General features: G+C 65.8%; 38 protein-coding genes, 1 tRNA gene, 1 rRNA gene and 2 pseudogenes. 29 read left to right on the top strand and 13 right to left on the bottom strand.

Translation table 11 applies throughout. From position 1 onward, the window contains the following. The 5 genes from rrf to JUB11_RS27695 all read left to right on the top strand — a co-directional run. A 5S ribosomal RNA gene (gene rrf / locus JUB11_RS27715) occupies positions 1-85 on the top strand; the annotation flags it as partial. 91 nt (positions 86-176) lie between these two features. Beyond that, positions 177-253 (top strand) — tRNA-Met (locus JUB11_RS27710). Between the two features lie 1,304 nt (positions 254-1,557). Continuing rightward, positions 1,558-4,887: a glycosyltransferase gene (locus tag JUB11_RS33445; RefSeq protein ID WP_207462032.1), complete on the top strand. Its 3,330-nt coding sequence runs from the start codon at positions 1,558-1,560 to the stop codon at positions 4,885-4,887. Positions 4,888-5,461: 574 nt separating this feature from the next. Beyond that, positions 5,462-6,319, top strand: a complete 858-nt coding sequence (locus tag JUB11_RS27700; RefSeq protein ID WP_207462031.1) for a hypothetical protein — start codon at positions 5,462-5,464, stop codon at positions 6,317-6,319. Positions 6,320-6,345: 26 nt separating this feature from the next. Beyond that, positions 6,346-8,445, top strand: coding sequence for a class I SAM-dependent methyltransferase (locus JUB11_RS27695; protein ID WP_207462030.1), 2,100 nt, complete (start codon positions 6,346-6,348; stop codon positions 8,443-8,445). Positions 8,446-8,560: 115 nt separating this feature from the next. Here JUB11_RS27695 and JUB11_RS33020 read toward each other — a convergent pair whose 3' ends face one another. Continuing rightward, on the bottom strand, positions 8,561-8,857 hold the full coding sequence (locus JUB11_RS33020) for a hypothetical protein (protein WP_247887370.1): 297 nt from the start codon (positions 8,855-8,857) through the stop codon (positions 8,561-8,563). A 784-nt stretch (positions 8,858-9,641) separates the two neighbouring features. Between JUB11_RS33020 and JUB11_RS27685 the strand changes: the two genes are divergently transcribed. Further along, the gene (locus JUB11_RS27685; RefSeq protein ID WP_207462028.1) at positions 9,642-11,111 is read left to right on the top strand and encodes a glycosyltransferase family 61 protein; all 1,470 of its coding nucleotides are present in this window, start codon (positions 9,642-9,644) and stop codon (positions 11,109-11,111) included. Positions 11,112-11,329: 218 nt separating this feature from the next. Here JUB11_RS27685 and JUB11_RS27680 read toward each other — a convergent pair whose 3' ends face one another. Continuing rightward, positions 11,330-11,635, bottom strand: coding sequence for a hypothetical protein (locus JUB11_RS27680; RefSeq protein WP_207462027.1), 306 nt, complete (start codon positions 11,633-11,635; stop codon positions 11,330-11,332). 70 nt (positions 11,636-11,705) lie between these two features. Here JUB11_RS27680 and phnC point away from each other — a divergent pair, with 70 nt between their 5' ends. The 6 genes from phnC (at position 11,706) to JUB11_RS27650 (ending at position 16,152) form a co-directional block, all read left to right on the top strand. Beyond that, positions 11,706-12,578, top strand: a complete 873-nt coding sequence (gene phnC, locus JUB11_RS27675) for a phosphonate ABC transporter ATP-binding protein (RefSeq protein WP_207462026.1) — start codon at positions 11,706-11,708, stop codon at positions 12,576-12,578. A 50-nt stretch (positions 12,579-12,628) separates the two neighbouring features. Next, positions 12,629-13,627 carry a phosphonate ABC transporter substrate-binding protein gene (phnD, locus tag JUB11_RS27670; RefSeq protein WP_207462025.1) on the top strand — a complete coding sequence of 333 codons (999 nt, stop codon included), beginning with the start codon at positions 12,629-12,631 and terminating at the stop codon, positions 13,625-13,627. Between the two features lie 85 nt (positions 13,628-13,712). Further along, the gene (gene phnE, locus JUB11_RS27665) at positions 13,713-14,534 is read left to right on the top strand and encodes a phosphonate ABC transporter, permease protein PhnE (RefSeq protein WP_207462024.1); all 822 of its coding nucleotides are present in this window, start codon (positions 13,713-13,715) and stop codon (positions 14,532-14,534) included. Positions 14,535-14,548: 14 nt separating this feature from the next. Further along, positions 14,549-15,205, top strand: coding sequence for a DapH/DapD/GlmU-related protein (locus tag JUB11_RS27660; protein WP_207462023.1), 657 nt, complete (start codon positions 14,549-14,551; stop codon positions 15,203-15,205). After that, positions 15,202-15,834 carry a phosphonate metabolism protein/1,5-bisphosphokinase (PRPP-forming) PhnN gene (phnN, locus tag JUB11_RS27655; RefSeq protein WP_348771523.1) on the top strand — a complete coding sequence of 211 codons (633 nt, stop codon included), beginning with the start codon at positions 15,202-15,204 and terminating at the stop codon, positions 15,832-15,834. Before JUB11_RS27660 ends, phnN begins: the two co-directional genes overlap by 4 nt. 165 nt (positions 15,835-15,999) lie before the next feature. Further along, positions 16,000-16,152: a hypothetical protein gene (locus JUB11_RS27650; protein ID WP_207462022.1), complete on the top strand. Its 153-nt coding sequence runs from the start codon at positions 16,000-16,002 to the stop codon at positions 16,150-16,152. 78 nt (positions 16,153-16,230) lie between these two features. Here the strand turns inward: JUB11_RS27650 and JUB11_RS27645 are convergent, their stop codons facing one another. From JUB11_RS27645 to phnG, 7 genes are read right to left on the bottom strand one after another with little or no spacing between them, the layout of a single operon-like run. Next, complete coding sequence (locus JUB11_RS27645; RefSeq protein WP_207462021.1) at positions 16,231-17,388, bottom strand: alpha-D-ribose 1-methylphosphonate 5-triphosphate diphosphatase; 1,158 nt, start codon at positions 17,386-17,388, stop codon at positions 16,231-16,233. Further along, entirely contained in the window at positions 17,385-18,080 is a 696-nt protein-coding gene (gene phnL / locus JUB11_RS27640; RefSeq protein ID WP_207462020.1) for a phosphonate C-P lyase system protein PhnL, read from the bottom strand. The genes JUB11_RS27645 and phnL overlap by 4 nt, the downstream gene beginning before the upstream one ends. Further along, the gene (gene phnK, locus JUB11_RS27635; RefSeq protein WP_207462019.1) at positions 18,077-18,853 is read right to left on the bottom strand and encodes a phosphonate C-P lyase system protein PhnK; all 777 of its coding nucleotides are present in this window, start codon (positions 18,851-18,853) and stop codon (positions 18,077-18,079) included. Before phnK ends, phnL begins: the two co-directional genes overlap by 4 nt. After that, positions 18,850-19,698, bottom strand: a complete 849-nt coding sequence (locus JUB11_RS27630) for an alpha-D-ribose 1-methylphosphonate 5-phosphate C-P-lyase PhnJ (RefSeq protein ID WP_207462018.1) — start codon at positions 19,696-19,698, stop codon at positions 18,850-18,852. Before JUB11_RS27630 ends, phnK begins: the two co-directional genes overlap by 4 nt. Next, on the bottom strand, positions 19,695-20,807 hold the full coding sequence (locus JUB11_RS27625; RefSeq protein ID WP_207462017.1) for a carbon-phosphorus lyase complex subunit PhnI: 1,113 nt from the start codon (positions 20,805-20,807) through the stop codon (positions 19,695-19,697). The genes JUB11_RS27630 and JUB11_RS27625 overlap by 4 nt, the downstream gene beginning before the upstream one ends. A gap of 4 nt (positions 20,808-20,811) precedes the next feature. Continuing rightward, a complete protein-coding gene (phnH, locus tag JUB11_RS27620) occupies positions 20,812-21,441 on the bottom strand; it encodes a phosphonate C-P lyase system protein PhnH (protein WP_207462016.1) in 630 nt (209 codons plus the stop codon). Between the two features lie 3 nt (positions 21,442-21,444). After that, positions 21,445-21,897, bottom strand: a complete 453-nt coding sequence (phnG, locus tag JUB11_RS27615) for a phosphonate C-P lyase system protein PhnG (protein WP_207462015.1) — start codon at positions 21,895-21,897, stop codon at positions 21,445-21,447. A gap of 96 nt (positions 21,898-21,993) precedes the next feature. Here phnG and phnF point away from each other — a divergent pair, with 96 nt between their 5' ends. The 6 genes from phnF to JUB11_RS27585 all read left to right on the top strand — a co-directional run bounded on the left by phnF (position 21,994) and on the right by JUB11_RS27585 (position 28,463). Next, complete coding sequence (gene phnF / locus JUB11_RS27610; protein WP_247887369.1) at positions 21,994-22,758, top strand: phosphonate metabolism transcriptional regulator PhnF; 765 nt, start codon at positions 21,994-21,996, stop codon at positions 22,756-22,758. Positions 22,759-22,841: 83 nt separating this feature from the next. Then, positions 22,842-23,621 carry a DUF1045 domain-containing protein gene (locus tag JUB11_RS27605; protein WP_207462014.1) on the top strand — a complete coding sequence of 260 codons (780 nt, stop codon included), beginning with the start codon at positions 22,842-22,844 and terminating at the stop codon, positions 23,619-23,621. Beyond that, a complete protein-coding gene (locus tag JUB11_RS27600) occupies positions 23,618-24,484 on the top strand; it encodes an endonuclease/exonuclease/phosphatase family protein (RefSeq protein ID WP_348771522.1) in 867 nt (288 codons plus the stop codon). Before JUB11_RS27605 ends, JUB11_RS27600 begins: the two co-directional genes overlap by 4 nt. 287 nt (positions 24,485-24,771) lie before the next feature. After that, positions 24,772-25,809 carry an aliphatic amidase gene (locus tag JUB11_RS27595; protein WP_207462012.1) on the top strand — a complete coding sequence of 346 codons (1,038 nt, stop codon included), beginning with the start codon at positions 24,772-24,774 and terminating at the stop codon, positions 25,807-25,809. A gap of 57 nt (positions 25,810-25,866) precedes the next feature. Further along, positions 25,867-26,664 (top strand): CbbQ/NirQ/NorQ/GpvN family protein, encoded by a 798-nt coding sequence (locus tag JUB11_RS27590; RefSeq protein WP_207462011.1) that lies wholly within the window; start codon positions 25,867-25,869, stop codon positions 26,662-26,664. Positions 26,665-26,675: 11 nt separating this feature from the next. Then, the gene (locus JUB11_RS27585) at positions 26,676-28,463 is read left to right on the top strand and encodes a VWA domain-containing protein (RefSeq protein ID WP_207462010.1); all 1,788 of its coding nucleotides are present in this window, start codon (positions 26,676-26,678) and stop codon (positions 28,461-28,463) included. A gap of 37 nt (positions 28,464-28,500) precedes the next feature. On the opposite strand, the gene JUB11_RS27580 is transcribed toward JUB11_RS27585, so the two are convergent. Both JUB11_RS27580 and JUB11_RS27575 read right to left on the bottom strand, forming a co-directional pair. After that, positions 28,501-29,430, bottom strand: coding sequence for a response regulator (locus JUB11_RS27580; protein ID WP_207462009.1), 930 nt, complete (start codon positions 29,428-29,430; stop codon positions 28,501-28,503). Next, on the bottom strand, positions 29,405-32,794 hold the full coding sequence (locus JUB11_RS27575) for an ATP-binding protein (RefSeq protein WP_207462008.1): 3,390 nt from the start codon (positions 32,792-32,794) through the stop codon (positions 29,405-29,407). Before JUB11_RS27575 ends, JUB11_RS27580 begins: the two co-directional genes overlap by 26 nt. Before the next feature lie 419 nt (positions 32,795-33,213). On the opposite strand from JUB11_RS27575, the gene urtA (JUB11_RS27570) reads away from it, so the two are divergent. The 11 genes and pseudogenes from urtA (JUB11_RS27570) to JUB11_RS27525 all read left to right on the top strand — a co-directional run bounded on the left by urtA (JUB11_RS27570) (position 33,214) and on the right by JUB11_RS27525 (position 43,344). Next, entirely contained in the window at positions 33,214-34,467 is a 1,254-nt protein-coding gene (gene urtA / locus JUB11_RS27570) for an urea ABC transporter substrate-binding protein (RefSeq protein WP_207462007.1), read from the top strand. Positions 34,468-34,539: 72 nt separating this feature from the next. Continuing rightward, complete coding sequence (gene urtB / locus JUB11_RS27565) at positions 34,540-35,466, top strand: urea ABC transporter permease subunit UrtB (protein ID WP_207462006.1); 927 nt, start codon at positions 34,540-34,542, stop codon at positions 35,464-35,466. A gap of 10 nt (positions 35,467-35,476) precedes the next feature. Continuing rightward, positions 35,477-36,622, top strand: a complete 1,146-nt coding sequence (gene urtC / locus JUB11_RS27560) for an urea ABC transporter permease subunit UrtC (RefSeq protein WP_207462005.1) — start codon at positions 35,477-35,479, stop codon at positions 36,620-36,622. Between the two features lie 12 nt (positions 36,623-36,634). Beyond that, positions 36,635-37,381 (top strand): urea ABC transporter ATP-binding protein UrtD, encoded by a 747-nt coding sequence (gene urtD, locus JUB11_RS27555; RefSeq protein ID WP_207462004.1) that lies wholly within the window; start codon positions 36,635-36,637, stop codon positions 37,379-37,381. 14 nt (positions 37,382-37,395) lie between these two features. Further along, on the top strand, positions 37,396-38,085 hold the full coding sequence (urtE, locus tag JUB11_RS27550; protein ID WP_207462003.1) for an urea ABC transporter ATP-binding subunit UrtE: 690 nt from the start codon (positions 37,396-37,398) through the stop codon (positions 38,083-38,085). After that, positions 38,027-39,217: pseudogene (locus JUB11_RS33440) on the top strand (methyl-accepting chemotaxis protein); the annotation flags it as partial. The gene urtE and the pseudogene JUB11_RS33440, both read left to right, overlap by 59 nt. A 162-nt stretch (positions 39,218-39,379) precedes the next feature. Then, a complete protein-coding gene (gene urtA / locus JUB11_RS33010; RefSeq protein ID WP_247887371.1) occupies positions 39,380-40,567 on the top strand; it encodes an urea ABC transporter substrate-binding protein in 1,188 nt (395 codons plus the stop codon). Between the two features lie 67 nt (positions 40,568-40,634). Beyond that, positions 40,635-41,864, top strand: coding sequence for a formamidase (gene fmdA, locus JUB11_RS27540; RefSeq protein ID WP_207462002.1), 1,230 nt, complete (start codon positions 40,635-40,637; stop codon positions 41,862-41,864). Positions 41,865-41,890: 26 nt separating this feature from the next. Then, positions 41,891-42,235 carry a zinc ribbon domain-containing protein gene (locus JUB11_RS27535; protein ID WP_207462001.1) on the top strand — a complete coding sequence of 115 codons (345 nt, stop codon included), beginning with the start codon at positions 41,891-41,893 and terminating at the stop codon, positions 42,233-42,235. A 104-nt stretch (positions 42,236-42,339) separates the two neighbouring features. Next, positions 42,340-42,519: a twin-arginine translocase TatA/TatE family subunit gene (locus JUB11_RS27530; RefSeq protein ID WP_207462000.1), complete on the top strand. Its 180-nt coding sequence runs from the start codon at positions 42,340-42,342 to the stop codon at positions 42,517-42,519. A gap of 51 nt (positions 42,520-42,570) precedes the next feature. After that, complete coding sequence (locus JUB11_RS27525) at positions 42,571-43,344, top strand: MOSC domain-containing protein (protein WP_207461999.1); 774 nt, start codon at positions 42,571-42,573, stop codon at positions 43,342-43,344. A gap of 148 nt (positions 43,345-43,492) precedes the next feature. Here the strand turns inward: JUB11_RS27525 and JUB11_RS27520 are convergent, their stop codons facing one another. Continuing rightward, positions 43,493-44,008, bottom strand: coding sequence for a DUF305 domain-containing protein (locus JUB11_RS27520; protein WP_207461998.1), 516 nt, complete (start codon positions 44,006-44,008; stop codon positions 43,493-43,495). 181 nt (positions 44,009-44,189) lie between these two features. Further along, positions 44,190-44,433: pseudogene (locus JUB11_RS27515) on the bottom strand (hypothetical protein); the annotation flags it as partial.

The raw sequence follows: 44,433 nt of genomic DNA, 5'->3' as shown, positions 1-44,433 counted from the left end.
GATCCCATCCCGAACTCGGCCGTGAAACACCTCAGCGCCAATGGTACTGCGTCTTAAGGCGTGGGAGAGTCGGTCGCCGCCAGGTCACCCGGACCCAAGGACAACAGCCGCGCAACACACAGCCACTTGCACCTGTCTTCGCTTCTCCATGCTCCCACGAGGCCGACCGGCACAATCGCGGGGTGGAGCAGCCCGGTAGCTCGTCAGGCTCATAACCTGAAGGTCGCAGGTTCAAATCCTGCCCCCGCAACCACATTCATCGAACACGCCGTCGCGAAATCCGCGGCGGCGTTTCTGTTTGTGCGCTACGCCGCCGTGATCCCGGTCTGGATAAGCTGTTCCATGAGCGTGGCGACAATCGTATCCAGGGGGTCCGGCATCTGGTTCTCCGTGTTTGGCGACACGGATCACGGGAACGAACAGGCGCCCAGCCCTGTGCTCCGGTACGCGGCTGGGGCAGCCGAAAAGCTCAAATGCCGAAATTCCAGACCTCGGGGTACGCCACCCGCGTTTTTCAAGGAAAGGCATTTTCCTTAAACAGAATCTTTACCGTGCTTATGCGACCGTCGGTTAGGTAGGGCATAGGCGGAATGATCGACCGAAGGTATTGCCTTCGCGGGATCTGCGAAAGCGTCAAAGACGCCTTCCTCTTGAACAGTGGGACGAGGGCTCAAGCAGTGGAGAGTTGCGTTGAAAAACCAAGGATTTAGCGCAAAGGCACTGGACGCCCAAAAAGCTTGTCCCACGTCAATCCGCCAGACCGCTGGGCGCAAAGGCGCCGTAGCCACCTCAACTCCGCACCGACCTCCCGCTAGATGGCAGCTTCCATGAACGTCACAGCCTCCACACAGAGCTGCGAGTCCAACGCCCCCTGCTCTACGGCGTCAGCACGCTCTCGGCTGGAGGAGGTCAAAAAGACGATCTGGCTGACCCGCTCCGACCTGCGGGCGCCCTGCGACGGCGACCGCCGATGCGGGCCTAGCGCCGCCGGAGCCCGGTCAAGAACTTCCGGCATCAAGCCGGCGCTAGCCGAAACCGGCTACCGCTGCATCAAAGCGGGACTGCGCCTCGATGCCGACGAGGGAAACTACGTTGTTGAGCGTTTTGTCGAGAAGCCTGAGCAGCCGACGGCAGAGGTTGGCTACCTTGGGGAGAATGACATTGTTCGCCTTGAGGACGGCTATGGGAGAGTACGAGCAGCTCAGCATACGCTGCCTTGTAACTAAAACGATTCCACGCCTACTGCACATTTTAGTCGACGGGATCAAGTCCGTGGGCATCCATAATGGCATTGTCCGCATTAATTTCATGAGGCTCGACACCGAAGGCAAGGACGAGGTGGTGCTCCAGTTGGCTCTCCCCCAGTCCCAAGCGCAGTCTGTGGCGAAAGCACTCAACAGCATTGCACGATAATTTCCTAGACGCGGACAGGTGGCATGGCACGTCGGAGCATTCATTCCTGACGAAGCGATCCATTGGCGCCGCTACCGCCTGGCATCCATCACACTGGCCGCATCCCTTGGGTAACGGCCACTAAGCGTTGCGACGGAGTACAAAGTGCAGATCGAGCAGACCCTTATACCCACGGCGAGGTTCAAGCTCGACGGCGGCCGGGTGCACCTCACCGCCTACGGCTCGAGTGCGGCTGGCCTGGAAGTGCGTGTGGACGGACAAGTGCTTGATCTGTGCGACAAGCCCGGAGACGCGATCCCAGGCAACCTCCTCCTCGCGCAAAACCAGCTGGCGAATGCCGATCTGTCGCAGAAGTTCACCAACTGGGTCATCCGTACGGACGGCCAGACGGAGGTCGGGTACGGCATCGACCTTTCTGACCAGTGGACTTGCGAGGCAGACAGCACCGGGTATGTGTCGTCACCGGATGCGGAGACCATCGTTGCGGTAGTCTATCGCGATCCGATCGACGGAGAACTCCTGCCAGTCGTGCCCGGCGCAACCTACCAAGCCTCTGCCTATTTTGCAGCTCATCGCTGCCACGGGGAACTGGTCTTGGAGTTCTACGACGCGGCCAAAAAGCAGCTGAGGGAGGCGACGGAGACCATTCGGAACGCCTTGGGCGGACGGCGGCTTTCCGACTACAAGCGTGCGGTCGTCACTGCCGCGGCGCCGGCAGGATCGGCGTATGTCCGCCTCGTAATGCGCAAGCGTCCTAAGGCCGCCGACAATTACCTTTTCTTCCTGCGCCTCTGGCTAGGGTGCGTTGCCGACGACGCCGTGCAGGAGTGGACCCCGGCCGCCTGGGGACCCGAGGAAATGGACGCCTTGCGCCGTTGCGGTGGCCAGGGGCAGACGATGACGATGACCTTGCCGAGCGTCTATTTCGATGGCGAGCCGCACGAGGTTGCTGTCTTCGATCGCGCCAGCGGAGAGCACGTGTTCGGATCGCCGCAGGTGTTCTCGGAGACGGCCGGCGTGACCGGACGCGTCGAGGCGCTGGACGGGACGGTGGTGGTCGGCTGGGTTCGCGACAAGGTACTCGGCGGCCCCGTCGAGCTTAGCTTCGCCATCGACGGCATCGTGGTTGGGGGTGGGGTGGCCGACCAGCATCGTAAGGATCAGGCTTATGGCTTCCGCTTGGCGATCCCGCGGAGCTATTGCGATGGCCTGCCACATCAATTCACGGTGCGGGCAGCCCAAACGCACGCGCCGGTCGGCGAACTTGCGGAGATCGCTCCGGCCTTCATGACGCCTTGGAGCGCATTGCAGCAGCACGCCGGCGCCAACCTTCCGGCCGCTGCCGCGCCCGCGGCGGGCTACCGGTATCAGAACATCCGTGACTGGCTCAGCGCACTCGGGCAAGCAGAGACCAGCGAGCGCTCGGCGCTTTCGACGACATTGTCGCAACTGGGCTTCCTGCACGAGATCCTGGTGGAGGGCTTCGAGAGGCGGCGACATTTCCCGCGCTTCGCGCTGCCGAAGGTGATGGCGCCGCAGGTCTCGATTGTAGTGCCGGTGCACAACAAGTTTGCCGTCACCTACAACTGCCTAGCGGCCTTGGCGTTTGCTTACAACAAGGCGAGCTTTGAGGTGATCGTCGTGGACGACGGCTCCTCCGACGAGACGCGCTCGTTGAGCGAGGTCGTGGCCAACGTCATCTATGTGCGCAACGAGGCCGCACAGGGCTTCATCCGGGCCTGTAACCTCGGTGCGAGCAAGGCGCGCGGCCAGTACGTCGTCTTCCTGAACAACGACACCGAGCCTACGTCGCGCTGGCTTGACGAACTCCTGTTCGTGTTCGACACCTTCGAGGGCGTCGGCATGGCAGGCTCTAAGCTGCTCTACGCTGACGGCAAGCTGCAGGAGGCAGGCGGCATCGTCTGGAACACCGGGAACCCATGGAACTACGGCCGGGCTGCAAATGCGCGCGCGCCGCAGTACAACTACGCACGCCAGGCCGACTACCTGTCCGGCGCTGCCGTGATGCTGCCCCACACGGTGTGGGACGCCGTCGGCGGCTTTAGCGAGGAATTCTGCCCGGCCTACTTCGAGGACACGGATCTGGCTTTCAAGGTGCGGGCACAGGGCCTGAAGACGGTCTACGCACCGATGTCGGTCGTTTATCACTTCGAGGGCATGAGCAACGGCACGAGCACCGCCTCGGGCATCAAGCGGTACCAGGAGATCAACCGGCCGAAGTTCAAGCGCAAGTGGGCGGCGGCTTGCCGGTTCAACGGAGAGGAGGGTAAGGACGTCGACCTCAACAAGGACCGTGGCATCCTGCACCGTGCATTGGTGATCGATGCCGAACCGCCGCGCCCGGACAACGACGCCGGCAGCTACGCGGCGATCCAGGAGATGCGCCTGCTCCAGGGGCTCGGCTTCAAGCTGACGTTCGCGCCGTTAAACTTCGCCTACTTGGGCGCTTATACCGAACGCCTCCAGCGGATGGGCGTCGAGGCCGTGTACGCGCCCTTCACAACATCGATCGAGGAACTTCTGACCGAGCGTGGTCGGGAGTTCGACATCGTGTACGTGACCCGCTACAGCGTGGCGCAGCAGGTGCTTGAAATCTTGCGCCGGCTGGCCCCACAGGCGAAGATCCTGTTCTGCAACGCTGACCTGCACTTCCTGCGCGAGATGCGCGAGGCGATCGCGGCCAACAACCAGGACGCCCTGCTCGACGCCCTCACCATGCGCGACCAGGAGTTGGAGGTGATGCGGCGAGTGGACGTGACGCTGTCCTACAACACGACCGAGCACGCTGTCATCATGAGCCATAATCTGGCTTCAACGAAGGTGGCGACGTGCCCGTGGGTGGTTGATGTGGTGGACGATATCCCTGGGTTCCAAGCGAGGCAGGATGTGGCGTTCCTTGGGGGTTTCGGACACCCGCCGAACCGGTCGGCAGTGCTGTTTTTCATTCAGAAGGTCATGCCGTTGCTGCGCAAGCGGGTGCCTGGGCTGCGGTTCCGCATCTACGGCAGCCGGGTGCCGGACGAGATCCGCGCGCTGGCGAGCGAGGACGTCGTGATCGAGGGTTACGTCGAGGACGTAGCGGACGTCTACAACGCCTGTCGGGTGTTCGTCGCGCCCCTAATTACTGGCGCCGGGATCAAAGGCAAGGTGATTGACGGGCTGGCCTATGGCACGCCGTCAGTGCTGTCGACGATTGCCGCCGAGGGCACAGCAATCCGCCAGGGTATCGACGCGCTGGTCGCGGAGACGCCGGAAGAGTGGGCCGATGCCGTAGCGCGGCTGTACACAAACCAGACGCTCTGGGAGGCGTTGTCGATGCACTCTCGCGAGCAGGCACGAACCGTGTACTCGTTCGAAAAAGGCAGGATGCTGATGCGCAAGGCTCTGGAGATGGCCGGAATCTATGTCCCGGACACAGCGAATGCGCTCGTGCCGCTAAAGGCGCGCACCTAACGTCGCGAGTTTTGCCTAACCGTCGTCGAGTCGATTGAAAGAACGTTGCTAGGAGCGTTAAGTACATAAACGCTCCTGTTCAAAGTTGAGGGGGTGCAAGGTGGAGCTTGCTGCTGTATCAATAGTTCCAATTAGAGCATGTGAGGCTCTTCCGTCGGGAAAGGTGTCCTTGAGTGTTGGGCGTAATGTACTTCGCGCCGAGGCTACCGGAGGCAGCCCCGACGAACGGTATGCTTTCTGCATCTTGCACTTGCGATTGACAGCTACACCTTCCCATTCGGGCCGGAGTGGCAAAGCAATTGTAAGGTGGCAGGACATACCGATCGCCACAGCGACCGTTCCCTCATACGGGTCCGTATGCACTCAAATTCCTTTAGAAGGCTTCAAGACTCCTTCGACATTTGTACTCGATGTCTCACTCAGTGAGGAGCAGTGGCATTTTGATGGTGACTTCGACGTTTTTAAGTTATCTGGAGCAGTCACCGCCGAAATTTTTGTTGAGATCAGTCAAAACCCAATTGGCCGTCGCGCGTACATTGTCCGTTCCGCAGAGTCCTGGTCGCGGGAGATGGGGTTGCATGGTGACTACCTAACACCCTCTTGCAGCGAAAATATTGAAAAAAGGATATTGGGTGCAATTACACGGAGGCATGGCTTCTCGCTAGTCAGATTAGGCGACGGCGAGGGAAGGGTATTGGGCTACCCAGGACATTTTACGGATCAGGAGGTGCTCGCACAGGTCCTGCACTATCAGTTTGGACCGGAGTCCATGCAGCGCGTGAAGGCCGCTGACCCCGATAATTGGATAGGAGCATCGATGAGTTTCCTGAGAGGAAAACTCGAGCAATCAGTGCAGAATGCCGATATGCTCGGCGTTCCAGTTTCTGAGTTCTATTGTGGTATGCAAAAGGCCATCACCCACGGCATGCTCGGGTACGCCTGCGCCATGCTTTATGCTATGTCTAGCACTCGGCCATTGAAGCCGACCGATTATGTTGGCACAAATGTGTTCCAGCTTGCAGCAGCTAAGGGGGCAATTTTCAAAAATATCGTCTTGCAGGCGAAATGGATATACTTGGTTGGGCCATGGGACCTCCGACCTGACTTAGCTAACGTTTTCGGGCGAGCCGACCTCAATTACATAAGGGTTCCTGGCCATTACACATGGCGCGGAAGTACAGGGTTTGGTCAGTATCCCGACCTATATAGATACGTCGAAACACGGCTTCTGAAGCTTGGCGACATCTCTGGATGCCTTTTTCTTGTCGGAGCCGGCATACTCGGGAAGTACTACTGCGACCTCATAAAGCGGCAGGGTGGGGTTGCCCTAGACATAGGTTCTGTATTCGACTCATGGGCCAAACGCGGCCTTCCATATGCCGTTGAGAATACTGATATAGAAATATCTAAGTTATCTCGGGAAAATCAGTAGCAGATTGATACACTTGGAGCATCCGGATGAGCGACGCCACGGTAAAGGTTGTTGTGCCCTCTAGCGCTAACGAGATCACATGGGCACCACTATTGGATAAACTCGAGCGCTTTGTTTATTCAGCGAATCGCCGTATTAGTGAAAAAGGGATGCTATATTACCAAGCTAGGGCAATCGAAACAGGGGTCATTGTTGTTCCCTCTCCTGCGAATGGAAATGAGTTACAACCCTTAGGTTCGCTTCGGTGCGCTGACAATCAGGTTTGTTACTTCTTTAATGATACCGATCCATTTTGGCTCATGACTGACGAGATCTCGAAATCGCGGGGAATCTCGTCCGCATACTATCCTTCCTCGCGTACCATAATTGCTTTTTCTCCAATCAGGGTAGACCATGAACTCATCGAATTTCTTGACCAAGAAACAGCACGTCTCCACACTGAGCTAGGCACAGGCATTGCAAAATTCGATGTCCGCCCTCTGATTGGGCATCAGAACTTCGCTCATCATGTCTGGAATGAACTCTCTCCTTTGGTTGAGACCATTTGGGAGCACGCACTTCAAATTCGAAATTTGTATGTGACGTACTCTCCCATCTTTGACCTAAGCAAAGCTCTCCCAGCAGTTAATGTCCACAAAATAGTCGCTGAGCGCGAAGCGCTTTCCATCGGGACGCTGTGGGTCCCAATTGGCGGCGCAAAGGTTAGCGCGAGGACAAAGCGTTTGTGCCTTGACGCCTCAATGGAGGATCTCACAGCCGATGAGGCGCGCGTGCTGGAGGAAGTAAAGACTTATGATAACATCATATGGGTTTCTGTACGATCTCACAACCGTACACTAGTGAATCAGGTTGCTGCACTCTCCCAAATCTGTGCAGGGGTCCTTTCATTGAGCTCGAGGGTCGCTGTCGTGCTGGATGGATTTTCTCTTCCACGCGATATTGATAGTAATCGGAGCTATCGCGCAATTAGATTTTTGGATAACTCGCTTCAACTGGCGCAGCAGACTGCATCGGTTGCGGATGAGGTTATACTAGAGACTGAAAGGTTACTGAAAGGCGCCGCTAAGAGAATGTACAATGGTGCTGGAGTCCGGCTTCCATTGTCTCTTTCGCTTGCGTCTGTATGTAGCTTCTACATCTGCCACCACGGTACACAGCAACACAAAGTAGGCTGGTTTTTCAGTATTCCTGGTGTGGTCCATACGAATAGGCACGTAATTGCGAGCAAGCCAGCCGGATGGGTCAGAGATCAATCAGAGGGATCGCTTGCGCCCCAATACGTTGGTGAGGAAGACGTAAGAAATTCTGCAAAGGTAAGTGAACCGGAGTACTTTGGGTCCTACGATCTAGTAAATGTTTTTGGAATAATCTCTCAAGCCAGCAATATCGTTCACAGGAAGGAGCCCACCATGCGCGTTGAACGACGGTCAGATGTTATCAATGAGTTCACAAAAGAGTTCCCTCAATGTCGTTACTTAGAGGTCGGCCTTTGGAAGGCCGAGACATTCCGTGAGGTCATCGCTCATTTGAAGGTGGGTATTGATCCGAATTTTCGTTTTTCAAGAGCTGATGTGGAGAAACCAGGGGTCATTCTCGAGGAAGTGAAATCGGATGACTATTTCTTCGGCGAGCGGCATAAAGATTTATGCTTTGACGTTGTCTTTCTGGATGGTCTGCATACATTTGAGCAGACATTGCGCGACTTTAACAATGCACTGGTTAAGCTGGACCGAAACGGCGTAATTATCATCGACGATGTGCTTCCGTCGTCCTATCTGGCAAGCATCAGTGATCCCGGCCTCGTATCTAAAATACGATCGCCGGATAACCCGTTCAATGATAACTCGAGCGCTTGGATGGGTGATGTTTACCGGCTAGTGTACTTTATAGAGACATTCTACCCTATGATTGAATTTGCGCTGGTCAAAGAAACCCAGGCCCAACTCGTTTGCTGGCGCAGACGAACAGCTCGCAACATTCTAGGGGTAGGATTTGGGAAAGTTGAAGCAATTTCCAGAGTTGATTATGCCCATTTGCTTGCAGACTACAAAAGATTCAACGCTCTGTCCCTTGCTGATATAAAATCAAGGTATAGCAGCGAGATCGGGTCTGTTTCTAGGGATTAACGTCAGCACAACTTGCCATCGCTCAAGCGGCTGGTCAGACGACGAAGATCGGCTGACCAGTGACGCGGTTGTATGGAGACAGCCAAAGCTGATGCCGGCAAGTTGGTGTCCCTGATCACACAACGCGGACAGAATCCGGGCGCCAGAGGCCGAGCATGCGGTTCGGGACGAGGACGGCAACCGCGATCTCGGTCTGTTGCCGGTCGTCGGTGTGGAAGCGTAGACCATCCCCGATCACGTGTTTGTAGCGGCTGAAGAAGGCCTCCGGGAGCGCACGCACGTTGAAGCCGGACGTCGTCTGCCATGCCATGCGACCATCCTCGGCGATGGCCTGCAGATGCCGATCTCGCGGTGTCGCGTTGCTCTGCGCGGTGTCGCTCGGAACCGCCGTGGAGCGCGGTAGCACGACCACGGCCGCTCTCGGATGCCGCTCCGGTCGTAGGCGCCATTGGCGACGACGGCATTGAGGGGCTTGACGATCTGGTCCAGCAGAGGGCCGACTTGCCAGGCGTGTCCACGTCATGATCGGTCCGTGTCGCGGTGACGATGCGCTTAGTGGTGGCATTCAGGCCGACGTGAGGCTTGCGCCACGCGCGGCGCCGGCGTGTGCCGTGCTTCTCAACCAGCCAGTCACCGGGCGCGCACAGCTTCACGCCAGTACTGTCGACCAGCAGACGGATCAGTTCGGTGGCTTTCGCTGGCGGGGTCGGGACCGCGACGGTTTGGGCCCAGCGGCGCACCGTGCAATGGTTCGGCAGCGCCAGATCGAGCCCGAGCAACTGGACCAAGAATGCGAGCAAACGCTCCGTTTGCCTTAGGGTCAAGGTGTACACCGCGCGCAGCATCAACGCCGTGAGGATCGCCAGTTCGGAGTAGGTGCGTTGTCCGCCCGGTGTCGCTCGAGTCTCGGCGCGCCAACGCTCCACGGCCTCGTCGCTGAACCAGACGGTCAGGCCGCCACCCGCCCGCAGTGCGGCATCATAATCCTTCCAGTTGCGAACTCGGTGTCGCTGCTTAGGGATGTGGTGGCGACGAGCGGCGTTGGTCGGATCGGAACGTGGAAAGATCGGTGGCGCCTCTCCTACGATGCCGCCTCGCCACCCGCAATCTCCGCCTCGCTGCAACAACGTCGCGTGCGCTGGACTGTTGTCCGAGTTTGAGTGAACATCCGGCGCCATTGAGGAGTGAGCGCCGCCATGTTGGACACTGTGCTTATCGGAAGCGTTGACGTCTGCACAAGAGATCGTGTCGCTGGTTGGGTCGCGAACAAGGCAGACCCAGCCGAGAGCTTTTCGGTCGAGATCCTTGTGGATGGCTCGGTGGTATCGACCGTCCGCGCCAACATCATGCGCAACGATCTTGTGAAGGTCGGCTATGGTCCTCATGGTTTCGAGTTTAAGCTTCGCCCTCACCACTTCCAACCTGGTGGCGGCGCTGTTGTGGAGGTCAGGGTTGCCGACCATGAATGGACCGTCGCCTTCGGCAAGCACGCCAGCGGATCGGTCGGCCGGGTCCATCAGCCGCTTGAGGTTGTGAGCCTCTACGATGTGCCGGAGCAGCGTGAAGCCGTGCCGTTTGAGCCCGTCGCTTTCACCAGGCAGTCCAGCATCACAGTCGGAGCAAAGGTTGCCTATGCGCATCCGGACATCCCGGTTTTCGGAGTGCCAGGGGACGATCCGGAAAGGGAACACGTCTACTCCAACTTTCGCGCGGTCAATGAATACATGCCGCCGGCCAGGTGCTTCTTCTTCCGCGGGGCGCTGGTCGGCCCGACCGGTGCCGTAATCACGGACAACCGAAACATCGCTCTCGAAACCGTGGAAGGGGGATGGGACAGTCAAGGCTTTGCGACGGACGCGGAAGGCGCCGTCTACTTCACAGACTTCGGGAGTTTGGCCATGGACGATTACGTCGCCGAGCCGGTTGTCGCGATCCAGAAAGGTGGCTTCGCTAACTACGCTCTTTGGCTGACGGAGTGCCTGCCGCGAGCCTTCATCGCCTCGCGCCTCCTAGGTGGAGCCAAGCCGAAAATTATGTTGCGCACCGCGCGCATGCCGTCCCGCGCCATCATGGATCGGTGTCTCAAGACGCTGGCGATGATCGGCATCGAGCAGAATGACATCATTATCCGCAACAACCGCTGGGACCGGGTGGCGGACCTGTATGTGCCGATCGTCACCGACCCGAGGTTGCAGCGCCGGGTCTCACCGGCCTTTGCAGAGTGCATCGCCGCCCTCCTGGAGCATCAAGGACTTCGGCCAAAGCCGTGGCGCAAAATCTACGTCTCGCGCCGCGACGCCTCCATCCGTCGCGTGTCGAACGAAGAGGCCCTTATGGAGGCCTTGGCCCCCCATGGTTTCGAGCTCATCTGCCCAGGTGACTTGAGCTTTGAGGATCAGATCAAGGTCTTTTCTGAAGCCGAGATCGTGGTCGGGCCGCACGGCGCCGGCATGGCAAACGTGGCATTCATGACGCCCGGCACGAAGGTGGTAGAGATCTTCTCCCGAACCGTCCTGGAACGCCGCCCCTTCCGCGATATCAGTTTAACGAAAGGGCTGCGGTACTGCGCGGTCGTATCGCCTGATCGGAGCCTGCCGAGTCACAGCAGCGACTTCACGGTGGCCCCCCCGAGCGTGATGCAGGCGGTGGAGTTTATCGATGCATAGGGCTTCAAGGTCGCCACGCGACAGGCCGGACAAAGACGGGCGTTCCGCGCTTGGCATGCCAATACACATCGCGCACATCTACGCTGATGGCAACCCCTCAGCCCAGATCAGTGTCCGGGCTTTTGCCCCTGTTACGCGGCTGACTGGTGGGCAGGGCAAATGCCGGAGGGTGTCACGGTGTAACGACTCATCGGGCAACCTGCGGGTACCCGGGGGCGCTACAGATCGAAACTTCCTGAATTTGATATCAGGCGGTTCCATGGGAAATCGACATACGGCATGCGGCTCTCGGCTTCCGCGGCCCGCCTCCTGGCCGCCGGCACCGGCAAGAACGCTGTAAGGTCTTGCCCATGAAAGAACAGATAGAGCAGGCCGAAGCCGTCCGTGCCGCCGAACAGCAGAAAGAAGCATTCCACCTGTCCTTTTTGTTGCGGGTGCGCCGGATTAGACAAATCATGACAATGTATACTCTCGGCTGCATTGCCGGAGATTCCTTCCGACTGCACATGTAATGAAGGTGTCACTTTCCCCTAATCAGAATGTCAGAGTTAGGGAACAGGATGCGCCCCAACAATTTCATTGTCAGGGTGCTCCATGCCGACACCAAAAGCGCCGGCCAAACCAGCCATCAGGGTGAAGCAGCTCCAGCGGAGCTTCGGGGCGCGCAAAGCGCTCGACCACGTGAACGTCGAGGTCCAGCCCGGTGAAATGGTCGCCCTGATCGGCGCGTCCGGCTCGGGCAAGTCGACGCTTCTGCGCCATCTCGTGGGGCTGGCGGGCGACAAGGCCCCGGGGAGCGTGGAGATGCTGGGCCGGAGCGTGCAGGCTGACGGGCGCGTGTCGTCCGACATCCGCCGCGTCCGGGCCGATGTCGGCTTCGTCTTCCAGCAGTTCAACCTTGTCGGGCGCCTGCCGGTGATGACGAACGTGCTGGCCGGCACGCTGTCCCGCGTGCCCTTGTGGCGCAGCCTGACCGGCCGCTTCACGGTGGAGGAACGCCAGGCCGCGCTCGACGCGCTGGCGCGGGTCGGCCTGCACGAGATGGCCTGGCAGCGCGCCTCGACCCTGTCCGGCGGCCAGCAGCAGCGCGCCGCCATCGCCCGCACGCTGGTCCAGCGGGCCAAGGTCATCCTTGCCGACGAGCCCATCGCCTCGCTCGATCCGGAATCCTCCCGACGCGTCATGGAGATCCTCGCGCGGATCAACGCCGAGGACCGCACCACCGTCGTGGTGTCCCTCCACCAGGTCGATTTCGCCGTCCGCTACTGCCCGCGCACGGTGGCCCTGCGCGACGGGTCGGTCGTCTATGACGGGCCGAGCGCCGGCCTGACGCCGCAGCTCCTGCGCCATCTCTACGGTGCTACCGCCGACGAGCTTCACGGCGCCGCGGACGGCTTCGACGTCCGGGATGTGGCCTTGCGCGCCGGCCGTGCCCAAGGGCTGAGCGGGGCCGCGGCGGTCGCCTGAACGCCGCTCCCTTCCTCGTACGAACCAACAGCCAAGAACTGGAGCCTCCCATGAAGCGCACGATCGTCGCGGCCGGCGTCCTGCTGTCCGGCCTCTGCCTCTCCGGTGCCGCCCGGGCCGACCTGAAGGAGCTGTCCTTCGGGATCATCTCCACCGAATCCTCGCAGAACCTGAAGCAGGACTGGCAGCCCCTGCTGGAGGACATGGAGAAGCAGACGGGCATGAAGGTCCGCGCCTTCTTCGCGCCCGACTATGCCGGCATCATCGAAGGCATGCGCTTCGACAAGGTGCAGGTCGCCTGGTACGGCAACAAGGCGGCCATGGAGGCGGTCGACCGCGCCGGGGGCGAGGTCTTCGCCCAGTCGGTCGATGTGTCCGGCAATCCGGGCTACTGGTCGCACCTGATCGTCCACAAGGACAGCCCGCTGGCGTCCATGGAGGACGTGCTGAAGAAGGCCGGCAGCCTGTCCTTCGGCAACGGCGACCCGAACTCGACCTCGGGCTTCCTGGTGCCGGGCTACTACGTGTTCGCCCAGAACGGCATCGCCGATCCCAAGGCGGTCTTCAAGCGGGTGGTCAGCGCCAACCACGAGACCAACGCGCTCGCCGTCGCCAACGGCCAGGTGGACGTCGCCACCAACAACAACGAGAACCTGGGCAAGATCCAGGACCGTTTCCCGGAGAAGTACGCGCAGATCAAGGTGATCTGGACCTCGCCGCTGATCCCGGCCGACCCGCTGGTCTGGCGCAAGGACCTGAGCGACGGCGACAAGAAGAAAATCAAGGACTTCCTCCTCGGCTACGGGGTGAAGACGCCGGGCAAGCCCGACGCCCAGCTCGAGCGGGAGAGCAAGGTGCTGGCCGGCCTGAAATGGGCGCCCTTCAAGGAATCGACCAACAGCCAGCTGATCCCGATCCGCCAGCTCGAGCTGTTCAAGGCCCGCACCAAGATCGAGACGACGGAGATGCCGGCCGAGGAGAAGGCGGCGAAGCTGGCCGACATCGACGCGCAGCTCGCCCGGCTGAAGACGCTGGCCTCGGCCCAGTAAGGAGCTGACGGACCGACGGGCGGCGGGCCGGTCCCGCCGCCCTTTGCTTATCCCCCATTCCGCACGAAACGAGCGCGAGCCCCGCATGACCACGTCGCCCTCCGTGGCCCCCGCCGCATCCGCCGGCGGCAAGGTGCCGCTGTCTCCGCCCCTGCGCCAGTCCCTGCCGGCCCTGCTGGGCTGGGCCGTGCTGCTGGCCGTGCTGGCCGCCTCCTGGGAAGGAGCGGAGATCCGCCCCTGGGCGCTCATCTCCGACGCCGGCAACATGGCGACCTTCGCGCGCGACTTCTTCCCGCCGAACTTCACGGATTGGCGCTATTACCTGCAGGAGATGCTGATCACCCTGCAGATCGCCGTCTGGGGAACGGCGCTGTCGGTCGTTCTCGCCGTGCCCTTCGGGCTGCTCTGCGCGGAGAACATCGCCCCGGTCTGGGTCCGCCAGCCGGTGCGCCGCCTGATGGACGCCTTCCGCGCCATCAACGAGATGGTCTTCGCCATGCTGTTCGTCGTGGCGGTCGGGCTCGGCCCCTTCGCGGGCGTGATGGCCCTGTTCATCCACACCACGGGCATCCTCGCCAAGCTCTTCTCCGAGGCGGTCGAGGCCATCGACCCGCGCCCGGTGGAGGGCATCCGCGCCACCGGCGCCAACGCGCTGGAGGAGATCGCCTATGGCGTGATCCCGCAGGTCCTGCCGCTGTGGATCAGCTACACGCTCTACCGTTTCGAATCCAACGTCCGCTCCGCCACGGTGGTCGGCATGGTGGGGGCGGGCGGCATCGGCGTGGTGCTCTGGGAAATCATCCGGGGCTTCTACTTCGCCGAGACCTGCGCGGTGATGCTGATCATCATCGCCACCGTGACCCTCATCGACATCGCGTCCGCGCGCCTGCGCAAACTGTTCATCTGAAGGACCCTTCGCCGATGCGCATCGATTGCGGGCAGGGCAACGAGCCCTGGACCCAGAACCGCGTCCTGTCCGAAACGCCGGAGATCGATCCGTCCTCCGTGGTGCGGGCCTCGGATTTCGGCCGCTACACCTATCTCGGCCCCCGCTCCTCCGTGCTGGAGACGGAGCTGGGCGATTACGGCTACGCGATGGGCGACAACCAGATCGCCCACGCCGTCATCGGGAAATTCTGCAACATCGCGACCGGCGTCCGCATCAACCCGAGCAACCATCCCTGGTGGCGCGCGACCCTGCATCACTTCACCTACCGCTCCCGCTCCCACGGGTTCCAGGCGGAGGACGAGGCCGAGTTCTTCCAGTGGCGGCGCGACCACAAGGTCACCATCGGCCACGACGTCTGGATCGGCCACAACGCCATCGTCATGCCCGGCGTCACCATCGGGACCGGCGCCATCGTCGGCAGCGGCGCGGTGGTGACCAAGGACGTGCCGGCCTATGCCATCGCCGTGGGCGTGCCGGCGCGCGTCCTGCGCATGCGCGTCGACGAGCGCACCGCCGAGCGGCTCCAGCGCATCGCCTGGTGGGACTGGACGCACGACCGGCTCGACGCGGCGCTGGAGGATTTCCGGAGGCTGGACGCCGCGGCCTTCGCGGAGGCCTACGACCGGTGACCAACCCAGCCGACACGGGTCCCACTCAACCGCTCGCGCCCCTGATCCTCGTCGTCGGCCCGAGCGGCGCCGGAAAGGACACGCTCATCGAGGGCGCGCGGCGCGCGCTGGCCGGCGACGGGTCGCTGTCCTTCGCCCGCCGCGTGGTGACCCGCGACGCGCAGGCCGGGGCGGAGGACCATGACGTCCTCTCGCCCGAGGATTTCGCCGAGGCCGAACGCACGGGCGCCTTCCTGCTGTCCTGGCGCGCCCATGGGCTGGGCTACGGCATCCCCGCCAGCGTGCAGGCGCAGCGCCGGGCCGGCGTCGCGGTGGTCGCCAACGTGTCCAGGACCGTCATCGCCGATGCGAGGCGCCGGCAGGCGCCGGTGCGGGTGGTGGTGGTCACGGCACCGCCCCAGCTGCTGGCCGCGCGCCTCGCCGGCCGCGGCCGCGAATCCGCCGCCGACATCCTTGCCCGCCTGCGCCGTGCCGAGGAGTTCCTTCCCGCAGGCCCCGACGTGCAGACCGTCGTCAACGACGCGTCGCCCGAAGACGGCATCCGCGCTTTCGTCGCCGTCATAGACAGGATCAAATCCGGGCCTGAAGGCCCCTACGGAACGGTGGCGCGCCGCCGGGTGGCGCAATGAGGAGACGGAACGCGATGGCGGGAGGGATCGTGACGGCGGTGTGCCTCGGCGCCGTTCACGCCTTCGGCAAGCAGCGCCAGGCTTCATCTCGGCGATGAGGCCGTCGTTGAGCTAACCGGCCTGCGCAATCCCTGTGTCCAGATCGACGCGTTCCAGCCGGGCCTGATGGCGGCCGTTCTGGACCGGGATGCACAGGGCAACATCATCCGCAAGGCCGGGGTCATGGCGATCGTGCGCGCCGGGGGTGTGCTGCGCCAGGGCGGCCCGATCCGGACCGAGCGGCCGCCGGGTCCGGGCCTGCCCTTGAGGCCTGTCTGAAAAGAAGGGGACCGGCGCCGCCGGTCCCCTTGAAGAACGATGAACTCCCGGAACGAAGAACTCCCGGCCGGCGACCCGTCACGCGACCTGCCGGCCCTGCCGCCAGACGCCGCGGATCACCGGCACGTCGCCGGTGTCGCGGACGCGGACGAGGTCGGCGCGGCGTCCCGGTTCGATGCGGCCGCGGTCGTCCAGTCCCGCCGTCTCGGCCGGGGAGGCGGAGACCATGGCGACCGTCTCGTGCAGGGGCAGGCCGAGCGGCCCCCGGTGCAGCAGGAAGGCGGCGTGCATCAGGCTGATCGGCACATAGTCGGAGGAGAGCAGGTCCAGGCAGCCCTCCGCCGCCAGCTCCGCCGCCGAGATGTTGCCGGAATGGGAGCCGCCGCGCACGACGTTGGGAGCACCCATCAGCACCTTCATGCCCTCGGCACGGGCCGCCCTGGCGGCTTCCAGCGTCGTCGGGAACTCGGAGAAATGCGTGCCGAGGCCGCGCGCTTCCTCCACATGCTCCAGCGTGGCGTCGTCGTGGCTCGCCACGATGAAGCCCCGGCCGCGGCAGATCTCCGCGATGATCCGCCGGTGCTTGGCGGAATGGAGCGCGCTCGCCGCCTGCTGGCGCGCGGTGAATTCGGCCATCTCCGCCGGGGAGAGGCCGTATTTGCCCATGTAGTATTCCCGGTACTTGTCCTCGCGCACGAACTGGCGCTGGCCGGGCGTGTGGTCCATCAGCGAGACGATGCGCACCAGCGGGTCGTCGAGGAAGGCGCCGAAAAGCTCCAGTATGTTGGCGCAGGCGACCTCGCAGCGCAGGTGCAGCCGGTGCTCGGCCCGGAAATGGCCGTCCGCCTGGCCGTTGCCGATGGCCGCGACCATCGCCTCCAGGTTGGCGAGCCGGGCCGATCCGTCCATGACGTCGCCGCAGGCGATGGCGTCGAAGACGGTGGTGACGCCGGCGGACGCCATCTGCGCGTCGTGCGCCATGGCCGCCGCCGCCGGGTTCCAGCGCACCTTCGGGCGCGGGGTCATGTGCTTTTCGAGATTGTCGGTGTGGAGTTCGACCAGCCCCGGCAGCAGATGGTCGCCCTCGCAGTCGATGGCGCCGGCCACGGCGCTGTCGCCGCGCGCCAGGTCGGCCAGCAGCCCGTCGCGGACGCAGACGGTGCCGTGGAACACCTCGTTGCGGGTCACTACCCGCGCGTTCCGGAAGACGAGGTCCTGGGACGGTTCCCGGTTCATTGGACGGTCTCGCTCTGCATGTCGACGGTGCGGTCGGCGACGGCCTCGCGGATCTCGTCGTCGTGGAAGACGCCCACCAGGGCGGTGCCGGCGGCTTTCGCCTCCGCGATCAGCCCGGCCACGACGGCGCGGTTGCGGGCGTCGAGCGAGGCGGTCGGCTCGTCCAGCAGCAGGATCGGGTGGCCGGCGGCGAAGCCACGGGCGATGTTGACGCGCTGCTGCTCGCCGCCGGAGAAGGTGGCAGGGGCCAGCGCCCACAGCCGTTCCGGGATGCGCAGCCGCGCCAGCAGCTCCGCCGCCCGCTCCTTGGCCGCATCCGCCCCCGCGCCGCGCGCCCGCAGGGGCTCCGCCACCACCTCGATGGCGGGGACGCGGGGAATGGCGCGCAGGAACTGGCTGACATAGCCGAGGCTGTGCGTGCGCAGCCCGATGATGGCGCGCGGGTCGGCGCTGGCGACGTCCACCGCGCCGTCGCCGTGGCGCACCCGGATCGAGCCGGCGTCCGGCTTGCAGTTGCCGTAGAGGCAGCGCAGCAGGGTCGATTTGCCCGAGCCGCTCGGCCCGTGCAGCGCCACGCATTCGCCGGCCCGCACCTCCAGGCTCGCGTTGCGGAAGACCGGGATCGCGGTGCCGCCCTGGGTGTGCAGCACATAGGTCTTGGACAGGTCGGAGACCGATATCATCGGGGTCATGGCTGGAGCACCGAGGAAACGAGGAGCTGCGTGTAGGGATGGTGCGGGTCGTCCAGCACCTGGTCGGTCAGGCCCTGTTCCACGACCTCGCCCCGGCGCATCACCATCAGCCGGTGCGCCAGAAGCCGGGCCACGGCGAGGTCGTGCGTCACGACGATGGCCGCGAGGCCGAGGTCGGCGACGAGCCGGCGCAGCAGGTCGAGCAGCCGCGCCTGAACCGAGACGTCCAGCCCGCCCGTGGGCTCGTCCATGAAGACCAGCCGCGGCCGGGTGACGAGGTTGCGGGCGATCTGGAGGCGCTGGAGCATGCCGCCGGAAAAGGTCCGCGGCTGGTCGTCCAGCCGGCCGGTGTCGATCTCCACCATCTCCAGCCAGTTTCCGGCCTCCTCGCGAATGGCGCCGTAGTTGCGGGCGCCGACCGCCATCAGCCGCTCGCCGACGTTGGCCCCGGCGGACACGCCCATGCGCAGCCCGTCGCGCGGGTTCTGGTGGACGATGCCCCAGTCGGTGCGGGTCAGCTGGCGCCGGCGCGCCTCGGACAGCCCGTAGACGTCCACCGGCCCCTCGTGCCGGGTGTCGTAGAGGACACGGCCGGCATTCGGCTCCAGCCGGGCGGAAAGGCAGTTCAGCAGCGTCGTCTTGCCCGAGCCGGACTCGCCGACGATGCCCATCACCTCGCCCGGCCACAGCGCGAAGGAGACGTCGCGGCAGCCGACGCGCTCCCCATACAGGCGGGTGAGCCCTTCGACCCTCAGAAGCGGCTGTTCGCTCATTCCGCGGCCTCCGCCTGGCGGGCCTGCTGCCCGCCGCAGTAATCGGTGTCGGAGCAGACGAACATCCGTCCGCCCCGGTCGTCGGTCACCACCTCGTCCAGGAAGGACTCCCGCGACCCGCACAGCGCGCAGGCCTGGTCCCAGCGCTGCACCTCGAAGGGGTGGTCCTCGAAATCGAGGCTCCGGACCTCCGTGAAGGGGGGCACGGCGTAGATGCGGCGCTCGCGCCCCGCGCCGAACAGTTGGAGCGCCGGGTTCATGTGCATTTTCGGATTGTCGAACTTCGGGATGGGCGAGGGGCGCATCAGGTAGCGGCCCGCCACCAGGACCGGATAGTCGTAGGAGGTGGCGATCCGGCCGTGGCGCGCGATGTCCTCGTACAGCTTGACGTGCATGGCGCCGTAGTCGGACAGGGCGTGCATGCGCCGCGTCTCCGTCTCGCGCGGCTCCAGCCAGCGCAGGGGCTCGGGGATCGGCACCTGGTAGACCAGGATCTGCCCCTCGCGCAGCGGCGTCTCGGGGATGCGGTGGCGGGTCTGGATCACGGTCGCCTCGGTGGTCCGCTCGGTGGTCGCGATGTCTGCGGTGCGGGCGAAGAAGCGCCGGATCGAGACGGCGTTGGTGGTGTCGTCGGCGCCCTGGTCGATTACCTTCAGCACGTCGCGGGCGCCGATCACGGCGGCCGTCACCTGGATGCCGCCGGTGCCCCATCCGTAGGGCAAGGGCATCTCCCGGCTGCCGAAGGGCACCTGGTAGCCGGGGATCGCCACCGCCTTCAGGATGGCGCGCCGGATCATGCGCTTGGTCTGTTCGTCCAGATAGGCGAAGTTGTAGCCGCTGGTCATTCGGCCGCCTCCCGCGTGCCGGTCCCGTCGCCGCCCGGCGGGCCGGCGGCCTCGCGGGCGCGCAGGCGCCGGATCAGTTCGAGTTCGGATTGGAAATCCACGTAATGCGGCAGCTTCAGGTGCTGCACGAAGCCCGACGCCTCCACGTTGTCGGAGTGGGACAGGACGAACTCCTGGTCCTGCGCCGGGGAGACCGGCTCCTCCCCCAGCTCCGCGCAGCGCAGCGCCCGGTCCACCAGCGCCATCGCCATGGCCTTGCGCTCGGCCCGGCCGAAGGACAGGCCGTAGCCGCGCGTGAACTGCGGCGGCTGGGTCTTCGACCCCTTGAACTGGTTGATCATCTGGCATTCGGTGACCGTGATCTCGCCGATTTCCACGGGGAAGCCCAGCTCCTCCGGCACCAGCTCGACCGCGACCTCGCCCATGCGGATCTCGCCCGCGAAGGGGTGGGTGTTGCCGTAGCCGCGCTGGCCGGAATAGGCGAGCGCCAGCAGGAAGCCCTCGTCCCCGCGCGCCAGATTCTGGAGCCGCAGGTCGCGCCCGGCCGGATAGGCCAGGGGCTGGCGCGTCAGGTCGCCGGGAGCCGCGCCGTCGCCGGGCTCCTCGCGCTCGATCAGCCCCTCATGGCCCAGCACCTCGGCCACCCGCGGGATGTCCCGCTCCACCGGGGCCGCGCCCACGGCGGCCGGTTCCGGCGCGGCACCGTCGGCGAGGCCGAAATCCAGCAGGCGGTGGGTGTAGTCGTAGGTTGGCCCCAGCATCTGCCCGCCCGGCAGGTCCTTGAAGGCGGCGGAGATGCGGCGGCGGATCGCCATGCCCGCAGTGTCGATCGGCTCGCTGGCGCCGAAGCGCGGCAGGGTCGTGCGATAGGCGCGGACCAGGAAGATCGCCTCGATCAGGTCGCCCTGCGCCTGCTTCACGGCCAGTGCCGCCAGCTCGCGGTCGTAGACCGAGCCCTCGGTCATCACCCGGTCCACCGCGAGGCCGAGCTGGCCGGCGATCTGGTCGAGGCTCAGGGGCGGCGTTCCGGGATCGCCCCGGCGCTCCTCCGCCATCAGCCGGTGCGCGTTGTCGATGGCCTTCTCGCCACCCTTCACGGCGACATACATGGGTTCACTCCCCGATGCGGGTGGAGCGCGGCAGGGCCGCGATCCGGCCGCCGCAGGTGAAGACCAGGTCCACGCCCAGCGGGAAGCCGGCGTGGTTGTCGCGGACCCAGCCCGCGAAGGCCGGCGGCAGTCCGCCGACGCGCAAGGACGCCCGGTCGCGGATGCCCGGCCCGGTCAGGACCCAGCCGGCCCCGGCAGCCAGCGACGCCACCTGGACGATCACGGTGCAGGACCGGTCCGGATATTCCTCGGTACCCACGGCGAAGGCGGAGAGCGGCGGCATGAGGGCGGGGCCGGCCACCAGCGCGAAGACCGCCTCCGCCGGTTCGGAGGCGAGCGGGCAGCCGCAATGGAAGCGCAGGTGTGCTGCGGCTTCGGCCGACTCGGCTGCCCCGTCGAGCCAGACGGGAGTCTCGAAATCGGCCAGCGCCATGAGCACGGCGGCGCTGCCGGCGGAAAGCGGGGCCGGCGCCTCGATGCCAAGCGCCAGATCGTGGATCGTGCCCGGCCGCGCCATCGCGTCCAGCACGGCGCGGAAGACGCCCTGCGCGTCCTGTACCGGGTCGCCGAAACCCGGAAGCGGACCGGTCGGGGGGACCCCTCCGGCGGGCCCCGTGTGGGAAAGGGTCGTCACGGATCAGGTCTCCCCGCGGATCATGGTGAAGAAATCGACACGGGTCGCCGCTGCCTTGCGCGAGGCCATGTCCCGCCGTTCGGCCTGGGCGCGTTCGAGCGGGGCGATGACCAGAGCTTCGATGGACGCCCGCCGTTCCTCGTCCTGGAGCAGCGCGTCGATCACTGCGGCGCGTTCCGCGTGGGAGGCGTCGCGTCCCGCCACATAGGCGTGGCCGACGGCTCCATCGGCCAGTCGGACCGAACAGCGCGTCACGGTCATCTCGCCGACGTTGAAGGCGGCGCCGTCGCCGCCCATCCGGCCGCGCACCATGGCAAGCCCGGTTTCGGGCCGGCGCAGATGGACATAGCCGGACGGCGCGCCCAGGGCGCTCCACGCCTCGTCGATCTCGGGAGGACGGGCCTTGGCGAGCACGCCCATCCAGCGGCGGCGCGCGGCGATGTCGGATGATGTCATGGACAAACCCAAAATTTGTCTAGATGTCTATACCGTTCTTCGTGCACTATGCGCGCCGGGTCAGGGCGCGGTAAAGGCGGGAAGGGTGAATTTTCAATGACAGAAGACGGCGGCATGGGCGGCATGAACGGCGGCGATCTCGCGCGGGGTGCTGGCACCGCCCTGTGGCGGCAGATCGCCGAACGGATCGAGGCGGACATCCTGAAGGGGCTGCACCCGCCCGGAGAAAAGCTGCCCACCGAACACGCGCTGGCGGAGTCCTTCGGCGTCAACCGGCACACCGCCCGCCGCGCCGTGCTGGCACTGGCGGAGAAGGGGCTGGTCCGGGTCGAGCAGGGGCGCGGCACCTTCGTGCAGGAAAGCGTGATCGACTACCGCTTGAGCCGCCGCACCCGCTTTTCCGAGAACCTGTCCGCCGAGCGGCGGGAGGCCGGTGGGCAGCTTCTCGGCCTCGCCGAGGCAGCGGCCGAGGCCGCCGTGGCGCGGGCACTGGGCATCGCGGAAGGGGCCGAGGTCATCGTGATCGAGCGGCTCGGCGAGGCTGACGGCCGGCCGGTAAACGTGTCCTCCCACTACTTCCCGAAGGCGCGTGTTCCGGGCCTCGCCGAGGCCTACCGGGCGTCGGGCTCGATCAGCGCGGCGCTCACCGCCTGCGGCGTCGCCGACTACACGCGCCGGGTCACGCGCATCACCGCGCGCCCGGTCCGCTCGGCCGACGCGCGCCTCCTCCAGCAGGCGCCCAACCGCCCCATCCTGCTGACCGAGAGCATCAACGTGGATGCCGGCGGCGAGCCCATCGAATACAGCGTGGCGCGCTGGGCGTCGGACCGGGTCCAGCTCGTCGTCGAGCCGAACGGCTGAGGACGGGGGATTTCACGCAAACTTAACCTCACCGCGTCGGTTTTTGTCGTAGACCGGGCCAATCCCTTCCCAATCGGAGGCGAATGACCGTCATGACCGGCCCCGAACGCTACGCCATCTATTTCCTGCCCGAGGAGGGCAGCGAACTCGCCCGGTTCGGAGAATGGTGGCTCGGCCGTTCCGCCCGCGCGCCCGGCTACGGCGCGCTTCCGGCGCTCGGCCTCGATCCGGCTTGGCACGAAACGCTGATCGCCGCGGCCCGTCGTTACGGGTTCCACGCGACGCTCAAGGCTCCCTTCCGCCTCGCCGAGGGCGCCACGCCTTCGGCCTTGGCGGAGGCGGTCGCCGAACTCGCCAGCCGCCGTCCGGCCTTCGTCGCGGCACCGCTTGGTCTGCAGGAACTCCATGGTTTCCTGGCCTTGCGCCCGAGCGTGCCCGAACCGGCGCTGGACGATCTGGCTGGCGCCTGCGTGCGCGACCTCGACCGCTTCCGGGCTCCCCCGACGCAGGAAGAACTGGCGAAACGGCGGAAATCGCCCTTGAGCGTCCGCCACGAAGAGCTGATGGCGCGCTGGGGCTATCCTTACGTCCTCGACCAGTTCCGCTTCCACCTGACCCTGACCTGCCGCATCGCCGAGGAGGAACGGTCGCGGATCCGCCGCCTTCTCGAACCAGCCCTGGAGGCCGTGCTGGCCGAGCCCTTCGCCGTCCGCTCGGTCTGCCTTGCCGTGCAGCCCGCGCCGTCGGCCCCCTTCGTCCTGGCGGAACGCTTCGCCCTCACAGGTGAGGGACCGGCCTTTGCGGGAACGATGGGCGCAACGGTGGACGTGGAAACGGCGGGCGTGCAAGCGGCCGGCGCGTGACGGACCGGCCTGCCTCCGGGATTCGGCTGGTCACGCTCAACAGTTGGAAGGGCGACGGCGCCTACCGGGAGCGTCTGCGCGCCATGGTACGCGGTGTCCAACGGCTGCGCCCGGACCTGCTGATGCTCCAGGAATCGCTGCTCTGTCCGGAGCTTGGGCTGGACACGGCAGGCCATCTGGCCCGTTTCACGGGGATGGAGGTGGTTCAACTTCCCTTGCGCCGGAAACCGCGCGCCGTCGAGGGCCGCAGGGCCGACAGTTGGTCCGGCCTGGCGGTGCTGTCGCGCCGTCCCGTGCTGTCCAGCCGCCGGATTGATCTTCCCTCCGACCCGCGCGATGGCGAGCGGGCGGCGCTTCTGGTGGAGATCGACCTCGCCGGCCGCCGCCTGCTCGCCGTGAACCTGCATCTGACTCATCTCCGCGACGGCGGCGACCTGCGCCGCGCGCAACTCGCCGCTATCGTGGCCGAACTGCGGGCGGCGGGACTGGCGGACGCCGTGCTTCTGGCCGGCGACTTCAACACCGGGCCGGATCTTCTGCGCCTGGAGGAGCTTGGCCTGACCGACTGCCGCGCGCGGCTCGGCCTCCCCGCCGCCACGACCATGGCGGACGGCGGCTTGGAAAGCGGAGACACCGCCTGTCCGGCCCCCAGCTGTCTGGACCATGTTCTGGCGGGGCCGGGGTCGGCGCTCCGGCCGGTGCGTCTGTTGACCGACCTGCACGCCAGCCCGTCCGAGGGGCTGCCGGCCGCCAGCGATCATCTGGCTGTTGTCCTCGACTTCGAAATGGGAAGCCCTCTCCATGCACCGCGGTGTCGGCCGCGCCTACGGAGAACCACGTGCCTACGGAGAACCACGTATTGAGCCCCGGCTGAAACACCCAGAACATACGCATCGATCACGTCGCCTCGTCGGGGCAGCGGAGCAAAGGGAATGGACGAGAGGAGCGATACACCGTACTCCTCGAAACATACCCAGTCCGTGACTTCGACGCTATTCCGGAGAATAGCATACGCATCTGCCATCGTTCCGCTCACAACTGCGGGAGCGGGGGCGTGCTTGCGCTTTTTTCTTGATCGAGCGAGCGTGACCAACGTCGAAATGCGCCGGAGCGGCCTTCCCACGGCCTTCGCGCGCGAACGGAGGCAAGAATGATTCACGGCGATATTTCCAGCAGCAAGGACACCGTCGGCGTGGCGGTCGTGAACTACAAGATGCCGCGCCTGCACACGAAGGCGGAGGTGCTGGAGAACGCGCGGAAGATCGCCGACATGGTGGTCGGGATGAAGACCGGCCTGCCGGGCATGGATCTGGTCATCTTCCCCGAATATTCGACACACGGGATCATGTACGACCCGAAGGAGATGTACGAGACCGCCGCGACCATTCCCGGCGACGAGACCGAAATCTTCGCCGCGGCCTGCCGCAAGGCCAAGGTTTGGGGCGTCTTCTCCCTGACCGGCGAACGGCACGAGGAGCACCCGAACAAGGCGCCCTACAACACGCTGATCCTGATGAACGACAAGGGTGAGATCGTCCAGAAATACCGCAAGATCATGCCCTGGGTGCCCATCGAGGGCTGGTATCCGGGCAACTGCACCTTCGTCTCGGAAGGCCCGAAGGGGCTGAAGATCAGCCTGATCATCTGCGACGACGGCAACTACCCGGAGATCTGGCGCGACTGCGCGATGAAGGGCGCCGAGCTGATCGTCCGCTGCCAGGGCTACATGTACCCGGCGAAGGACCAGCAGGTGCTGATGTCCAAGGCGATGGCCTGGGCCAACAACTGCTACGTCGCGGTCGCCAACGCGTCGGGCTTCGACGGTGTCTATTCCTATTTCGGCCATTCGGCCATCATCGGCTTCGACGGCCGGACCATGGGCGAGTGCGGCGAGGAGGATTACGGTATTCAATACGCCCAGCTCTCCACCTCGCTCATCCGCGATTTCCGCAAGAACGGCCAGTCGGAGAACCACCTGTTCAAGCTGGTCCACCGCGGCTACACGGGCATGATCAACTCGCGCGACGGCGAGCGGGGCGACGCCAACTGCCCCTACAATTTCTATCGCCAGTGGATCACCGATCCCGAAGGCACCCGCGAGATGGTCGCCTCCTTCACCCGTCCGGCGGTCGGCACGGAGGAGTGCCCGATGGAAGGCATCCCGCACGAGGTGGCGGCCCACCGCTGACGGTGCGGCGGGGGAGGGGTGCCTCTCCCCCGAATTCGGAACGGTCCAAGGTGCATCATGGAACTGCGTGAATACCGGATCGAGCGGGAACCCTATTACCGCGCCTCCGGCGACGAGGTCGCCCTGTTCGAGGCCGCCTACGCCAGCCGGATGCCGGTGATGCTCAAGGGGCCGACCGGCTGCGGCAAGACCCGCTTCATCGAACATATGGCCTGGCGCCTGGGCAAGCCCCTGATCACCGTCGCCTGCAACGAGGACATGACGGCCGCCGACCTGGTCGGCCGCCATCTGCTCGATGCCGAGGGCACGGTCTGGCATGACGGCCCGCTGACCCGCGCCGTGCGGCATGGCGCCATTTGCTATCTGGATGAGATCGTGGAGGCGCGGCAGGATGCCACCGTGATCATCCACCCGCTGACCGATGAACGGCGCCTGCTGCCCATCGAGAAGCGCAACGAGCTGGTCGTCGCCCATCCGGATTTCCAGCTCGTGATCGCCTACAACCCCGGCTACCAGAGCGTGGTGAAGGATCTGAAGGAATCCACGAAGCAGCGGTTCGGCGCGCTCGACTTCACCTACCCGCCGGCATCGGTCGAAGCGGAGATCGTGGCGCACGAGGCCGGCGTCGAACCGACGGTCGCCAGGCGGCTTGTCCAGATCGGCGAAAGGTCGCGCAACCTGAGGGGCCGTGGGCTGGATGAGGGGGCGTCCACCCGCATGCTGATACATGCCGGACGGCTGGCGGCCCGCGGCGTCGCTCTGGAGGCGGCCTGCCGCATGGCTCTGGTCCTTCCCCTCACGGACGATGCCGATGTCCGCGACGCGCTGTCCGCCGCCATCACCGCCTGCCTATGAGCGGTCATTCCATGAGCGAAGTTCCCCCGCGCCCGGAGGAGGCCTACGCCCGAATCCGGGCGGAGGGCGGGGCTGGGGAACTGCACTTCTCCGACGTCGAGCGGCAGCTCAGGCATTTCCTTACGGCGCTCTGGGGCCGGGACGTGCCGATGCGGGCCCTTTCCGCCGGCGGGGACGCGCCGGAGGCGCGGAGGTCCGGGTTCGACGGTGGGGTGATCCGGCTGCCGGACGCGCTTCCGGCGCTGGCCGGCCAGCCGGCCGAGGCGCTGTTCCGGGCCTCGCTCGCCCATCTGGCCGCGCATCTGATCTTCTCCCGGCGGCAGCTGGCGCGCGGCCTCAAGCCGCTTCTGATGGCAGTGGTCGGGCTGGTGGAAGACGCGCGCGTCGAGCATCTGGCGATGCGCGCCTTTCCCGGCCTGCGCCGGCTCTGGCTTCCCTTCCATGTGGCGGAGCCGTCCGGCGCGCTGATCGCGGCGGATCTGATGGAGCGCCTGTCGCGCGCCCTGATCGATCCCGGATACGAGGACGCCAACCACTGGGTCGCCAAGGGCCGGGCGCTCTTCTTCGACGGAAAGGACCAGTGGGAGGACCCGGACTTCAGCCTGCGCGTCGGCGGGCTGCTGGCGGGTGATCTCGGCAAGATGCGGGTCGGGCTGAACCACAAGACCTATCTGGTCGAACCGGCCTACCGCGACGACAACGGCGGCCTTTGGGAGTTCGACACGCCGCCGCAGGTACCGCCCGACGACCATGACCTGCCGCTGGAGGCGATGCGCGCGGAGCCGTCGGAGGGACAGGAACCGGATGAATTCGACGGTGCCGCGCGGAATGATCCTGCTGCAGCGTCCGCCCCGGCGGGGGAGGCCGACCCGGAGGCGGGCGTTCCCGTCGCGCGCTATCCGGAATGGGATTACCGGATCGGACTTCAGCGGCCCGGATTCGCGCGCGTCGTCGAGTGCCCGGCGCCCCCGTCCTCGCCCGCGCTCATCGACGGGCTGCTCGCCCGGGATCCGGGAATGGTCCGCCGCGTTGCACGGCTGGTCCGGGCGGCGAAGTTCAGCCGGCCGGAGCGGCTGCGGCGGCAGGCGGAGGGTGAAACGCTCGACCTCGATGCCTGTGTCGAGGCGGCCGTCGAACGGCGGCTCGGGCATGCGCCGGATCCGCGCGTCCACGCTGCCACGCGGCGCCGTTTCCGCGACCTGTCGGTGCTCGTTCTGCTGGACGTCTCGCAGTCCACGAACGATCCGGTTTCCGATCCGGCCGGCGGCGCTCCCACCACCGTGCTCGCGCTGGAGCGGCACGCGACGGCGCTGCTGGCCGCCGCCATGGCGGAGGCCGGCGACCGTTTCGCGGTCCATGCTTTCTGCTCAAACGGGCGGGAGGAGGTGCGCTACCAGCGCGTGAAGGACTTCGGCGACCCCTACGACAACGCGGCCAAGGCACGGCTCGGCGGCCTCCGGGGTCGCTACTCCACCCGAATGGGAACGGCCCTGCGCCACGCCGGGCGGCAGATCGCCGGGCAGCCGACGCACCGCCGGCTGGTCCTGCTGATCACGGACGGGGAGCCGTCGGACATCGACAGCGGTGATCGCCGCTATCTGATCGAGGACACGCGCAAGGCCGTCGGGGAGCTTGCCGGCGCCGGCGTGGACGTCTTCTGCGTCCGGCTCGGCGGGACCTCCGCCGCCGATGCCCGCGATCCGGCCCGCATCTTCGGAGGGCGGAACGTCCTCACGGTCGAAAGGCTGGAGCGGCTGCCGGACATGCTTCCACAGCTCTACTTTCGCCTGACCGCCTGACCGCCTGACCGCCTGACACCTGGACGGGCGGCCCTCTTCAGCGCGCGTTCAGCGTGCGCACGGCCACCGCCGCCGCCGCCGCGCGGTTCTCCACCCCGAGCTTGGCGTAGATCTGCTCCAGATGCTTGTCCACCGTGCGCGGGCTGAGGCCGAGGATCTCCGCGATGTCGCGGTTCGGCTTGCCGCCGGCGACCCACAGCAGCACCTCCGCCTCGCGCGCCGTCAGGGACAGGCGCTGCTTCAGCAGGGCGTCGTCGCTGACCCCGCTCTCCTCCGTCAGCTGGAGCAGGATCTCGTCCGGCCCGATCCGGCCGACGGGGATGATGCGGAACATCAGCCCGGGCTTGTCGGCGGCGACGGTCACGCTGTCGGCCCCCTGGCCGGCTTTTCCCTGCCGGTCGGCGAGCCAAACCGGTGCCGGCGGCGGCAGGGTGAAGCCGGGCTGCGAGAAGCCGTCGAAGGCGGCCTCCAGCATCCGGCTCGCCTGCGGCGTGCACCACAGCACCTCGCCCATCCGGTTGGCCGCCAGCAGGTAGCGCCCGGTCGCGTCCAGCGCGGCGCGCGTGCTCTGGGCGACGCGCGCGTTGGCGAGATGGGCGTACATGCGCGCGATCAGCGCGTCCGCGACGATGGGCTTGGTGACGTAATCCACCCCGCCGGCGGCGAAGCCCTTCACGATGTGCTCGGTCTCGCTGAGGCCTGTCATGAAGATGACGGGGATCTGCGCGAACTGGCTGTTGCGCTTGAGCTGCCGGCAGGTCTCGAACCCGTCCATGCCCGGCATGACGGCATCCATCAGGATGACGTCGGGCGTGATCTGCTCCACCAGCCCCAGCGCCTTGCGCCCGTCCAGCGCCACCAGGACGGTGACGCCGGCTTCCTCCAGCGCGTCGGTGAGGAAGCTCAGCGTCTCCGGCGAATCGTCGACCACGAGAACGACGTCACGAGGCTTCTTGTCTGTTGTCATCGCGTTGCGCCGCCTCCAATGCGGACATGTATTGGTTCAGGTCGAAGTTGCTGACCAGCGTCCTCATATGCGCGATGAAGGCCTCGCTTTGCGGGTGGGAGGCCGCGATCTCCGACAGCTTCGCCCTCATGCCGCGGATGTAGCCGATGCGGCCGAGATGGATCAGCTCGGCGATGTCGTGCCGCGGCGGCAGCTCGCCCGGCGCGAAGCCCGGCGCCCGGCCCGCGGCGTCGTCCGGCTTGTCTTCATACTCCCAGGTAATCGCGCGCAGCTTGGCGACCGAGGCCAGCAGCTTGCCGATGGACACCGGCTTGGCGACGAAGCCGTCGTGCGGCATGTCCGGGGAGATCGCCGGCCGGTCCTCGCGCGTGTCGGCCGACACCATGATGATGGCCGCCTCGCCGTGCCCGCCCTCGCGCAGCCGCCGCGCGACCTCCCACCCGTTCATGCCGGGCATGGAAATGTCGAGCAGAATGATGTCGGGCTTGCACTGGTCCGCCAGCAGCAGGCAGCTCGGCCCGTCGGCGGCCTTGATGACGGTGAAGCCCAGCTCCGACAGGATCTCCTGGATCAGGTTGCGGTGGGCCATGTCGTCGTCGGTCACCAGAACCGTCAGGCGGCGGCCCCGGTAGCCGCGGATGAGGTGCTCGGGCTGCGCCGCAGCGGCCGACGGCAGGGCCGCCGACATCATCATCCGCACCTTGAAGGTGCTGCCCTCACCAAGCCGGCTCGCGACCGTGATCTCGCCGCCCATCACCTCGGTCAGAAGCTTGGTGATGGTGAGGCCGAGCCCCATGCCGGGGACCATCTGCCCCTGCGCCGCCTGGCCACGCTCGAATGGCTCGAAGATGCGCTCCAGGTCCTGCGGGCGGATGCCGGGGCCGGTGTCCTGCACCTCGAACTCCGCGATCTGGCTGCGGTAGCGCACGCGGAGCGTGACGGAGCCCGATTCGGTGAACTTGATGGCGTTGGAGAGAAGATTGATGAAGATCTGCCGTATGCGTCCCTCGTCGGTGTGGACCACCGGCGGCAGGTCCTCCAGATGGACGAAGCGGAACTCGATCCCCTTCGCCTCCGCCTGGAGGCGGAACATGCCGACGAGCTGGTTCAAAAGCTCGACGATGCGGACCTCGCCCCGGTAGATCTGCAGGCGACCCCCTTCGATCTTGGAGATGTCGAGCAGCCCGTCGAGCAAGCCCGAGAGATGTTCGGAGCTGCGGCGGATGACCTTGACGGCCTCCTGCCGGTGGGCGGGAATCGTCGGATCGCGTTCGAGAAGCTGCGCGTAGCCGAAGATGGCGCTGAGCGGCGTGCGGAACTCGTGGCCGATGCCGACCAGATAGCGGCTCTTGGCGAGGTTCGCCGCTTCCGCCGCTTCCTTCGCCTTCTGGAGCTGGGCGTCGGTGCGCTCGTGCGCTTCGATCTCCTGAATCAGCAGGCTCGTTTGCTTGTCCGATTCCTCCTGGGCGACCTGCCGGCTCTCGCGGGCCAGGACGAACAGCCAGGTCGCCACGCCGGCGACGATCATCAGGATGAAGAACACCTTCCACAGCGTGCTGCCGATGATGGCGCGCGCGGCCTCGTTGCCGGTGGTCACCTCCAGATGGACGAGCGCCAGCACCGTGCCGATCGCCAGCCCCAGCAGGCCCAGCATCGCGAGGTAATGGCCGAAGCGCGTCTTGAAGGCGGCGGCGATGCGCGCCGGCAGCACGGCGTCGAGCGCGTCGGCGAGCTGCGCGCCGAGTCGCGCCCGCGGCTTGCAGGCATCGCCGCAGCGCGCGTCAAGCGAGCAGCAGAGCGAGCAGATGGCGCCGGAATAGACCGGGCAGAAGGCCATGTCCTCCGGCTCGAAGGCGTGCTCGCAGACGCGGCAGCGGACGGGCGCGCCATCGCCGCCCAGCGCGGTGGCCGGACGGGCGATGTAGTATTTTCCCCGCGTCAGCAGCGCGATGGCCGGGGCCGCCAGGAAGGCGATGCCGAAGGCGAGGAAGGGCGCGAAGACGCGCAGCATCGGGCCGAACAGGCCGCTGTGGGCCAGCACGGCGCCGAGCGCGGCCAGCAGCATCGCACCTACCCCGACCGGGTTGATGTCGTAGAGGTGGGCCCGCTTGAACTCCACCTGCGGCGGGCTGAGCCGAAGCGGCTTGTTCACCACCAGATCGGCGACCAGCGCCCCGATCCAGGCCGCCGCGATGCTCGAATAGAGGCCTAGGATCGGCTCCAGCGTCTTGTAGATGCCGAGTTCCATCAGCAGCAGGCCGAGAATGACGTTGAAGAACACCCAGACCACCCGGCCCGGATGGCTGTGCGTCAGGCGGGAGAAGAAGTTCGACCAGGCGATCGAGCCTGCGTAGGTGTTGGTCACGTTGATCTTGATCTGCGACAGCACCACGAAGAGCCCCGTCAGCCCGACCGCGACCTGCGGGGAATCGGCGATGTACCGGAAGGCGACGAGATACATCTCCGTCGGCTCGGCGGCATGCTCCGGCGCCACGGCGTGGCTGAGGGCCAGCACGGCGAGGAAGGAGCCGATCATCAGCTTAACGGCACCGATGACGATCCAGCCGGGTCCTGCCGCCAGCAGGGCGGCCCACCAGCGCCAGCGGCGCGTCCGGGGGGCGGGGGGCAGGAAGCGGATGAAGTCCACCTGCTCCCCGATCTGCGCCGCCAGCGAGAAGACGACCGCCGCCGCCGCCCCGAACAGCATCGGATCGAACACGCCTCCGGCTCCCTGCCGCCCCTCGAACCGCGTCCAGTGGGCGAAGGCCTCGCCGTCCTGTACGGCGATGAACAGGAAGGGAAGGGCGTGCAGCGCCACCCAGAAGGGCTGGGTCCAGAGCTGGATGCGGCTGATCACCGTGAAGCCGTAGGTGACCAGCGGGATGATGATGATCGAGCTGACCACATAGCCGGCCGCGAGCGGCAGCTGGAAGCACATCTCCAGCGCCGTCGCCATGATCGCCGCCTCGATGGCGAAGAAGATGAAGGTGAAGGACGCGTAGATCAGCGAGGTGACGGTGGACCCGATGTAGCCGAAGCCGGCCCCGCGGGTCAGCAGGTCCATGTCCACGCCGTATTTGCTGGCGTGATGGCTGATCGGCAGCGCGGTCAGGAAGATCAGCAGGCAGGTCGCCAGGATGGCGAGCGACGCGTTGGTGAAGCCGTAGCTCAGGGTGATGGTGCCGCCAATCGCCTCGAGCGCCAGGAAGGAGATGGACCCGAGCGCCGTGTTGGCGACCCGGAAGCCCGACCAGCGGCGCGCGCCCTTGGCCGTGAACCGCAGCGAGTAATCTTCGAGGGTCTGGTTCGCGACCCACTTGTTGTAGGTCCTGCGGACCGGAACGACGCGCTGTTGGACCGCCATGCAAGGCCTCGGGAGAGTTGCGCCATCAAGAACCCGTCGCGGTGCAGACTGACCGTGCAGGCCGCTGAAAATCGGCAGATGAAAACCTCGCCGGCCGCCGGAGCGCCCCATGCCGCAAGCGCGCATGGCAGGCCGCGCACACTTATGAGTGCGTATTAGAGTCCGAAGTTTTCGCCAAGTCAACGAGCCTTGCTGCTCTGCGGTATGTTTTAAAAGCGCCTCCCTGTGCCGCCCGGCCAAGTCTCCACGCGCGCGGACAAATCAGTCATACGAGCCAATTTTATAACGGCACTGCCCCGTTCCGCCCTATACGCGGTTCCACGTATTGCTGCGGTGCATATGTCCGCCGACCATTGGCGCCGATATCGCGACATCGCTCTCCCCTCGCACATCCCCTATCGGCCCTATTAGGAGGTTCCATGTCCTCGGATAAGACCCGCGGCGGCCTGAAATCGCAGTTCCGGCGCAATCTCCTCCTCGGCATGGCCGCGCTGCCCGCGCTGAGCCTGCTGCCGCGCGGCGCCCTGGCGCAGGCCACGTCCGCCGTCAACACCACCAACCTGGCGGTCACCGACAGCACCGTGAAGGTCGGCATCCTGCACTCCACCACCGGCACTATGGCGATCAGCGAGACCGGCTCGGTCGAGGCCGAGAAGCTGGCGATCAAGCAGATCAACGACATGGGCGGCGTGCTCGGCCGCAAGATCGAGGTGATCCAGGAGGACGGCGCCAGCGACTGGCCGACCTTCGCCGAGAAGTCGCGCAAGCTGCTGGTCGAGGACAAGGTCGCGGCCGTCTTCGGCTGCTGGACCTCGGCCTCGCGCAAGGCCGTGCTGCCGGTCTTCGAGCAGTACAACGGGATGCTCTACTACCCGACCTTCTACGAGGGGCTGGAGCAGTCCAAGAACGTGATCTACACGGGCCAGGAAGCCACCCAGCAGATCCTCGCCGGGCTGGACTGGGTGTCGAAGGAGAAGGGCGCCAAGAGCTTCTTCCTCATCGGTTCCGACTACATCTGGCCGCGCACCTCCAACAAGATCGCGCGCAAGCACATCGAGAAGAACGGCCAGAAGGTCGTCGGCGAGGAGTATTTCCCGCTCGGCCACACCCAGTTCAACTCGGTGATCAACAAGATCAAGCTGACCAAGCCGGACGTCATCTACGCCTCGGTGGTCGGCGGGTCGAACGTCGCCTTCTACAAGCAGCTCAAGGCGGCCGGCATCAACCTGTCGAAGCAGACCCTCATGACCATTTCGGTCACCGAGGACGAGATGCTCGGCATCGGCGGCGAGAACATCGCCGGCGCCTACGCTTGCATGAAGTACTTCCAGTCCCTCGACAACCCGAACAACAAGGCCTTCGTCGAGGCCTTCAAGGCCATGTGGGGCGCCGACAGCGTCATCGGCGACGTCACCCAGGCCGCCTATCTCGGCCCCTGGCTGTGGAAGGCGACCGTGGAGAAGGCCGGCAGCTTCGACGTCGACAAGATCGCGGCGGCGTCCGACGGCATCGAGTTCAAGGGCGCGCCCGAGGGCTACGTGCGCATCCACCCCAACCACCATCTCTGGAGCAAGACTCGCGTCGGCCGCGCCCGCATGGACGGCCAGTTCGACGTCGTCTTCGAGACCGCCGACCTGATCGAGCCGGATCCCTTCCCCAAGGGCTACCAGTAAGCGTCCCGGTCCCGGTCCCCTCTCCCCGGCCGGGGAGAGGGGCAGGGCGCGTCCCCCGTGCGGAGGCTTCCCATGTTCGAAGGTTACACCCTGGCGGAACTCGGCTCGATCTTTGCCATGCAAGGGTTCGCCGGGCTCATCCTCTTCTCCGTCTTCGTGCTCATGGCGCTCGGGCTGGCCATCATCTTCGGCCAGATGGGCGTCATCAACATGGCCCATGGGGAGTTCATGATCCTCGGCGCCTACGTGACCTATCTCTGCTCCACCCTGGTGTCGGAATATCTGCCGGCGCTCTTTCCCGTCTATTTCTTCATCGCCATGGCGCTGGCCTTCGTGGCGAGCGGGCTGCTCGGCATGCTGGTGGAATGGGGCATGATCCGCTTCCTCTACAAGCGGCCGCTGGACACGCTGCTCGCGACCTGGGGGCTGAGCCTGATCCTTCAGCAGATCTACCGCTCGGTCTTCGGCGCGCGCGAGGTCGGCGTGGTGCTGCCGGACTGGCTGATGGGTTCGGTCGCGGTCACCGACACGATCGAGGTTCCGATCAACGGCCTCTTCGTCATGGGCCTGACGATGATCATCACGCTGGTGATCTACACGGTCATGTTCCGCTCCCGCTGGGGGATGGGCGTGAGGGCGGTGATGCAGAACCGGGTCATGGCCGGCGCCGTCGGCATCAACACGGAGCGGGTCGACCGCCTGACCTTCGGCCTGGGCTGCGGGATCGCCGGCGTGGCGGGAAGCGCCTTCACGATGGTGGGCTCCACCGGGCCGACCTCGGGCCAGCTCTACATCGTCGACACCTTCCTGGTGGTGGTCTTCGGCGGCGCGCAGAGCCTGATCGGCACCATCGCCTCGGCCTTCACCATCTCGCAGGCCCAGTCGACCATGGAATTCTTCCTGAGCGGCTCCACGGCCAAGGTCCTGACGCTGCTGACGGTGGTCGCCATCCTGATGCTGCGCCCGCAGGGTCTCTTCGTTCTCAAAGTCCGCCGGTGAGGCCAAAGCCATGAAGATCAGCGTCCGCAACAGCGCGCCCCGGCGCGCGACGGGAGAGCTCATGGGCGTCGCCCTGCTCGCCCTGCTCATCCTCATCGTCCTGCCGCTCGGGCTCGACGGCTTCCGCCTGAACATGGTCGGCAAGTACCTGACCTACGCCTTCGTGGCGCTCGGGCTGGTGCTGTGCTGGGGCAGCGCCGGCATCCTCAGCCTGGGGCAGGGGATCTTCTTCGGGCTGGGCGGCTACTGCATGGCTATGTTCCTGAAGCTGGAGGCCTCCAGCCCCGAGGCGACGAAGATCCAGTCCACGCCGGGCATTCCCGACTTCATGGACTGGAACCAGCTCACCGAGTTGCCCTGGTTCTGGGAGCCTTTCCACAGCCTGCCCTTCACGCTGCTGGCCGTGGTGGCGGTGCCCTCGCTGCTTGCCTTCATCGTCGGACTGGCGATGTTCAAGCGGCGCGTCGGCGGCGTGTATTTCGCCATCATCACCCAGGCCTTCGCGGCCATCCTGACGATCCTCATCGTCGGCCAGCAGGGCTACACGGGCGGCATCAACGGCATCACCGACCTGCGCACGCTGAACGGCTGGGACATCCGCACCGACGGCGCGAAGCAGGTCCTGTATTTCGTGAACGCGGCGCTGCTGATCGGCGCGGTCCTGCTCTGCCTGTTCGTCCGCCACTCCAAGCTCGGCCGCATCCTCGTGGCCCTGCGCGACAAGGAGGACCGGGTGCGCTTCTCCGGCTACGACGTCGCGAACTTCAAGATCTTCGTCTTCTGCTTCGCGGCCGCCCTGTCGGCGGTGGGCGGCGCGATGTTCACGCTCCAGGTCGGCTTCATGTCGCCGTCCTTCGTCGGCATCGTCCCCTCCATCGAGATGGTCATCTACTGCGCGGTCGGCGGCCGCCTGTCGCTGCTGGGTGCCGTGTACGGCACGCTGCTCGTCAACTGGGCCAAGACGCTGCTGTCGGAAAGCTTCCCCGAGCTGTGGCTCTTCGCCATGGGCGCGCTCTTCATCGGCGTCGTCATGGTCTTCCCCAACGGGCTGGCCGGCCTCTACCAGCAGTACGTGGCGCCACGCCTGGCGCGGCTCTTCCCCCGCGCCGTGCCCCGCGTGGGCGAGGTGATCCCCCCGCCCACCGCCGCCGAATAAGGAGCATCCACCATGGCGAGCGAAACGGACTTCCTGCTGGCGGTCGAGGGGCTGACGGTCTCCTTCGACGGGTTCAAGGCGGTGAACGACCTGTCCTTCTACGTCGACCAGAACGAGATCCACGTGATCATCGGCCCGAACGGGGCCGGCAAGACCACGGTGCTCGACCTCATCTGCGGCCGGACCAAGGCGACCGGCGGCTCCATCCGCTTCCGCAACCAGGAGCTGACAGCGATGAAGGAGCACCAGATCGTCAAGGCCGGGGTCGGCCGCAAGTTCCAGACCCCCTCCATCTACGACGACCTGACGGTCTTCGAGAATCTCGAGATCTCCTACCCGCGCGGCCGCACCGTCTTCGGCGCGCTCGCCTTCAAGCGCGACGCCGCGGTGCGCGACCGGGTGGAGGAGATCGCCGAGACCATCTTCCTCTCCGACCATCTGGAGCAGCGCGCCGAATATCTCAGCCACGGGCAGAAGCAGTGGCTGGAGATCGGCATGCTGCTGATCCAGGATCCGGAGCTTCTGATGCTGGACGAGCCGGTCGCCGGCATGAGCGTGAACGAGCGCAAGAAGACCGCCGAACTGCTGAACAAGATCATCCGCAACCGATCGGTGCTGGTGATCGAGCACGACATGAAGTTCGTCGAGGACATCGCGCACCGGGTCACGGTGCTGCACCAGGGAAAGATCCTCTCGGAAGGCTCGATGGAGCGCGTCAAGGCCGATCCGAAGGTCGTCGAAGTCTATCTGGGCCATTGAGCGGAGGATCAACCATGCTGTCCGTCACCGATCTGCGCGTGTCCTACGGCCAGAGCGAGGTGCTGCACGGGCTGAACTTCGCCGTGCAGCCCAACGAGATCGTCGCCATCATGGGCCGCAACGGCATGGGCAAGACGACGCTCATGAAGTCGCTGATGGGGGTGGTGCCGACGCGCTCGGGCGCCGTCCGCATCGGCGCCGACGAGATCACCGGTCTGAAGAGCTACGAGCGCGTCGCCAAGGGCGTCGCCTACGTGCCGCAGGGCCGCATGATCTTCCCGGCAATGACCGTGCAGGAAAACATCGAGACCGGCCTGACCTCGCATGGCGGCCGCGGCGTCCCCGGCGACCTCTACGAGATGTTCCCGGTGCTGCTGGAGATGAAGGGGCGGCGCGGAGGCAACCTGTCGGGCGGCCAGCAGCAGCAGCTCGCCATCGCCCGCGCGCTCGCCAGCAAGCCGAAGGTCCTGCTCCTGGACGAGCCGACGGAAGGCATCCAGCCCTCCATCATCCGGGAGATGGGCCGCACGCTGCGCCGGATCCGCGACGAGCGCGGCCTCAGCATCATCGTGTCCGAACAGGTGCTGAGCTTCGCGCTGGACATCGCCGACCGCGTCCTCGTCATCGAGAACGGCGAGATCGTCCATGAGGACAGCCGCGGCCGGATCGACGAGGCCAAGGTCGCGCGCCTCCTGTCCGTCTGAGCCGGCCTTCCTCCCATCCAGCGGTTCCGCAACAGGAGAGTGCTCCGTCATGCGCGTTGAAAAGATCTCCAGGATCGGCGGCACCGCATCCGTCGCCCTGGCGGGCGTGTCGCTTGCGGCGCTCATGACCGGAAGCGGTGTGGAGGCCGGGTTCGGTGCGGGGCTGGTCCCGCTCGCCATCGGCCTCAACACGGCCGTCGCGCTGGGCGTCTGCGTCGCGCTCGGCAGGACGGGCGCCGCCCTGACAAGGCTCGGCGATGCCGCCCAGGGTGCCGGCGAGCCGCCGCTGCTCGACCGCCGCGACGAGATCGGCGCCTTGGCGAGGGCACTGCAAGGCCTCAAGGCGGAGGCCGCGGGCCGCCGGGCGCGGGACGCGGAGCAGGACGCCGAGCACAAGACCATCGAGGAGCGGGCGACGCGGTTGGAAGCCCTGACCAGAACCTTCGAGTCCAAGGTCGGGCAACTCGTGCAGACGCTGTCCTCCGCGGTCGCCGAGATGACCGCGACCGCCACGGCCATGTCCGGCACGGCCGAACACGGCAACGCGCTGTCGGCGACCGTCGCGGCGGCGGCCGGGCAAGCCTCGATGAACGTGCACACGGTCGCGACCGCGACCGAGGAGTTGTCCGCATCCATCCAGGAAATTGCCCGGCAGGTGGCCGATTCCGCCCGCATCGCCGGCCAGGCCGTCGAAGAAACGACGCGCACCGATGCCGTCATGAAGGGGCTGGCGATCAGCGCCCAGAAGATCGGCGAGGTCGTGACGATGATCCAGGGCATTGCCGGCCAGACCAACCTGCTGGCGCTGAACGCGACGATTGAGGCGGCGCGCGCGGGGGAAGCCGGCAAGGGCTTCGCCGTCGTCGCGCACGAGGTGAAGAGCCTCGCCAACCAGACCGCCAAGGCGACGGAGGAGATCGCCTCCCAGATCGCGGAGATCCAGTCGACCACGAGCGACGCGGTCGGCGCCATCCGCGGCATCGCCGGCACCATCTCCGGGATCAGCGGGATCGCCACCGCCATCGCTTCGGCGGTGGAGCAGCAGGGGGCCGCGACGCGCGAGATCGCCCGGAACGTGCAGGAGGCGGCGCGCGGCACCGAGGAGGTGTCGCGCACCATCGCTGGCGTGACCGAGGCGGCCTCCAGCACCGGCACGGCGGCGCACCAGGTGCTCGGCGTCGCCGGTAACCTGTCGCAACGCGCGGACCAGCTTGGTGAGGAGGTGAACGCCTTCCTGGCCGAGGTCAGCCTGCAATCGGCGTTGCGCAGGCGCAGGGCGGCGACCGCCAAGGCGCTGGGAACGGGAACGGCGCGCTTCGCCGGCGGCCCGGCCACGGCGCAGGTGAATCGCACCGGCCTCGCCGTCGGCGACACCACCGTCAAGGTCGGGATCCTGCATTCGGAGACGGGCACCATGGCTCTCAGCGAGTCTGGCTCGATCCAGGCCGAGCTGCTCGCCATCCGGCAGATCAACGACATGGGCGGCGTGCTCGGCCGCCGGATCGAGGTGGTGCAGGAGGACGGCGCCAGCGACTGGCCGACCTTCGCCGAGAAGTCCGCCAAGCTGCTGGGCAAGGACCACGTTGCCGCCATCTTCGGCTGCTGGACCTCGGCCTCGCGCAAGGCGGTGCTGCCGGTGTTGGAGAAGCACCGGGGCATGCTCTACTACCCGACCTTCTACGAGGGGCTGGAGCAGTCCAGGCACGTCATCTACACGGGCCAGGAAGCCACCCAGCAGATCCTCGCCGGGCTGGATTGGCTGATGAGGGAGAAGGGCGCCAAGAGCTTCTTCCTGGTCGGCTCCGACTACATCTGGCCGCGCGAATCCAACAAGATCGCGCGCCGCCACATCGAACGGGCCGGCTGCCGCGTGGTGGGCGAGGAGTATGCCGAACTGGGCCACACGCAGTTCCAGCCGGTGATCGCCAAGATCAAGGCCGCTAGGCCGGACGTCGTCTACGCCATCGTCGTTGGCGGTTCGAACGTCGCCTTCTACAAGCAGCTCAAGGCGGCGGGCATCGACCTGAACACCCAGATGCTCATGACCAACTCGGTGACCGAGGACGAGATGCTCGGCATCGGGGGCGAGAACATCGCCGGAGCCTACACCTGCGCCAAGTATTTCCAGACGCTGGCGGACCCGAACAACAAGGCCTTCGTCGGCGCCTTCAAGGAGATGTGGGGCGACGACAGCGTCATCGGCGACGTCACCCACAACGCGTATCTCGGCCCCTGGCTGTGGAAGCTGGCGGTCGAGAAGGCCGGCAGCTTCGACGTGGAAAAGGTCGCGGCCGCTTCGCCGGGTGTCGAGTTCACGGGCGCTCCGGTCGGCTACGTCCGCATCCACGACAACCATCACCTCTGGACCAAGACCCGCATCGGGCGGGCGCGGCGCGACGGCCAGTTCGACCTGGTCCACGAGACCGCCGGCCTGATCGAGCCGAATCCCTTCCCCGACGACGTCCGGAACGTCGCGGCCTGAGAAGCGCCGCCGGCCCGCCGGGGAGCGGGACCGCCTTCACGAACCCTCATAAAAAAGGAAATGCATCATGGCTGACACCTTGATCAAGGTCGACCTGTCCCAGTCGGCGTTCGAGAACGACATGATCCACAACCGCTGGCATCCCGACATCCCCATGGCGGTGACGGTCAAGCCGGGCGACGACTTCATCCTGGAATGCGTGGACTGGACCGGCGGCCAGATCAAGAACGACGACTCCGCCGCCGACGTGCGCGACGTCAACCTCTCGCACGTGCATTTCCTCAGCGGCCCGGTCGGGGTCGAGGGGGCGGAGCCGGGCGACCTGCTGGTGGTGGAACTGCTGGACATCGGCGCCTTCCCGCAGCAGCAGTGGGGCTTCAACGGCTTCTTCTCCAAGCAGAACGGCGGCGGCTTCCTGACCGACCACTTCCCGCAGGCGCAGAAGTCGATCTGGGATTTCGAAGGCCTCTTCACCAAGTCGCGCCACGTGCCGGGCGTGCGCTACGCCGGCCTGATCCATCCCGGCCTGATCGGCTGCCTGCCCTCGCAGGACCTGCTGAACACCTGGAACGCGCGCGAGCAGGCGCTGATCGACACCAACCCGACCCGCGTGCCCCCGCTCGCCAACCCGCCCTTCCCGGCGACCGCCCACATGGGCCGGCTGAAGGGCGAGGCCAAGGCCAAGGCCGCAGCGGAGGGTGCCCGCACCGTCCCGCCGCGCGAGCATGGCGGCAACTGCGACATCAAGGACCTGTCGCGCGGCTCCAAGATCTATTTCCCCGTCTACGTGAAGGGCGCCGGCCTGTCGGTGGGCGACCTGCATTTCAGCCAGGGCGACGGCGAGATCACCTTCTGCGGCGCCATCGAGATGGCCGGCTGGGTCCACATGAAGGTCGAGCTGATCAAGGAAGGCATGTCGAAATACGGCATCCGCAACCCGATCTTCCGGCCGAGCCCGATCACCCCGCACTACAACGACTACCTGATCTTCGAGGGCATCTCGGTCGACGAGGCCGGCACGCAGCATTACCTGGACGTGCATGTCGCCTACCGCCAGGCCTGTCTCAACGCCATCGAATACCTGACCAAGTTCGGCTATTCGCGGGCTCAGGCCTACGCGATCCTCGGCACCGCACCCGTGCAGGGGCACATCAGCGGCGTCGTGGACATCCCGAACGCCTGCGCCACCCTGTTCCTGCCGACGGAGATCTTCGAGTTCGACATCCGGCCGAACGCGAACGGGCCGACGAAGTTCCTCAAGGGCGACGTGGACGTGCCGCTGGCGCCGGACCTCTGACCGGACGAGAGGACGGGGACCGACCCATGCCGATGTACGATTACGAATGCGCCGCCTGCGGCGACTTCACCGCCCTGCGGCCCATGGCCGAGTACCGCGACCCGCAGCCCTGCCCGGGCTGCGGCGAGCCGGCCCGCCGCGCGATGCGCACGGCCCCGGCCTTCTCCTCGGTGTCCGGGGCAACCCGCAAGGCCCACGGCATCAACGAGCGCAGCGCCGACAAGCCGGCCCTGCTGTCGGAGTCCGGGCGCAAGCACGGTCCCGGCTGCGGCTGTTGCGGGGGGAGCGGCAAGAAGGGCCGCCCGGTCGCGCGCGCGCCGGACGGCTCCAAGGCTTTTCCCACCGCCCGGCCTTGGATGATCAGCCACTAAGGATGATAGGCCCCCGACGGGGGTGGGGACGGGGCGGCGGGTTTGCCGCCGCCCCGCCTCCATGCCAGGATGGGCACAGCGCAACACCGACTTCGGAGACCCGAATGGGCAGTTTCAGCCTGATGCATTGGATGATCGTCCTCGCCGTCGTTCTGCTCCTCTTCGGCGCCGGCAAGCTGCCGTCGGTGATGGGCGACCTCGCCAAGGGCATGAAGACCTTCAAGGCGGGCCTGAAGGATGAGAAAGAGACCGAACAGCCGCCCCTGCTGAAGGACGCCGGCTGACGGCGCTGCATCCCGCCAACCGTTTTCAGAATTGCCGAGGATGCCCGTTCGATGGCCGTGGTCACGCATCTCTACCGCTACCCTATCAAGGGGCTGTCGCCGGAACCGCTGACGGGCATGGAGCTGAACAGCCGCGACGGGCTGCCCTTCGACCGGGAATTCGCCCTGGCCCTCGGCACGACCCTCTTCTCGGCCGAGGCGCCGGAGCCCCTGGACAAAGGCTTCTTTCTGATGCTGCGCCGGAACGAGGAACTGGCGGCGCTGACCACCGCTCTCGATCCCCGGACATCCGTCCTGTCGGTCCGCCTCAAGGGGGAACTGCTCCTGGAAGCGGACATCGCCTCGGACGGCGGGCGCGCAGAGGTCGAGGAGTTCTTCGCGCGCTATGTCGGGGAGGCTGCCAGGGGCCGTCCGCGCCTGGTATCGGCCAAGGGGCACAAATTCACGGATGCCAGCGTCATCTCGCCCGTGATGATGAGGGCCGTCTCCCTGATCAACCTGGAAACGGTCCGTGCCGTCGAGGCCCGGCTGGGCCGGCCGGTAAATGCTCTGCGTTTCCGGGGGAACATTCATGTGGACGGGGTGCCGGCCTGGCGGGAAATGGACTGGCTGGATCGCGAGATCCGCATCGGGCCGGTCACCTTCCGTGGCCGCATGCGCACGCCCCGTTGCGGCGCCGTCAACGTCAATCCGGACACGGCGGAACGCGACGCCAACCTCCCCAAGGATTTGCTGCGAAACTTCGGTCACGCGGATCTTGGGATCTATCTTGAGGTCGTCACGGACGGCCGTCTGCAAATCGGTGATGCGGTTCATGCCGCTTGATGACGGTCTGGTGCCTAACGTGCCGTGCCCCGCAACCAACCAGGAAAAAGGCCCTCCCCCCAACGAAGTTGGGCCTTTTGCGCTTCAAGCCGACCGCCTCGCAGGCGCCCGCGCGACCTCGGTGATCTCTATACGGCCCGAAGATCGCTTATTCCTTCGGTGGAGGAGGCGCCCCGCGGTCCCGGTACGAGGGGAGGTCCGGCGCGCCGTCGGGCACGGGATCGCGCTCCAACTCGGCGATGAGTGACTTCATCTCGTCAATTTCGCGCACCTGCGCTTCGATGATCCGGTCGGCAAGTTCGCGAACGCGCGGGTCGCGGATGTGAGCACGTTCGCTCGTCATGATCGCGATGGAATGGTGAGGGATCATGGCCTTCATGTAGGACACGTCGCTCACCGTCTCCTGGCTGCGCACAAGCCAGAGCGCGCCCGCGGACACGGCGATGCTTGTCGCAACGATGACGATGTTGGCCGTCTTGTTCTTGTACATGGACCACATGAAGCCGATCATGATGACCGCCATCACGGCCCCCATGACCAGAGCCATCCAGGTCCGTGTCTGGCTGTAGAAGACGTGATCGAGCGCGTAGGTGTTGAGATACATCAGAAAGAACATCACGAAGGTCGATGCCGCGATCATCGCCAGGAAGCGCCCATAGCCCATCGAATTTTCTCCGTTTTCCTGCATCCTACAGTGAACAGCGCCGACCGCGGCGGTAAGTTCCCAAAAACTCCCGCCCTATTCGTGAAGGGCCCGACCGACCGCGTTCGAACGACGCTCCACCGGCAAGAACCAAGCTTGTTTGACTCCGTCCTGGTGACCGTGCTTTTCCGGAGCGGCCCTCTCAGCCGGCTTGGGCCGGTGAGATCCGGCTCTCCGCCATATCCCGCAGAACGGCCTGGATCTCCTGCGCCACGACCTCTGGATGATCTTCAGGTGTGACATTGCGTGCTCCGGCAATGCGCCGCAACGGTGCGCCGAGCACCTCGGCCAAGCGACCTACGGCTTGCACACATTTTGCGCCGCAGCAAGCTTGTAGCCTTCGTGAATGGCGGCGAAACGTTCGTATCCCCGCTGCATGGTTAGGG

The organism is Azospirillum sp. SYSU D00513 (assembly GCF_017356015.1).
GTDB lineage: Bacteria > Pseudomonadota > Alphaproteobacteria > Azospirillales > Azospirillaceae > Azospirillum.
The sequence above is the reverse complement of the archived record's forward strand: the minus strand, read 5'-3'. Positions and strand labels throughout refer to the sequence as shown.

What these genes read in the sequence shown, in the direction of transcription:
- JUB11_RS27695 (WP_207462030.1), top strand. Translation starts at nt 6,346, where the DNA reads ATGAGCGACGCCACGGTAAAGGTTGTTGTGCCCTCTAGCGCTAACGAG.
- JUB11_RS27685 (WP_207462028.1), top strand. Translation starts at nt 9,642, where the DNA reads ATGTTGGACACTGTGCTTATCGGAAGCGTTGACGTCTGCACAAGAGAT.
- phnC (WP_207462026.1), top strand. Translation starts at nt 11,706, where the DNA reads ATGCCGACACCAAAAGCGCCGGCCAAACCAGCCATCAGGGTGAAGCAG.
- phnD (WP_207462025.1), top strand. Translation starts at nt 12,629, where the DNA reads ATGAAGCGCACGATCGTCGCGGCCGGCGTCCTGCTGTCCGGCCTCTGC.
- phnE (WP_207462024.1), top strand. Translation starts at nt 13,713, where the DNA reads ATGACCACGTCGCCCTCCGTGGCCCCCGCCGCATCCGCCGGCGGCAAG.
- JUB11_RS27660 (WP_207462023.1), top strand. Translation starts at nt 14,549, where the DNA reads ATGCGCATCGATTGCGGGCAGGGCAACGAGCCCTGGACCCAGAACCGC.
- JUB11_RS27650 (WP_207462022.1), top strand. Translation starts at nt 16,000, where the DNA reads ATGGCGGCCGTTCTGGACCGGGATGCACAGGGCAACATCATCCGCAAG.
- JUB11_RS27645 (WP_207462021.1), bottom strand. Translation starts at nt 17,388, where the DNA reads ATGAACCGGGAACCGTCCCAGGACCTCGTCTTCCGGAACGCGCGGGTA.
- phnL (WP_207462020.1), bottom strand. Translation starts at nt 18,080, where the DNA reads ATGACCCCGATGATATCGGTCTCCGACCTGTCCAAGACCTATGTGCTG.
- phnK (WP_207462019.1), bottom strand. Translation starts at nt 18,853, where the DNA reads ATGAGCGAACAGCCGCTTCTGAGGGTCGAAGGGCTCACCCGCCTGTAT.
- JUB11_RS27630 (WP_207462018.1), bottom strand. Translation starts at nt 19,698, where the DNA reads ATGACCAGCGGCTACAACTTCGCCTATCTGGACGAACAGACCAAGCGC.
- JUB11_RS27625 (WP_207462017.1), bottom strand. Translation starts at nt 20,807, where the DNA reads ATGTATGTCGCCGTGAAGGGTGGCGAGAAGGCCATCGACAACGCGCAC.
- phnG (WP_207462015.1), bottom strand. Translation starts at nt 21,897, where the DNA reads ATGACATCATCCGACATCGCCGCGCGCCGCCGCTGGATGGGCGTGCTC.
- phnF (WP_247887369.1), top strand. Translation starts at nt 21,994, where the DNA reads ATGACAGAAGACGGCGGCATGGGCGGCATGAACGGCGGCGATCTCGCG.
- JUB11_RS27605 (WP_207462014.1), top strand. Translation starts at nt 22,842, where the DNA reads ATGACCGTCATGACCGGCCCCGAACGCTACGCCATCTATTTCCTGCCC.
- JUB11_RS27595 (WP_207462012.1), top strand. Translation starts at nt 24,772, where the DNA reads ATGATTCACGGCGATATTTCCAGCAGCAAGGACACCGTCGGCGTGGCG.
- JUB11_RS27590 (WP_207462011.1), top strand. Translation starts at nt 25,867, where the DNA reads ATGGAACTGCGTGAATACCGGATCGAGCGGGAACCCTATTACCGCGCC.
- JUB11_RS27585 (WP_207462010.1), top strand. Translation starts at nt 26,676, where the DNA reads ATGAGCGAAGTTCCCCCGCGCCCGGAGGAGGCCTACGCCCGAATCCGG.
- JUB11_RS27580 (WP_207462009.1), bottom strand. Translation starts at nt 29,430, where the DNA reads ATGACAACAGACAAGAAGCCTCGTGACGTCGTTCTCGTGGTCGACGAT.
- JUB11_RS27575 (WP_207462008.1), bottom strand. Translation starts at nt 32,794, where the DNA reads ATGGCGGTCCAACAGCGCGTCGTTCCGGTCCGCAGGACCTACAACAAG.
- urtA (WP_207462007.1), top strand. Translation starts at nt 33,214, where the DNA reads ATGTCCTCGGATAAGACCCGCGGCGGCCTGAAATCGCAGTTCCGGCGC.
- urtB (WP_207462006.1), top strand. Translation starts at nt 34,540, where the DNA reads ATGTTCGAAGGTTACACCCTGGCGGAACTCGGCTCGATCTTTGCCATG.
- urtC (WP_207462005.1), top strand. Translation starts at nt 35,477, where the DNA reads ATGAAGATCAGCGTCCGCAACAGCGCGCCCCGGCGCGCGACGGGAGAG.
- urtD (WP_207462004.1), top strand. Translation starts at nt 36,635, where the DNA reads ATGGCGAGCGAAACGGACTTCCTGCTGGCGGTCGAGGGGCTGACGGTC.
- urtE (WP_207462003.1), top strand. Translation starts at nt 37,396, where the DNA reads ATGCTGTCCGTCACCGATCTGCGCGTGTCCTACGGCCAGAGCGAGGTG.
- fmdA (WP_207462002.1), top strand. Translation starts at nt 40,635, where the DNA reads ATGGCTGACACCTTGATCAAGGTCGACCTGTCCCAGTCGGCGTTCGAG.
- JUB11_RS27535 (WP_207462001.1), top strand. Translation starts at nt 41,891, where the DNA reads ATGCCGATGTACGATTACGAATGCGCCGCCTGCGGCGACTTCACCGCC.
- JUB11_RS27530 (WP_207462000.1), top strand. Translation starts at nt 42,340, where the DNA reads ATGGGCAGTTTCAGCCTGATGCATTGGATGATCGTCCTCGCCGTCGTT.
- JUB11_RS27525 (WP_207461999.1), top strand. Translation starts at nt 42,571, where the DNA reads ATGGCCGTGGTCACGCATCTCTACCGCTACCCTATCAAGGGGCTGTCG.
- JUB11_RS27520 (WP_207461998.1), bottom strand. Translation starts at nt 44,008, where the DNA reads ATGGGCTATGGGCGCTTCCTGGCGATGATCGCGGCATCGACCTTCGTG.